A 57671-nucleotide genomic window follows, 5' to 3' on the forward strand; every position below is an offset into this window, starting at 1 on the left:
TCGACGGCCGCCCAGAGGGTGGATGGATCTCACCACCAGCCGAACACAGCCCACGCCACGAGCGGTGCCACGGCCACCGACACCAAGCCGTAGACCAGGAGGTGACGGAACAGCCGCTCCCGCTCAGCGGGTTCGGCCGACCCGAGGAGCAGGCCGCCAGTGATACCCAGCGGGTTGATGTCGGTGAGCATCATCGAGAAGGCGACCGCGAGGACCGCTCCGACCGGGGAGATTCCGCTGGCGATCAGCGGAGGCAACAGCGGCATCATCGTGACGAACACGGCGATGGAGCTCGCCGCGAACGACGTGACACCGGCCACGTAGCAGAGTCCGAGCAGACTGAGCAGAGGCGCGCCCTGCACGGTGAGCAGCTCGCTGAGCCGTTCGAACGCACCGAGCTCCTCCATCAAACCCACGTAGGTCAGCAGGCCGCCGATCAGCAACACCACGTTCCACGGCAGCCCGGTGACCGTCGTGTGCGCGTCGAGACGCAGCACCAGGTGCAGCAGCACCGCCGCGGTCAGCCCGAGATAGCCGATGTCCAGGTCGAAGCCCACGGCCAGCACGACCACCACGGCCATCGCACCGAGCGTGAGGAGCCGGGTCGCCGGTCTCGCAACCCGGGGCACCGTACGGGTCGCCGTGCCGGCGGCTCCCGTGTGCCCCAGCCCCGGCTGAGCGCCCTGGTCCGAGTCGGCAGGGGACGTCGGTGCATGCCGACCGGGGCCGACGCGTTCGCGTGCCACAGTCCCGCGCGGGATCGCGCCGCTCCACACTCCGACGACAAGCGCAGCTACGCAGATTGCCGCCCCCATCCCGATGCCTCCCAGGAACAGCGACACCGGCGCGGACGCGGGCAACTCGAGCTCGTCGGACATCTCCAGCGTCGCGAGTCCGTACATCGCGAACGGCGACATGACGCCGCTGAGGATGCCGGTCACGCCGACCACCGATGCGATCAGAGGCGAGTAGCGGTATCGGGCGGCCAACCCCAGCGCGATCGGGGCAACGATCGCGACCGACGCCGCGGGCAGCGTCCCGATCGCGGTCAGCACCGCACCGATGACGAACGGCACGACGGGCACCAGCACCAACCGGCCACCGACCAGACGCAGAAGGCTTTCCAGCAGCCAGTCCAACGTGCCGTTCGCGTGGGCGGTGCCGAACAGTGCCATCACCCCGACGACCAGCACCACGAAGTTCGCCGGAAAGAAATCGGTCACCTCGTCCGCGGGCACACCGGCGCCCAGACCGAGAAGGAAGGCCGCCGGCAGCGCGGTAAGTCCCAGATGCACCCGGGGCACGACTCCGGCGAGAACGAACAGCCCCACGAGTACGGCGATGGACACATCGGCCAGCGTCATCTCAGATCACCCCACGACGGCGCAGATCCTCGATCGCCTGTCGGTCGAAGCCGAGCACCGAGCCCAGTACGGCGTCGGTGTGTTCGCCGAGCTGCGGTGCCGGGAGTCGAATCGTTCCGTCGAACCCGGAGAACCGGCCGGCCGGGGCTTGTGTCTCCCCGTGGCCGCCACCCACATCGATCAGCGAGCCCCGCGCCCGGATGTGCGGGTCGGTGCAGATGTCTGCGGCCGAGTTCACCGGGCCTGCAGCGACCCCGGCGGCCACCAGTTCTTTGACCAGCGGCTCCAGATCCCGGGACGCTACGAACTCCGAGACCCGCTGCTCGATCTCCTCGCGGTGCTCCAACCTCGCCGTCATCGAGTCGTACCGGGCCAGGTCGGGAGCGTCCATCAGCGCGACCAACCTGCGCCACATCTGCTCGGTCGAGGCAGGTAAAGCCAACCACCGTCCGTCTCGGGTGCGGTAGAGATTGTTCGGGCTGATATGCGGATTGCGGTTGCCTTGGCGCGCGGCGCTGTGGCCTGTCGCGCCGTAGTCGGCGATGAAGTCCTCCATGAGCCGCAGCAGCGGCTCGTAAAGTCCGATATCGACGAGCTGCGGCTCACCGGTCCGGTCCCGCTGGCGTAGCGCGAGCATCGCGGTGAAGGCGGCATACATCCCCGCGGTGCCGTCCGCGACGGGGTACCCGGAGAACATCGGAGGCCCGTCCTCGTCGCCGGTGCGGTGGGTCAGGCCGGCGAAGGCTTCCGCGACCCTGGCGAACCCGGGTCGATCGGCATAGGGGCCGGTCCGACCGAACGCGCTCAGGTGAACCATCACCAGGTCCCGGCGGAAGGCACACAGGTCGTCGAAGTCGATCCGGAACCGGCGCAACGCGCTCGGACGGAAGTTGGTGACGACCATGTCGCAGGTGGCGGCAAGCCGCCCGAGCAGTCCGGCGGCCTCCGGGTGATGCAGGTCCACGGTCACACTCGACTTGTTCCTGCCGACCACGGACCAGGTGGCCGACGTGCCGGTGCCGTCCAATGGTGGGTATCCCCGTGCCGGGTCGCCCGTTCCCGGCTGCTCGATCTTGACGACCTCGGCGCCGAACTCGGCGAGCAGCGAGGAGGCCAGTGGGCCGGCCAACACCGTCGACACGTCGAGAATCCGCACACCGGTCAGCGGTCCGTCGTTCACCGGCTTCTCCTTCCACGTTGAAGGGCATCGATCGAATCCGATGCGGATCTCAGCGATCGTTCCCCGCTGCGAGCTGGGTGGGAAGCCACGGCAACGACTAGGAGGTGAAAGGTTTCTCCACTATGGTCGGAGCGTGCGGGTGGAACGAGTGCGGTACTTCCTTGCCGCGGTGGAGGCCGGTTCGATCCGGTCCGCGGCGAGTCGCTGCGGAATCAGTCAGCCCAGCCTCGGACAGCAGATCACGCTGCTCGAAGAAGAGATCGACATCGTGCTGCTGACCCGCAGCCGCCGCGGCGTGGTCCCCACTCCGGCGGGCCAGGCCCTTCTGGAGCCGATGGAGCAACTGGTTGCGGCGCAGGATGCGTTGCACGGAGCCGCGATGGAGGCACGCGGCTCCTATAGCGGCACCGTACGGATCGGCGGTGGTTCGGCGACTGTCGCGAACGTGATCGCCCCGGTCGTCGGGATGCTGCGGGAGCAATATCCCGAGCTGCGCTTCTCGGTCCGCGAGGAGGCCTCGGCCGACATCGAGTCCGGCATTGTGGCCGGCGACCTCGACATCGCCGTGATCACCGAACCGGAGCACGCGCCCCCACCGGGGCTGCGCCGTACCCCGCTGTTCGATGTGCCGATCGGGGGACAGCTGCGCGCCGACCATCCACTGTCCGGCCGCGAGTACCTGCGTTGGCGAGACCTTCGAGCGTGGCCGATCGTCACGATGCGGCCCGGTACCGTCCTGTGGGACAGGATGCGCAGCCAGCTACCCGAAGCCGATGTGGTGATCGAAGCGATGTCGGCCCGCACCGTGCGGGTGATGGTCGCGCGGGGAGCGGGCATCGGCGTCCTCGCGGGGTTCGACGGCGTCCGAGAGACCGGTAATCTGCGCTGGATCCCGATCAGCGATGCCGAGGATGTCCGGATCTGCCTCGTCGAGCGCTCCGACATTCGGCCCTCGGCATCGTCACTGGTCGTGCGCAGGCTGCTGCAGGAGCGCGCCGCACAGCTGGGACCGCGCGGGTAGCGGCGACAGTTCGCCACGGACCCGTGCCCGGTGCGCTCTCACCGCCGGCCGCGACGGGTCGACCCGACCCGGCCGGCCATCACGGGAACGAACGCCGCGGCCGAACCCAGTCTTTCGATGCGACCGCACTAGCCCGACCTGCCAGCCACGTGACCGCCCATTCGAGCGGGCCGCGGCCCACGAATCGCCGCCACGCCATGGCGAAGGCGATGGCGACGGCGACCTGAACCAGGTATCCGGTGAGAGCGCCGAACCGGTCGAGCGGCGAGTTCAGGAAGGCGATGTGCGCCGAGTACACAGTCAGTGTCAGCGCACCGATGGCCGCGAGGGGACTGACCAGGCGACGGGCGAGGGCACCCACCTTCGGCGCGTTCGTGAGCAACAGCATCCCGCCCAGCAACGCCGTCGCCGTTCCGATGGTGTGCAGCAGATCCAGCGGCGTGCTCGAGTGCCGGGCGTCGACGGCCAGCCACCACCAGCTCGTCGTGGGTGTCGCTCCCGGCGCACCGAACTCCAGCACGCTCTCGACGACGCCGGATCCGCCCACCGCAACGAGTCTGTCGAGGCCGCCTAACGGACCGAGCAGCAGAGCCGACAGCGCTGATGCCGCCGCAGCGAGTGCCGCCCCTCCGGCGAGCAGCCACGCGTCGACCCGCACCGACGACAGCCGGAGCCTGCCGATGACGAGCCCGGCGCAGAGATACGCGATCCAGGGCACAGCGGGATAAATGCCGGTGACGGCGAGTTCGGACAGCAGGCCGAGCGGCTCGTCGGCCAGGTACCCGAACGACGGGTTGTCGTATCGCGGGTCGGGCAGGGCGTCCCGGAACAGGTGGCTGAGCACGGGAACGACCACGACCACCACGCCACCGGTGACGAGCAGCGACCGCGTGCTCAGAAACACGAGCGGGATCGCGAACAGGAACAACACGGCGTAGAACGGCAGGATCACCGCGGCGATGCCACTGTCGGTGTAGCCGAGCGCCAACCCCAGCAGGCCCACCGCCAGAGCGCGCGCGACCAGCGAGGCCGTGACAGGCCGCCACCGCTCGCGGGAGACCTGCTCCCGGCGGGTGGTGAAAGCGATGCCGACACCGGCCAGCACCGCGAAGGTCGCGGCCGACCGGCCGGACACGATCGAATACCACCAGGCCGGGTCCCCGTCGCTGCCAGCGACGTACAGCGCGTGCACCGCCATCATGCCCAGCACGGCGATACCCCGGGTCGCGTCGACACCGACCAAGCGGGTCGCCGACGTGGCCGGCGCCGCGCGGGGCGAGCGGGTTCGAATACCCATGAGTCTCACTCGAGTGTCAGCGCCGTGCAGCGAATCCCACCGCCACCCTTGGCCAGTTCCGTGGTCGGCAACTCGACGACCCTGAGCCCACGGTTCCGGAGCGTGGCGGCGAGCCGCGGCGCGTCCCGCGTCATGGTGACGGTGTCGCCGTCGCTGACGAGGTTGAGTGCGAAGCGCTCGGCCTCGGCGCGGGACACCTCGACGAGCTCGAGTCCCAGCCGCTCGATGCGCTGCCGACTCGGCCGGTCCAGCGCCTCGGGGCACCACGCGAGCGTGTGCGGGTTGCCGATGACGGCCACGGCCAGGTCGAGGTCGTACCAGCGGCGGTCGACCGTGCGCAGCGGCACAACATCGTACCCGAGCCGCTCACCGAGGAAATCGTGCATCCGCGGGTCCGTCCGCCAGCCGGACCCTGCGAGCAGGATGTCGCCGCACGGCAACGCATCGCCCTGGCCGCTGAACGCGTACGGCGCTTCGATCACCTCGTAGCCGCGACGTTCGAGCCACCTGCGGTAGTGCTCCGTCTCGTTCGCCCGTGCCGCGGGCGGGTGCCCGAGCACGGCACGGCCACGGCGCACGAGTGCCGCGTTGGCGGTGAACACCATGTCGGGGCAACCCGGTTCCGAGGGCATCCGCTCCACCGTGCGGCCCGCTCTGCGGTGGGCCTCGATGATCGCGTCGTGCTCGGCGACCGCCGCGCCGGTGTCCGGCTGGTCCTCCGTGTCCATGTACGGGTTGATCTCGTAGTCGATGCGGAAGTGCTCGGCGTCCGAGACCATCAGATGCGTATTCACCCGTTTCCTCCGGTTACGCGTCGGTTCAGCAGTTGTTCGATCAGGTCGTCGGCGAGGTCCATCGCCGTGCTTCCCGGCCAGGCGACACCTGCGTCGGCGTACCACTCGGGCGGAGCCTCCGGGTGTGGGCCGACCACCCCGACACGGCCCGCACCGAAGTCCGTGACCAGGGCGGCGATCTGCCGGTTGGGATAGCGGGCGAGGATCGTGACTCCTCGGTGCCCGCCGTCGTCACCGGACGGATACGTGAGCTGGAAAACGGGGCCATCCTGGAAGAACACGCCGCGCGTGCGGTGGCCCCACTGGACGTCGACGATCGTGTCCCCGGAGGTCGTCACGGTCGCTCCGGGGGTGGCGATGTACTGGTCGGTGTCTCCGGGCAGTAACGCGAAACCCGGCGTGGCGCCGGCGAGATAACCCCCGAGACAGAACCCGAGGTAGTTCCCGCCTGCTCGGACGTAGGAGCGGATCCGCTCGCGGTGTTTCTTCATCACGCGGTAGCCGTGACGCAGGGTTCCTCCGCCCGGCTGGGCGTACAGCGTGGCGGCGGCCAGCACGTCGTCACGCAGCGACAGTCCCTCGCGAGGTCCGACGAAGCGGACGTCGAACCCGTGGCGGTTCCGGGCCAGCACCTCGGCGACCGCCTCCGAGCATCCCGCAGGCCGGCTCGCAGGCCCGCGATACACCAACGCGAGGGGCTGCGCGGTCATCATGCGTCCTTGACAGGCAGCGGGTCACTCTGAGCCGGGATTCCGATCCATCGGTTGAGGCGTGTGAGCTGCTCGCCCTTCATCACCAGTGACAGCGGACCGAGTGCCGCTCCGTCCTCGACGGTGGCGTCGTAGAGCACGACGGAGCGTTCGCCGACACTCGCGCCCGCGCCGATCCGCACGTGCGACATCTTCATCACGCGGTCCTCGAACAGGTGCGTCTGCAACGATGCGCCGCGGCCGACGGTCGCCCCGCGGCCGACGTGCACCAGGTCGAACTCGGTGAGATAAGTCGTGCCCAGCCAGGCGCCCCATCCGATCCGCGCACCCAGCAGCCGCAGCGCGGGCGGCAGCCAGGGGGTGCCTGTCAGCACCCCGAGCAGTGCCGGCACGGCAGCCGCCTCGTACAGCCCGGTGACGAGTTCGGTGCGGCGCACGAAACGGCTCCACAGCGGTTCCCGCCGCGGCCGGTACCGGCCGACGACGGCCCATTTGGCCAGCACCACCGTCAGGTACACGGCCAGCGACCCCGCGACGAACACGAACGGCGTGAGTGCCGCCGTGGCCAGCGTGCCGGTCGTGCTCGCGACTTCGGAGAGGGTCAGCAACACGAGATACAGCGAGACCGCGAGGATCGATGCGGGTGCGGTGACCCGAACGAACTCGATCGCCAGCCGTTCGGCGATCCGCCGTTTGGGCGGCCGGAACGTCTCACGTTCGGGATAGTCGCCGCTGTCCTGCCGTCGTGGCAGGTTGATCGCCGGTGCACCCAGCCACGACGAACCCTCGGGCACGCCGGAACGGGGCGGGACGGTGAGCACACCGATCAGCGATCCCGAGCCGGTATGGGTGCCCGCCGGCACGAACGCTGCGTTGCCGATGAACGACCGCCGCCCCACCTCGGTCGGGGCGAAGTTCAGATATCCCCGGTGGAAGGTGGCCGCGCCGACCGACGCCATGTCGGCCACGAAACTCCCGTCCCGCAGGACCAGCAGTTCGGGATCGACGTGCGCGACGGTGGACACCTCGGCCCCGCGGCCGACCCTCGCTCCCAGAGCACGCAACCACGGCACCGTGTACAGCGTCGAGTACAGCGAGTTGGTCAGAGTCAGGCTCATCTCCAACAGCGAGTCGGCCATCCATTTGCGGATACCCAGCGACGAACGCGCCGGATGTATCCCCAGAGGGATCCGTGGCAACACGATGGGACGCAGCAACGCCACGAGCACGCACACGGTCACGACGAACACCGGTCCCGTGAAAGCGGCCGCGATCAGGCCGGCGATGACCCCGCCGAGCAACAGCACGGTCCAGACCAGCACGATCGCGGGCGTCACCATCGCGATCATCGTCAGTTCGAGCATCGCCAGGCCGGCCGCGCTGCGGGCCAACGCCCAACGGCTCCAGCCGGCCACCGCGGGCAGCTCCTCGATCGTGGACACCACCGGGTCCGGCTCGATGAGGGGCCTCGCGGGCGAACCGCCCCACCACCGGCCCTCCGGCACGTGCTGGTTCCGCGTCAGCACCGTGTGCTCGGCGACGCCGCCGTAATCGCGCACCCGCACGCCCGGTTCGAGTACCGCCGAGGCTCCGACGAACGACTCCTCGCCCACGCTGACCGGGGCGACGACGACCCATTCGTGTTCGACGATCCAGGGCCGCAGCGCCGCGCCGTACCCGACCGTGGCGTCGTCGGCGATCGACAACATCGACGGCAGGGACACCATTCCGGTGCCCAGATGGGTGCGGCGGCCGATCTGCGCACCGAGCAGTCGCAGGTACGGCCCCATCAGCGGGGACCCGCTGAGGACCGGCAGCGGCGCGATCGTCAGCACCACGTCCAGCGCCCACAACCGCAGATACGTCCAGCCCCACAGCCGGTAACGACCCGGCCTGATCCGGGCCGACAGCAGCCGCACCAGCAGTGGTGGCAACAGCCAGCGCATCGTGACGTACGAGGCGAGGGCGGCCAGTGCGAGTGGGCCGAGCGCCGCCGACACGGCGACCGCGCCGTCGAAGGAGGCGTAGACCAACGCCAACGGCAATGCCCCCAGCGCGATCAGCACCAGCAGGAACGCCGCCTGCGCGAGCCCGACCGGGATCCGGAGCAGGGTCGCAGCGCGACGCCGCCCGCGGCGCACCGGCCCCGGGCCTGCCGCCACAGCGGCCACCGTCGTCCCCGGCGCGCGCGGCGTCCCGAGGTGGTGCGCGAGGGCACGGATCGACGGGTACGTGTACAGGTCACGCACCGCGGGGCCGTCGCCGACGCCTTGCTCCCTCAGCAACGATACGGTTCGTGCCGCCAGCAGCGAATGTCCGCCCAGGTCGGCGAAGAAGTCGGCGTCCGTCGACAGCTGCTCGACCGGGACGCCCAACGCCTCTGACCACACCGCAGCGACCTGCCGTTCGAGTTCGGTGGTGGGCGCGACGGTCGCGTGTCCCCCGGCCCGGAGCCTCGTACCGCCGGGTGGCGGGAGACTGGGACGGTCGATCTTGCCGCTCGGCATCGTCGGCAGCGCGGCGAGCACGTCCAGCGACGCCGGGACCATGTAGTCCGGCAGCCGGTTCTGCAGTGCGTGCCGCAACCGGGCCGCCAGCTCCGGTGACGCACCGTTCTCGCCGCTGCCCCGCCGCAGTGTCACGTAGGCCGCGAGCTCCGCCGTACCGTTGACCGACAACGCCACGGCGGCGGCCGCCACCTCCGGATCCTCCAGCAACAGGCTTTCGACCTCGCCGAGATCTACCCGGTGTCCGCGCACCTTCACCTCGGCGTCCGCCCGGCCGAGGTACTCGACCTCGCCGTCCGGGGTGAACCGTCCCAGGTCTCCGGTGCGGTACAGCCGGCCTCCCGCGGGTGCCAGCTCGTGCGGTACGAACCGTTCCGCCGTCAGCTCCGGCATGCCCACGTATCCGGTGGCCACGCCCGGCCCGCCGATACAGATCTCGCCGACCACACCGTGCGGCACCTCGCGCAGGTCCTCGTCGAGCAGGGCGACGCCGTAGGTCGGCAACGGCCTGCCGACGGTCACGGGCCGGCCCGGCACCAGTTCGCTCCACAGCGCCGTGACCGTGGTCTCGGTCGGCCCGTAGGTGTTCAGCATGCGCCGGTGCGGAGTGCTCCAGCGTTCGACCAGTTCGGCGGGGCAGTCCTCACCGCCGACCAGGACGGTCCGCACGGTGGGCAGCTCCCGCTCGATCGTGGCAAGCAGGGTGGGCACGCAGTACAGCACCGTGACGCCCGACTCGTCGAGGAAGTCCGCCAGTTCCTCGCCGAACCGGCCTGAGTCCGTGGGGCCGACCACGAGCGTCGCGCCGACGGTCCACGTCGGCCAGATCTCCTCGATCGAGAAGTCGAACGACAGGGTCATTCCCTGGTACACCCGATCCTCGGGACGTACGTCGTAGACGCTGGGGACCACCGCGATGAAGTTGCAGATGCTCGACTGTGCGATCTCGACGCCCTTCGGCCGCCCCGTGGAGCCGGACGTGTACATCACGTAGGCCGCGGCGCTGCCGCTTTCGTCGTGGTCGGTCTCGACCCGGGATTCGGGCTGTGCGTCGAGCTCGTCCCCCGCGCGGTCGATCGCCAGCACCGGACGCCCCGGGAAGGTGCACGTAGCCGCCAGCGCCGACGAGGTGATCAGCAGCGCGAGGTCGGCATCGTCGGCGATGTAGTCGACCCGTTCCGGCGGTGCCGCAGGATCGATCGGCACGAAGGCGGCACCGGCCTTCAGCACCCCGAGCACGCCGGTATAGGCGTCGACCGAACGATCGAGCCACACGCCAACCCGGCTTCCCGTCCCGATACCGCGTTCCCGCAGTTCGTGGGCCAGCTGATTCGCACGGGCGTCGAGCTGCCGGTACGTCGCCTCGACCGGCCCGTCCACAACGGCCACCCGATCCGGCATGCGGTCGACGGTGGCCTCGAAGAACTGGTGCAGCCGTGGCCACACCGCGTCGGCCGGCCCACGTTGAGCCGGAACGGATACCTGATACGAAGACTCTCGCCGGTCGACAGGAACACCGGCAGTTACATCCGACACGATTGTTGAACCCCTCCGCTTGCGCGACAAGAAAGCATCCGATGCCCGTTACGCCGAAATCGTAATCGTAGATGTGATCGAATCGACGAAACGGAATAAGTCAGCGGACAACTGTCATGAAGTGACGGCAGTAGAATGATCGTCAACCCAGTTGAAATCCCTTCTACCGGACTGTTTCGCGCTCCCGCCCTCTCGCGTTACCGGCGACAGCCAGGATCACTCACCGCGGAAAAAGTCGACAATGACCCGTAGATCGCGGACAAAAAGCACCGCAAGACGTCAACCTAATAGTCCGCATGTTCGGTTAAAACCGTCCGTTCATGCACCGCACATACGGTGATGACGCGATTACGTTTCCCGAAGGCGAAATCCTCGACAGGCCTCGCGAATGCCGGCCACACCACCGTCGAGAATTTTCGCCGGACAGTGCGGACGACTCGCAGAGATTCTTGACCCTCCTGCGGTCACTCGAAGCGGGCGGGCCCCGACTCGCTCCGGTCTCGCCTATCGGGAGGCGGCTCGCCTACCCCGACAGGGTTCGGCACATCCGGCTCGGACGGCTGCGAATCCCCCATGAAGGGGACGGGGGATCGGAACCGCCGGCGTAGACACCTCCGCCCCGGCTCCACATCGCGGCGCCGGGGCGGAGGAAGCGGAACCGGCTCAGTGAGCGAAGTGGCGTGTTCCCGTGAGATACAGCGTGACGCCCGCCGCCTCGGCAGCGGCGATCACCTCGGCGTCCCGCACCGAACCACCCGGCTGCACCACCGCGCGCACGCCCGCGTCGAGCAGCACCTGGAGGCCGTCGGGGAACGGGAAGAACGCGTCCGACGCTGCGACCGAACCCTGCGCTCGCTCACCCGCGCGCTGCACCGCCAGCCGCGACGAGTCGACCCGGTTGACCTGCCCCATGCCGACACCGACGGTGGCGCGGTCGTGGGCCAGCAGGATCGCGTTCGACTTCACCGCGCGGATCGCCCGCCAGGCGAACCGCAGGTCGGCGAGGGTTCGCTCGTCCGCGGGAGTGCCGGCCGCGAGCGTCCAGTCCGCCGGGTCGTCGCCCTCGGCGTCGATCCGGTCCGCGCTCTGCATCAACATGCCGCCCGAGATGGGCCGCAGTTCCACCGGGCCCGCCTCCGGGACGGGCAGCGTCAGCAGTCGCACGTTCTTCTTGCGGGTCAGCACCTCGAGGGCGTCGTCGTCGAACGCCGGGGCGAGCACGACCTCCGTGAACACGTCCGCGATCTGTTCGGCCATCGCCAGCGACACCGGGCGGTTCGCCGCGATCACGCCGCCGAACGCCGACACCGGGTCGCACGCGTGCGCATTGCGGTGCGCCTCGGCGATGTCGTCGCCCAGCGCGATACCGCACGGGTTGGCGTGCTTGATGATCGCGACGGCCGGTTCGTCGAAGTCGGCCGCCGCGCGGCGGGCGGCATCGGTGTCGACGTAGTTGTTGTACGACATGGCCTTGCCGTGCAGCTGCTCGGCGTGGGCGATGCCCGGCTCGCCCACGCGGCGGTACATCGCGGCCGACTGGTGCGGGTTCTCGCCGTACCGGAGCACGTCGCCGCGCTCCCACGTGGCACCCACGAAGTCCGCGTATCCGGACTCGTCGGCCTGCGCGTACGAACTCGCGAACCACGACGCCACCGCGGTGTCGTACGACGCGGTGTGCGCGTACGCCCGCGCGGCCAGCCGTTTGCGCTCCTCGATCGTGAACCCGCCCGCGCGCACACGTTCGAGCACCCACTCGTAGTTGGACGGGTCGACGACGACGCCCACGCTGCCGTGGTTCTTCGCCGCGGCGCGCACCATCGCCGGGCCGCCGATGTCGATGTTCTCGACGCAGTCCTCCGGGCTCGCACCGGAGGCGACCGTCTGCTCGAACGGGTACAGGTTCACCACGAGCAGGTCGAACGGCGCGATGTCGAGCGATCCCAGCTGCGACTCGTGCTCGGCGTTGCCGCGGTCGGCCAGCAGGCCCGCGTGGACCCGCGGGTGCAGCGTCTTGACCCGGCCGTCGAACGACTCGGGGAACCCGGTGACCTCCTCGACCTTCGTCACCGGCACGCCCGCATCGGCGAGCACCCTCGCCGTGCCGCCCGTCGACACGATCTCCACCCCGGCGGCGTGCAGGCCGGTGCCGAGCTCGAGCAGGCCCGCCTTGTCCGATACACCGATCAGCGCACGCCGAATCCGGCGCTGCCCGGCCCCACCAGGAGTCTGCTCGCTCACGACAACCTCACCTTTCGTCCGTCCACCGTGCACCCCGCACGGGCCAGCTTCGCGATCACCTCCACGAGCAGGCGACGCTCTGTCACCTTGATCCGCTCGTGCAGGCTCGACTCGTCGTCGTCGGGCTCCACGACCACCGGGTCCTGCGCGATGATCGGCCCCGTATCGACACCGGTGTCGACCAAATGCACCGTCGACCCGGTGACCTTGACCCCCAGTGCGAGCGCATCGGCGACCGCGTGCATGCCCGGGAACGCGGGCAGTAGCGCCGGATGCGTGTTGATGACCCGGTTCGGGAACGCCGCCAGGAACGCGGGCCCGAGCAGCTTCATGAAACCGGCCGAGACGACCAGGTCGGGCTCGTGCACCGACACGGCCTCGGTCAATGCCGCGTCCCACGCGCCACGATCGGGATGGTCAGCGGTGCGGACCGTGAACCGCGGAATCCCGGCTCGTTCGGCCCGCTCGAGCGCTTCGACGTCCTTGCGGTCGGTGCCCACGGCCACCACGGTGGCGGGGAACGACGGTTCCGCGGTCGCATCGAGCACTGCCTGCAACAGGCTGCCGGATCCCGAGGCGAGAACGACCAGTTTCGCCGGTGCCGGCAACTCCAACCTGGTAACCAGAACGCTTCTCCTCGCCGGTAGTGCACGACCGCGCACATCGCATGACCTGGTGGCACCACCCTAACGCCGGGGTTTCAGCCGGCTCGGCGAGGGCGAGCGCGAGGGGCGCCCGTCACACCGTGCGCTCACCCGCGGCGCTCGGACCTCCGGAGTCGTCACGCCGGTCTCGACCGGTGTCGTCGCGGTCGTCGGTGTCGTCGGCGTCGTCGCGGTCGTCGCGGTCGTCGGCGTCGTCGCGGTCGTCGGTGCCGGTCTCGTCGGCGTGGTCGGGGACATCGAGTTCGTCGTCGACGTCGTCGACGACGATGTCGCCGCCGCTGTCCCCGTCGCCGTCCGTGCCAGCTGGCGTCTCGGCGTCTGCATCCTCGGCGCCGGCGGGGTCGTCCGAGTCCCCTGTGTCATCCGCCTCGTCGGCGGTGTCCGCAGTGTCGAGATGCTCGGAATCCGTGTCCTCGGGATGGCCGGTCTCGTCGGTGTCGGTGTCGAGGTCGTCGTCCGCGTCCGCGTCCGCGTCATCGGCATCGGCATCGGCATCGGATGCCTCGTCATCGGACGTCTCCGCGTCGACCTCGTCCTCGGACACGTCGTCCTCGGTCCCGGTGTCATCCTCGGTCCCGGTGTCGCCCTCGTCGGCGTCGACGTTCCCGCCGTCCTCGGTCTCCGAGTCGGCGGGCCGGACCGGCTCCGGCCGCGGTCCGGCGAACCATGCGACGACGGCGCCGGGAACGGCGATCCACAGGAACGCCGCGATCGACACGAACCCGAGCGGAATCCCCACCGGGTCGAACGGTCCCGTGGCGAGTCGCCCGCCCGCGAGGAAACCGGCGACGACCGTGCCGAAACCGACCAGCGCGCCCGCGACGCCGACGGTCCGCAGGCGTGCCACCGGATCGTCGTGGCACCTCCGCAGCCACCAGCCGACGCCCGCGCCTACCGCCGCAGGCAGCAGCATCAGCACCGGCCACCACGCCGCCTGCTCGTCCGGCAGCACCCCGAGCAACGGGAACGGCGGCACCCCGCCGCCGGTGAACGAGAACGGTCCGATCTCGACACCGCCGAGCTGCAGGCCGGGCCCGGTCGCGAAGCCCATCGCCATGACCACCGCGTTCGGCACGTAGCCCACCGACAGCAGCCACAGCCCCGTCGTGCTGCCCGCGCCGGGCGCCACCTCTGCGGACAGCTGCGCCACCGTCGAGGCCGACAGCGCCGTCGCCAGCAACAGCGTCAGCGCGCCCGCGGCGATCAGCCCGGCCAGTCCCAACGCGCCCGCCCGCAGGCCGGCCACGGCGAGCGGATCGAGATAGCGGCGCGCCACGGTCGTCAGACCGCACGGTTTCGCGACGCCTGCCGTCGCAGCCAGGCCCGACACCAGCGCCGCGACGAACACGGCCGTCAGCACGTCGACGGTGATGAACGCATCGCCCGTCAGCAACGCGACGAGACAGCCGACCACCGCGTGCGTACCGGCGACGACGCCGATCAGCAGCGGCGCGCGGTCCGGCGTCGCACAGCCGAGCCGCTGGGCCGCGCCGGACGCCGCCCGCGCGATCAGCACGCACACCAGCACCGTCGGCAGCAACGGCAGTACACCCAGTGGCAGGCCGTCGATCTCGAGCGGCACCTGGTACGCCGCCAGCCACACGGGCCCCGTCGTCGCCAGCACCGCTTCGGTCGAGAAGTGCGACGACGTGGCGATCGCGAGGATCAACGTCAACAGTGCCGCCGTCGCCAGCAGACCGGTCACGATCGGGGCCAGCGCGGCCATCGCCAGCGCCCGTACCCATACGGAACGGGATACCGGCTCGCCGTCCGCATGCGCGGAACGGAAGGTGGAGGCGAGCAGGCTCATGCCCTCGACCATCGCAAACGACCCCGCCCCGACGAGGCGCGCCACGCCGCCGAGAGGATCTGACGAGAATCACGTTCGCCCAACCGGGTCGCGCTTGCCACATCGCCCGACCCCGCCCGGCTACAGCACCCGACGACGAACGCCCACGACCGGTGACCGGCCGTGGGCGTTCGTGATGCGACAGTCGCCGCGAGGGATCAGCTCCCCTGCTGCGGGCCCTGCTGACCGGGCTGGCCGCCCTGGGGCTGCTGGTTCTCCTGCGGCTGGAAGAACTGGCCCTGCTGCGAGGCGTACGTCGTCGGCTGCTGGTGCGGGTTGTTCACCGGCTGCGGAGGCTGGCCGGGCTGGCCCTGCTGACCGGGCTGGCCCTGCGGCCCCGGCTGACCGGGCTGCGGGAAGCCGCCGGACTGCGGGCCCGGCTGACCGAACCCGCCGTGGCCGGGCTGGCCGAACTGACCGGGCTGGCCCGCGGGCTGCGACGACGGCTGCGGCGGCTTGATGATGTTCTCGTCGAACAGGTACGCCGCGACGGCCGCCAGCGTCTGGACGATGCCGAAGATCAGGATCATGACCGCACCGGCGCCGTACGAGCCTTCGCTGGCGAACGTGATGAACAGGAACGGCAGCAGCACACCGACCGCGAACAGCGCGGGCCACGGACCGGGCTTGTGCTCACCCGGCAGGATCGTCAGCAGCGCGGCGAGACCACTGAGGAAGAACATCATCGGCAGCCACGCCACCGACGGGTTCTCGTAGAAGCCGATACCCGGGCCGGGGTCGTACCCCTCCGGAGCTCCTTCGGGAACCTCGGGCACCCCGAAGTTCGCGAAGCCGAGGAACAGGTTCAGCAGGCCGAGACCGGCCGTCGCGAGGAAGAGAATCTGCGGCAGGCTGATCTTCATGCCCCCGCCGCCTGCGGGCGGCGCGGGCGGCCCCGGGAACTGTTGTTGCGGCTGCTGCGGGCCCTGACCGGGGAATCCACCCGTGCCGGGGCCGCCGCTCGGGAAGCTCATCCGTTGTTCTCCTGTCGTGATTCTGCTCGCGAGCACGGCGGAGCGGTCTCACCCGCCGTGTGTGACCCGGGGATACGCGGCCGCGCCGTGCCGACGGCCACAGCACGGACGTTAGCGCACCGGCCTGAGCCGTTTGTGGTTAGACGGCTGATTCGCCCGTCCGGTTTCACGCCGGGGCCGACCGATCCACGGCGGACCGACAACGGCATCAGCGCCCGCGCACCGGCCGGACGGCGCACCGCACACCGGTCCCCCGACACACGACGAGGGACCGAGCACCGAAGTGCCCGGTCCCTCGTGAATGTTTCCGGAGAACTCCGGCCCCGCTCGCCGCACGGCCGGCTCGGCCTCCCGGCCTCACCGGCGCCCGACCGACAGCGGAGCCGTGGAACTCGGAGCCGTTCGGCTCACAGTGCCTTGTACAGCTCCCGCGCCAGGTCGGCGGTCTCGGTCGGTGTCTTGCCGACCTTCACGCCTGCGGCCTCGAGCGCTTCCTTCTTGGCCTGCGCCGTGCCCGCGGAACCCGACACGATGGCGCCGGCGTGGCCCATCGTCTTGCCCTCGGGCGCGGTGAAGCCGGCGACGTAGCCGACGACGGGCTTCGTGACGTTGGCCTTGATGTACTCGGCCGCACGCTCCTCGGCGTCGCCACCGATCTCGCCGATCATCACGATGACGTCGGTCTCCGGGTCGGCCTGGAACGCCTCGAGCGCGTCGATGTGCGTGGTGCCGATGATCGGGTCGCCGCCGATGCCGACGCAGGTGGAGAAGCCGATGTCACGCAGCTCGTACATCATCTGGTACGTCAGCGTGCCGGACTTCGACACCAGGCCGATCTTGCCGGGGCCGGTGATGTTCGCCGGGATGATGCCCGCGTTGGACTGCGACGGCGAGATGATGCCCGGGCAGTTCGGCCCGATGATCCGGGTCTTGTTGCCCTTCGACTTGGCGTGCGCCCAGAAGTAGGCCGCGTCGTGCACCGGGATGCCCTCGGTGATGACGACGGCCAGCGGGATCTCGGCGTCGATGGCCTCGATGACCGCGTCCTTGGCGAACTTCGGCGGCACGAAGATGACGCTGACGTCGGCGCCCTTCTCCTTCATGGCCTCGCCGACCGAGCCGAACACCGTCAGCTCCTTCTCGGCGATCGTGACGGTCTGGCCTGCCTTACGAGCGTTGACACCGCCGACGATGTTGGTGCCCGCGGCGATCATCTTGGTCGCGTGCTTGGTGCCCTCGGACCCGGTGATGCCCTGGACGATGACCTTGCTGCTGGAATCGAGGAAGATCGACATGTCTCTTACGCTCCTGCCGCCAGCTCGGCGGCCTTGTCCGCCGCGTTGTCCATGGTGTCCACCTGCGTGACCAGCGGGTGGTTGGCGTCGTTGAGGATGCGGCGGCCTTCCTCGACGTTGTTGCCGTCCAGGCGCACGACGAGGGGCTTGGTCGCGTCGTCACCCAGGATCTTCAGCGCCTCGACGATGCCGTTCGCGACCGCGTCACAGGCGGTGATGCCGCCGAAGACGTTGACGAACACGCTCTTGACGTCGGGGTCGCCGAGGATGACGTCCAGGCCGGCGGCCATGACCTCGGCCGAGGCACCGCCACCGATGTCCAGGAAGTTCGCCGGCTTCACGCCGCCGTGGTTCTCGCCCGCGTAGGCGACGACGTCGAGCGTCGACATGACGAGACCGGCACCGTTACCGATGATGCCGACCTGGCCGTCGAGCTTGACGTAGTTGAGGTCCTTCGCCTTGGCCTTGGCCTCGAGGGGGTCCTCGGCCTCCTTGTCGACGAGCTCCTCGTGCGCGGGGTGCCGGAAGTCGGCGTTCCCGTCGAGGGTGACCTTGCCGTCGAGGGCGACGATCTTGTCCTGCGGGTCGCGGACCAGCGGGTTGATCTCGACCAGCGTGGCGTCCTCGGCCACGAAGGTCTCCCACAGCTTCACGACGACGTCCGCGGCCTCGTCCTTGACGGCCTCGGGGAACTTGCCCTGAGTGAGGATGTCGAGGGCCTTCGCCTTGTCGACGCCTTCGAGCGGGTCGATCGCCACTCGCGCGAGCGCATCGGGGCGCTCGACGGCGAGCTGTTCGATCTCGACGCCGCCCTCGGCCGAGGCCATCGCGAGGAAGGTGCGGTTGGCGCGGTCGAGCAGGAACGAGAAGTAGTACTCCTCGGAGATGTCCGACGCCTCGGTCACCAACACCCGCCGTGTGATGTGACCCTTGATGTCCAGACCGAGGATGGCCTCGGCCTTCTCCTTCGCCTCCGCGGAGTTCTCGGCCAGCTTGACGCCGCCCGCCTTACCGCGGCCGCCGGTCTTCACCTGCGACTTGACGACGACCTGCCCACCGATCTTCTCGGCCGCGGCCTGCGCTTCTTCCGGGGTGCTCGCCACGGCGCCGGGCAGTACCGGCACGCCGTGGGCGGCGAAGAGATCCTTCGCCTGATATTCGTAGAGGTCCACTACTTCAGTCTCCTGACGACACACGCCACTCTGGTTTGCACGACCAACGGTTTGCGAGACGCTGGTTTTACAAACCGTGCTGCCGGACGTGCACGACCCTATCGAGCCACCCTCGACACGCCGCGCCCACCTCTGGTGAACTCGGTCACCAGACCGCCCCTGAGCTGGGAAATGTGGCACAGATCGCCTTCGACTGAAACCATTCAGCACTCATTCCCGAACAGTTACCGGGTAGTAGGTCGACATTCTGCGCGGGAATCGTCGCGTCAGTGACTTTTCCGTCGCCCCGCCGCGGATACGGCGCCGCCCGCAGCGGGCCGTGTCAGCGCCGCCGCCATCGCGGCCACCAGCACCGCGACGACCGCCGCGAACGCGCACCAGAATCCCGGACCTGCGCTCACCCCCGCGATCTCCCCGCGGCTCAGCGGGAACGACGCGGCGTGCAACGCGAGCACGACGCCCGCACCGCACAGCAGACCGACCGCCGGCGCCTGCCTGCTGCGGGCCGCCAGCACCAGCGCACCGAGCACGACCGCCGTCCCGGCGAGCAGCCCCCACGAGGGTGTGCCGAGACGCGCCCACAACCCCGCGGCCACGTAGTCGGGTGCGGTGAACACGGGCAGCCCGAACGCCACAACGGTCAGCACGCCCGCGACCGCCAGAGCCCCGAGGAGGACCACCGGCGTGCGCCGGCCGCCGACCTCGGCCGCGTCGTCGGCCTCCTCGTCGGCCCGGCCCGCGTCGTCGAGGTCGTCCCGCTCGACGGCGCCCGCGACCACCGACGCACACGCCGTCAGCGCGGCGACGAACATCGCGACCCACGTCCAGACGACGCCGGGGCCGGAGGAGGCGACACCGCCCGCCGAGCCGGTGGCGGTGACGGCGGTGTCCAGCACCGCGGTTCCCGCGACGAGCACGGCGGCCCAGGCCACCGACAACACAGGCCGCACGAGCGCCGCTATCCGAGGCACGAGCATCGCCACCCCGAGCACCCCGACGACGAGGCCCGCCGCCAGCAACGACCACCGGGCCGGGCTCTCCGGCGCCGCGATCGGCCCCTGCGTCTGGAGCTGGGGCGTCACGGCGCCGATCACGGCACACGCACCCGCGACGAGGGCTCCGACCCCCGCGGCCGCCCGCAGTCGCACACTGCCCGGCAGTCGCACGTCGGCCTCGTCCTCACCGGCCGCGTCGGCCGCGGGAATCCGGGCGAGCGCCGCGACGACCAGCACCACCAGCCCGGCCAGCGCCAGGACCGGGCCGACGGACAGGCCCAGAGTCTCGAGGCCGAGCGCGGCGATCACGGCGGGGACGGCGAGCCCGGCACCAGCCGCCGCGGCACCGAGCAGCGAACCCCGCATGAGCTCCGCGTCGCCCGAGGAGACGGCGATCGCCGCCGTCACCGGCAGAGCCGCGGCCACCAGGAGGTATCCGGCCATTGCGACGAGGGGACCCTCGAAGGCGTTCTGCGCCAGCAGATACACCTCGGACGAGGTGAACGGCTGCATGACCAGGCCGATCGCGGCCGCCACCGCCGCGGACACGGCCACCGCGAGACGCCGGGCCGGGTCGGCCCCGTCCGCTGCCCCGGCCTCACCTCCCGCGCGGGCGCGCAGGGCCAGCACACCCGCCACCACGGTCACCACGTGACCGGCGACGAGCAGCCACAACCCCGGCGCCACAGCATGGGCGTAGAGGTCGGAGGGCAGATACAGCTCCGGCCGCGAAGCCCGTGACGGCTCGACGGCGAACTGCAGGTCCAGCACGGCGCGCCCCGGTGCGAGCGCGGCGGCGCCGATCAGCACCCCGGCGGCGGCGACCGTGCCGCCCCGCACCGCGAACGCCCCCGCCAGAACGAGCGGCAGCACCGCAACGACGACCAGGACGACCGGACCGGCGGCCAGGCCGCGTTCACCACCCTCGACGACGGGCAACAACGCACCCGCGGCCAACAGCAGGAAGGCCGGCACCGCGGCCGCGAACGCCGCGGCCAACGCCGGTGTCGCCCGGCTCACGCCGAGTTCTCGCAGCGCCCCGCCGTCACGCACTCCCGGGCTCACGGCCGTACCACCCGGTCGCACGGCATCCGTCGGCGTGACACGGGACGTCGCGGCACCCGTCGGCACCGGACGGCCCGCCGCGACTCCGACCCGACAGCAGGAACCGCCGCGTGGCCGAGGCACCGACATCGCGGGCACCGGCACCGCACGGGGAGGGACAGGGAGACCGTCATCGGCGCCGACGCTAGCAACGTTGAGCGCCCGGGGCCGATCCGACCGACGTCACGGAAGGGATCACCACTCCATCACACCACCGTCACACCGCCCGTACGACCGCCGCCGTGAACGCCCTCCGCACCGGTTGTCCGGACCACCGGTTGCCCGGGTGTAACCCAACTCACACGAGTAGACCAATCGCCGCCGTACCTTGCGTGATCGCGTTCGGAGAACCCGTGCCGATCGCCCCCCGTCCGGTCGATAGACACGTCGGGGCCTTGCCCCTTCAGGCAGCCCTTCGTTACTGTCCCGCAGTCCCCATTACGGTCAGATCACGGACACGTGTGGTGGTTCACCTCCCCCCAGAGGTCGGTACCGCCACCGAGGGCGATCACCCCCGAGGTCGTCCACCGGGTTCCCCCGCCCGGCGTTCGCGAGCTGACTCCCCCGAGTAACGGAAGGCCCCTGCCTTGGCTCGACACCGCTCTCATAGCGGCCAAGCCACCTCGCCTGCGCTGGACGATGCGCTGGACGGGATGGACGACGATCCTTTCGCCCGTCCGCGTGGCGCCCACCGACTGCCCGCCCCGTCGTCGGCCCTGCGTGGTCGTGTGATGGTCGCGGCCGTCGCCGCCGGCGCGTTCGCCGCTGCCGCGGCGGGCCAGACCCTTCAAAACACCTCCTCCAACGAAGCCCAGTCCGGTTCCGTGGACACCAGCACGGATGTGACGCCGCTGGCGAACTCCCATGACGCGAGTGCGGCCATGGGAATGGGCGGCGACGCTCCGGTCGCCGCCCCGCAGTTGCTGCAGGTGCGGGACACGACCGACGAGTCCTCGGCCACAGCGGAGGCCAAGAAGCTCAACAGGAGCGCCCAGGTCACCGACGAGCGCCTCGCCGCGGAGGCGGAGGCCCGTCGGCAGGCCGCGATCGAGGCCGCCCGCCCGAAGGTGGTCAAGCCGGCCGAAGGCGTGTTCACCTCCGGTTTCGGTGCCCGGTGGGGAACGACCCACTACGGCATCGACATCGCCAACTCGATCGGCACCCCGATCGTCTCCGCGGTCGACGGCACGGTCATCGAAGCGGGCCCCGCCAGTGGCTTCGGCCAGTGGGTCAAGGTGCAGCGCGACGACGGAACCGTCACCGTCTACGGCCACGTCTCCAGCTACTCGGTCCACGAGGGCCAGCAAGTCAAGGCCGGCGACCAGATCGCGTTGATGGGCAACGAGGGCCAGTCGACCGGCCCGCACCTGCACTTCGAGGTGTGGACCTCCGACGAGGGCGAGAAGCTCGACCCGCTGCCCTGGCTCGCCGAGCACGGCATCAACCTCGGCTGAAACCTCGGCTGAAACCTCGGCTGATCGCCGTCCCTCACGTCCGGCCGGTTCACCACGCTCCGCAACACGGGGGCGTACGAGTGCCCCGGGCCTGACTGCGCGTCCCGCCGCCTTCGAACGGTCCGTCGTCGATTCCGCCGACCCTGTCGAGTCACGCCGCATTGCGCCACTCGGACGGCGATTCGTTCGGCAGACTGCGCAGGAAGTAGCCGACGGCGACCTGCCAGACCGTGCACAGCCTGCGGTCACGGCGGGGCCCGCACACCGTGCACCCGCCGTCACCGGTGCGCTCGTGCATGCGCAGGAGAAGTCGCCACGCGGCGACCAGCCGCTCGACCTCCGGAACCCGTCTGCCACACCGCGCCGAAACCTGCGCAGGTAGCCCACCCAGCACCTCCAGGACGCCCGCACGGACCGCCAGGAACCACCGCTCGGGACCGGCGCCGCCGCGTCGGAACCTCGCCCGGCGGCGATTCCGGTGCCCCACCCGGCCACCGCCCTCGCACAATCGACGCCGCCCGGAGCCGCCGCGCTCGTCCACGCACGCACGCGACCGAACGCCTCTCGGCGACGTCGCCCGGCCACATGCCGTCTCACCGTTCCTCGCGCGGCCCACACCTGTCATCCCCCATCGTTCGACACCCATCACAGTGCTCGACCACAACTGCTCAACCACAACGCAGCGCTCGACCACAACTGCTCGACCACAACGCAGCCTTCGACTGCATCGCAGGGCTCGACCACATCGTCGAGTGCGAACCAATACGCCGAACTCGCCTACATCACCAAGCCAGTATTCTACGAACTCATGTTCGATGTCGAGACTATCGCGCGCATCCGACAGAATCAGCGGACGCGATCGAACGTCACCCGAACAGACGATCGAATGAACGGCGATATCGAAGTGCGGCAACCAAACCGACCGGAGCGCCGGCCGAGCATGCGCCGTGGGACAGGATCCGAGCGAGGACTACAGCTTCACCATCGGCACGCTGCCGATCAGCATCAGCCGTACCGTGCCGGCCGTGCCGAAGTCGATCGTCGCCGTCGCACGCGGACCGGTGCCGTCCGTCGACACGACCGTGCCGAGTCCGTACTTGTCGTGGTTCACACGGTCACCGGCGTCGAGCTTGAGCGCGACCGTGTCCTTCCAGTCGTTCCTCGCGCCCGTGAACCCGGTCGTCCGCATGCCGCCGGAGGCGAGCCGGGACTGCGCCGAATCCGAGCCGGTCCCCGGTCGCCCGCCCCATGTCGTGGCGGCCCGCGGCGAACCACCGCCGCCTCCCGAGGAAGGGGCCTCGCGCCGCCAGTCGAGCAACTCGGCGGGGATCTCGTCGAGGAACCGGGAGGCGGGGTTGGCTGCGGGTTGACCCCACTGCGTCCGGACCAACGCCCGTGAGACGTACAGCCGCTCGCGCGCCCGCGTGATCGCGACGTACGCGAGCCTGCGCTCCTCGGCCAGCTCCTTCGGCTCGCCGAGCGCGCGCAGGTGCGGGAAGACGCCGTCCTCCCAGCCGGTGCCGAACACGACCGGGTATTCGAGGCCCTTCGCGGTGTGCACGGTCATCAGGGTGACCACGCCCGCGTCGTCGGCATCCTCCTCGGCGTCACCGCCGTCCGACTCGGGGATCGAGTCCGCGTCGGCCACCAGCGACACCCGTTCCAGGAACGCGGGCAGCGATCCCGGCTCCGGGACACCCGCGTCCGGCTCCTCCTCGGCGTCGGTCTCCGGGGCGAGCGCGGCCGCCTCTGCAGCCGACTCGGTGAATTCACGCGCGACCGTGACGAGCTCGTCGAGGTTCTCCAGCCGTGAGGCGTCCTGCGGATCGTCGGAAGCGTCCAATTCGGCGCGATACCCCGTGCGGTCGAGCACCGCCTCGAGGATGTCGGCGACCTCGACACCGGAGTCGGCCAGCTCGTACAGGCCGTCCAGTAGTTCCACGAATGCCGTGATCGCCTTCCGCGAACGCGGGTTGAGCATCGGAACCTTGTCGGCGACCGCGTCCCGCAGCGCCGAGACGAACGAGATCCGCTCCCGCTCGGCGTGCGTGGCCACGCAGGCCTCGGCCCGGTCGCCGATGCCGCGCTTGGGCACGTTCAGGATGCGCCGCAGGCTGACGGTGTCGTCCGGATTCGCCAGCACCCGCAGGTACGCCAGCGCATCGCGGACCTCCTTGCGCTCGTAGAACCGGACCCCACCGACCACGCGATACGGCAGGCCGAGCCGGATGAAGATCTCCTCGAACACCCGGGACTGGTTGTTGGTGCGGTAGAACACCGCGACGTCCGAGTACTTCGCCACACCCTGGTCGACCAGATCGTCGATCTCACCGGCGACGAACGCGGCCTCGTCGTGCTCGTTGTCGGCGACGTAGCCGACGACCTTCTCGCCGTCGCCCTCGGACGTCCACAGGCGCTTGTCCCTGCGGTCCGGGTTCCGCGCGATCACGGAGTTCGCCGCCGACAGGATCGTCTGCGTCGACCGGTAGTTCTGCTCGAGGAGGATCGTGCGGGCGTTCGGGAAGTCCCGTTCGAATTCCTCGATGTTGCGGATCGTCGCGCCGCGGAAGGCGTAGATCGACTGGTCGGCGTCACCGACGACGCACAGCTCCGCGGGCTCGACGCCGGACTCGGTCGGCTCGGTGCCGACGAGCTCGCGCACCAGCGTGTACTGCGCGTGGTTGGTGTCCTGGTACTCGTCGACCAGCACGTGGCGGAACCGCCGCCGGTAGTACTCCGCGACGTCGGGGAACACCTGGAACAGCTCGACGGTCCGCATGATCAGGTCGTCGAAGTCCATCGCGTTGGCCTGCGAGAGCCTGCGCTGGTATTCGACGTAGACCTCGGCGGCCCTGCGCTCGAAGTCGTTGGTCGCGTGCGACCCCGCGGACTCGGAGTCGATCAACTCGTTCTTCAGGTTCGAGATATGGGCGGCCAGCGCGCGAGGCTGGTACCGCTTCGAATCGAGGTCCAGGTCGCGGGCCACGAGCGTCAACAGCCTGCGCGCGTCGTCGGCGTCGTAGATGGAGAAGTTCGACGACATCTCGAGGGTCTTCGCCTCGCGCCGCAGCACACGCACGCACATCGAGTGGAACGTCGACATCCACATCGCACCCGACCGGCGCCCGACCAGCTCGCCGACGCGCTCACGCATCTCGGCGGCCGCCTTGTTGGTGAACGTGATGGCCATGATCTGCCCGGGGTGCGCTCCACGAGCGCCCAGCAGGTAAGCGATCCTGCGCGTGAGCACCCTGGTCTTACCGGAGCCGGCGCCGGCGACCACCAGCAGCGGCGTACCCGCGTGCTCCACGGCGGCGCGCTGCGCCGGGTTCAGGTCGCCTGTCAGTTCGGCGTGCTCGCCCTGGTCCGGGGGAAGATCGAAGAGGGTGCTCATTGTGACTTCACGCTACCTCGCGCCCCTGACACGGCCGGAATGTGCCATACTCGCGCCGTGGTCGACGCGACGTGCCGATTTTTCTACGGGATCCGGACTCCGGCTCCCGTGATCGCGTGCTGACCAGCCATCACCTCAAGCCCCGGAGTCCTCGGACCCGGGGCTTTCGTCGGCTCGGGGGTCCGGGTCCGGAGCCACGCCGACACGACCGGAGGGTCACATGAACGCCCAGACTCACGACGATTCCCAGGCCACCGACGTCCGGTCGGCGGAGGTGCCGGCCGCCGACACGCAGGCCGCCGACACCCAGGCCGACGAGGCACCGGCCGCCGAGACGGCGATCGACGACCTGCGTCAGGAGATCGACTGGCTCGACGCCGAGATCCTGCGCCTGATCAAACGTCGCGCCGAGGTCTCGCGGACGATCGGCGCCGCGCGGATGGCCGCGGGCGGTCCGCGCATCGTCTACAACCGTGAGATGGACGTGCTCGCCCGGTACCGCGAGCTCGGCCCCGAGGGCAGGCAACTCGCGCTCGCACTGCTGAACCTCGGCCGCGGACGCCTCGGACACTGACACCTCGGCACTGACACCTCGGCTCTGACGCCTGGGACGCTGGCTCCCCGGACACTCGCGCCTCGGGCCGGGCCGCTCGCGCACCGCACCTGCGGGACCGGCCTACGCGGAGTAGCGGGTTCCGCTTCCGCCCACCGGCATGTCACCGCATTCGGGCACACTGGACACATGGAAACGATCATCCACCTGATCGCGCTCGTCGCCGCCCTCGCCAGCGTCGTCGTCGCCCTTGGCCACACCGGGTACCTCGCGCTGCTCAACAGCGCGGCGACGAAACGTGCGGGCGGCGGCCCGGTCGCCGAGTACGTGCGCAGCCGCTGGCCCGTCGCCGGAGGGACGACCGGCGCATCGCTGCTGGCGCTCCTGCTGACGGCGGGCCCGGCGTTCCTCGATGTCGTGGCGATCCTCCTCGCGGCGGGCAGTGGGGCCGTGGCGACGAAGGCGTTGCAGTCCACCCGGACGAAGTACCGCTCCGGCAACTGACGCAGACGCTCACGCAACGAAACCAGGGTGCGCCCGGTGGAGTGATATCCGTGCACTAACGGTCTCAGCGGCAGCCAGCAGCGCCGAAAGCTCCTACCCTGGTCCGAGTGAGGGTTTCGAGGGGCACTCTGTGCGCTGCAACGTGCAGCGCACGTGCATACGACCGTGCAGCTGCGCGTGCGTGGCACGCTGCCGTCCCCGACACCCACGCTCCCCGCACCACCGCCTGCGCCGCCGTCGTCACCACTGCGGCCCTCACCGGCCTGCTGCATGCGGCGGGCTCGCCGGCTGCTCCGTTCGGACGTAACCGGGCATCCCCGACGTCAGAAGACGCGCGAGGAGGGGTCCGCACCACATGACCTCCGGCTCGCGCGACGCATTCGACTTCTTCGACCCGACCCGGGCCACCACCGGCCAACCCGCCACGAATGACCCGTCCCGACGGGGGCCGGCTCGGGACGACCGCCGTTCCCGTGGCCGGCACGCACTCGACGACAGGGCCGTCCACGACGACGGGACCACTCACGGCCGGACCACTCACGACGGCGGGTGGGCCCCCGACGCCAGAGCCGCGGGGTCGGTGTCGGGCACCCTTCCGTCGGTTCCGCCCCAGACTCCATCAGCCGCCCAGACTCCGTCAGCTGCCCAGATGCCGTCAGCTGCCCAGGCGCCGTCGCCCGCAGGCACCCCGTCCCCGGCTGAGACGACGGCACCCGTCCCGCCGCAGGCGAGCGCGCCACCGCAGGCCGGACCGCCACCACGGGAGAGGCCGCGGGGGCAGCAGCGTCCCGCCCGCAGACAGCGCGTCGCACTGTCGGACACCACGGGACCGGCCACCGCCGACACGGCACCGCACCGGCACACGCCTGTTCCCGCCGCCGCGTCCACCCCCGTGGCGGCCACGACCGGCGGAGACGACACCGACGAGGTGAGTGTCCGTCCCGTCGACGGGCTCGGCACCTTCGACCTCGGATCCGTGCCCGCGTCGGTGACGCCGCCGTCGACCTGGCGCAGGGCGGCATGGTTCGCGAGCCTGTCGTCGGGCGCCGTCGTCGTGGCGATGCTGGTGGCGGGCACGCTGCTGGTCGGGCCCGACGAGCAGTCCGCGGCGGTCGACGGCTGGCCCGACCGCAACGGTGCCGTCGCACCGCTGCTACCCGAGGAGCGCGACGACCGCGGCGGCCAGCAGCCGGTTCCCCCCACGTCGTCGACGACCTCGTCGACGACGAGCACCTCCGGGAGTCCGTCCGAGACGGAGACGCCGCGCGAGACCGCCGCTCCGGACCCGGTGCGCGACGGTTCCCCCGGCAGGCCCGCACAGCCCACCGGTTCGGACCCGTCCGCGACCACCGGACCCGGCAGCGGCGCGCCGTCCGACTCCGCGCCGTCCGACTCCGCGCCGTCCGACTCCGCGCCGCCGTCGACGTCGCTGTCGAAGCCCCCACCCACGCCCGCATCCACGTCGACGGCCCAGCAGCTGTACTTCCGCAGGGCGCACGACACGGAGGCGATGGCGCAGCGGTCGCAGGCGTTCTTCGACCGCGTCACCGAGGATCCGCAAGCCGCGCACGAACTGACCAGCGGCGAGTTGCGCAAGCAGGGGCCCGAAGGCCTCGAGCGGCGGTACGCCGACATCGCCTACTTCGAGGTCGAACACATCGCGATCGATCAGTACGAGGGCGTCACGGACAACACGGTCCGGGTGACGTACGAGGACGGCACCACGGTCGAACAGACCCGCCGACTGACGTTCGACGACTCCGAGAAGATTTCCTCCGACGGCGCGTGACCACAGGAAATTACCTGGTCAATGCCACGTTTTCTGCACGTTCCCTCGCACATTCGCTTGCACGTGCATGCGTTGAGCGGTTGCAAGTTGCTCTAACCGGGTGATCGCGATGACCGCTCGTCGTCCGTCCGCAACCCTCCACCGACACGGCCTGGTGATCGACGACGACAGCCGGTTACCTGGTCTGCAGGGGTCCGCACGACAGGAATCACGAGACGGAGCAGACAGGGCCGAACAGTGGACGAGCGCCGGCACGCCAGTGAGGACTGCGTCGCAGTCGAGGACGTCATCGACCGGGAGATTCTGGACGACGACTTCGTCGACGACGCCTACCTGCGCGAGACCCTCGCCGAGCCCGGCCGGTACCTGCCCCCGCCCAGCGTGCAGGCCGACCGTGAACCCGAACAGGCGGCGGTGGATCCCGAACCGGAGCATCCCGTCGCACGCCGCGCGAAGCTGATCGCGCTCGTCGTGGCGACACTCATGGTCATCGCATCGATCGTGGCGGCCGCGGTCGTCACCAGTGAGGATGACAACGCCGCCGACAACCCGGCGGCGGCGACCGCCGTATCGCTACCCAGAGCAGCGACGACGGAACCGGTATCATTCGTCTCGGTGGCACAACCTTTCTGACCGCCGCGCGTCTCTCTGTGCGGAGCGACCTACCGTGCGCGCAGTGCCGCCTTCGTGTGCACAGCGTGAGCGGCCTAACCTGTGCTGAGTGGTCGATGCAGCGAACGGTTGCGTCCAGGCCACACCCAGCCAGCTCGGTCGAATCGGTGTGCCTACGCTCCACCACCGGAGACACCAGCCCCCGAAGGAGGTCGCGTGAGCGACGAGGGTCGCCTGATCGCGGGCCGCTACCGTGTCTTGAGCCGGATCGGTTCCGGTGCCATGGGCGCCGTGTGGATGGCGCGGGACGAACTGCTGCACCGCACGGTGGCCATCAAACAGCTCCTGCTCCAGTCCGGGCTCGACGAGCACGAGATCGACGACGCGCGCGCCCGCACGATGCGCGAGGCACGGATCGCCGCGCGCCTCCACCACCCGAACGCCATCAGCGTGTTCGACGTCGTCACCGACGACAGCGGCCAGCCGTGTCTGGTCATGGAGTACCTCGAGTCGACGAGCCTCGCGCAGGAACTACAGGGCGGCCGAACACTCTCGCCGGTCGACGTCGCGCAGATCGGTACCCAGGTCTCCGCGGCACTGAAGGCCGCGCACGCCGTCGGCATCGTCCACCGCGACATCAAGCCGGGCAACATCCTGCTCGCGCCGAACGGCATGGTGAAGCTGACCGACTTCGGCATCTCCCGCGCGAAGGACGACGTCACGGTCACCAAGACGGGCATGATCGCGGGCACCCCCGCATACCTGGCGCCAGAGGTGGCCATCGGCGGCGACCCGGGGCCCGAATCCGACGTCTTCTCGCTCGGGTCGACGCTGTACGCGGCGACGGAGGGGCAGCCGCCGTTCGGCCTGTCCGAGAACACGCTCAGCCTGCTGCACGCAGTTGCCGCGGGGCAGATCAACCCCCCGCGCCAGTCGGGGCCGCTGACCAGCGTGCTCGCCGTCATGCTGCATCCCGAGACGCAGCACCGGCCCACCGCCGAGGAGTGCGAGGAACTGCTCGACGCCGTCGCCCGTGGTGAGACCCCGCTCGGCGGACCCGCCGACGAGGCGGGCGCTGACGACCGGACGTCGATGCTCGGCACCGCGGGTGCCGCCGCTGCCGGTGGAGCGGTCGGCGCAGCACTGGGTGCCGGTGCCGCGGGCGCCGCCGAGGAACCGCCCGCAGGGCACTCCGGCACGCTCGGCTCCGATGCAGGCGGCTACTACGACGACGGTTACGACGACTACGCCGCGGCGGGCGGTTACGCCGACCACGGTTATCCCGACCGCGACTACGACGACCCGGCCTACACCGCCACTGCCTACAACGCCACCGCCTACAACGACTTCGACTACGACGATTACGACGGCCAGGACGACCGCACCCTGGTCGCGGGCGCGGCGGGCGCGGGCTACGGCGCCTACCCGGACGACCAGGACCCCTACGACCGCGACGGCACGCGGGTGGCGGCGGCCGCCGGTGGCGGTGCCGCGGGCGAGGACGACGAGAAGCCCAAATGGAAGGTGCCCGCCCTGGTCGGCGGGCTCGTCGTGATCGGCCTGGCCGCGTTCGCGGTGTGGCTGTTCAGCGGCCCGAGCGGCGACCAGGACCCGGAACCCGCGGGCAACCCGGCTCCGGCCACCACGTCGACGTCGCAGTCCACGAGCTCCCCGGCTCCGACGACGAGCTCCCCGGAGCCGACGACAGAGGAACCGACGTACGTCGAGCCCGAACCGACCTACGTCGAACCGGAACCGACCTACGAGGAGCCGACGTCGACCTACGTCGAGCCCGAGCCGACGACCGAGCCGTCGCCGGAACCGCCGCCGTCGACGGAGGAACCGTCGACACAGCCACCGAGTCCCGAGCCCACCGGCACCACCAGTAATAGCACCGGTGACGCCGGTGTCCCTGCACCCTGACCCGTCCGGGGCGCTGTGTGAACTACGCGGAAGGCACCGTCGTCGGCAAGCGGTACCGGCTCGACCAGCCGATCGGACGCGGTCGGGCCGGCATCGTGTGGCTGGCGTTCGACACGATGCTGCACCGGACGGTGGCGGCGAAACGGCTGTACGTCGACCCGACCCTGGCCGGCGAGGCTGCTGAACCCGCCCGCCGGACGGCCTTGCTGGAGGCCCGGCAGGCGACGCGGGTCGTGCACGCCGGGGCGATCGCCGTGTACGACGCCGTGCAGTACGAGGACGACGTGTGGGCGGTCATGGAGTACGTGCCGTGCCGCAACATGGCCGACTTCCTCGCCGAGCACGGGGAGCTGAGCCCGCAGCAGGCGGCGTACCTCGGTCACCGGCTGGGTGCGGCGCTGGCTACGGCCCACGCGATCGGCGTGACGCACGGGGCCGTCGAGCCCGGAAACGTGCTGCTGTGCGACGACGGCGGCGTCAAACTCACCGACATCGGTCTGTCACAACCACCCGCCGACCCGGCGTACCGCGCTCCCGAACTCGCCCGTGGCGTCGAACCCTCGCCTGCGTCGGACGGTTTCTCACTCGGTGCGATGTTGTTCGCCGCGGTCGAGGGCGTGCCGCCGTTCGGCGAGGACGGCACGGGTACGCCGGTGGTGCCACGTCGCTGCGGCGCGCTGACCGGGACGCTGTTGAAGCTGTTGCGCGACGACCCGGACCTGCGGCCCACGATGCAGGACACCGTGCAGTCGCTGCGGGCGGTCACGAAGGGCCGTGAGGAAGGGCTCGTGCCGCCGACGGCTCCCGCGCTGCCGACCGTAGTGCTGCCCCGGGTGATCACCGTTCCCCCGCCGCCACCACCGGCAGCGCCCGCGCCCGCGGGCTCGATGCGCCCGTGGCTGCTCGCAGGCGGGGGCGTCGTGCTCGTGGTGCTCGTCGTCGTGCTGGTGCTCGTCCTCTGACGCGCTCGGCGCGGCTACGGCACCTGCTCAAGAGCTCGTCGGCCGGATCACCCGCCAGGCCCTGCTCGACGCCATGCGCGACCGCGCGACCCGCTGAGGCCTGCGGTCATCCCGTCGGCGAACGGGCCGGTTCGCCCACCGGCTCGGGCCTGCGCAGCGCCGCGCGGATGTGCGGAACGATCGAGAAGCCGGCCCCGCTCAGGCACAACCCGCCGCCGAGGATCGCCAGCAGCGGCGGCACCTCCGCGAGCGCGATCCAGGACAGCAGTACCACGAGCGCGGGCACGACCAGGGACGATGAGCTGAGCACTCCCGCGGGCACGTGCTTGAGCGCGTAGCCCCAGAGGTTGAACGCCAGTGCGGTCGGGAACAGGCCCAGGTACACCACGGCCAGCACCGACGCCGAGGACGCGGCCCCCAGATCGTCGGCGAGGTCGCCGAAGAACGGCGTGCACGCCACCATCGCGCCGACGATGCCGACGAGCGTGACGGCGTACGAGTCGCCGCCGGTGAGCCGCCACTTCTGCAGCAGCACGCTCCCGGCGTACAGCAGTGCGGCGATCAGCGACAGCACCACGCCGGCGACCGTCAGCCTGCCGGTCGTGGTGGCGAGCGTGATCACGACGATGCCCGCCATCGACACGCCGATGCCGACGAACAACCGCGCGGGCAGGCCTTCCCCCAGCAGCACGCCCGAGGCGAGCGCGACCAGCAGCGGCGCGACGTTGACCAGCATGGCCGCAGTGCCCGCGTCGATGTGCTGCTCGGCGAGGTTCAGCACGACCGTGTACACGCCGAACCAGGACACGCCCCACAGCAGGATCCAGCCCCACGCAGCGGCCGTGCCGGGCCACCGTGGCCGGTACAGCATCGCCCCGATCCCCAACGCGACGGAGGCGACGATCAGACGCAGCAAGGCCATCGCACCGGCCGAGAAATGCACCCCGACACCCCGGATGACCACGAACGACGACGCCCACAACACCATGACCGCCAGCGCGGCGACCCACGGCAACACGGCGGATTTCCGGGACTCGACCTGCATACGTCAAGCTTCGCCCACCGCAACTAATGAGGACAAGCGAACAGTTCTGAACCCTGTTTAAGAACGTCTGCACTGTCGTGCCGTTCACGGCACCCGTGGGACTCAGACGAGGCGGCGGTCGGTGGCCCAGCGGGAGAGCTCGTAGCGGTTCGACAGCTGGGTCTTGCGCAGCACACTCGACACGTGCGTCTCGACCGTCTTCACCGAGATGAACAGCTCGGAGGCGATCTCCTTGTACGCGTAACCCCGCGCGAGAAGCCGCAGCACGTCCCGTTCACGCGGCGTGAGCTGGTCCAGTTCGGGATCGCTGATCGGTTCGGCGCCCGGCCGCTCGGCGAACGCGTCCAGCACGAATCCCGCCAGCCGCGGCGAGAACACCGCGTCGCCGTCGGCCACCCGCACGATGGCCTGCACCAGCTCCGTCGACGAGATGGTCTTCGTGACGTAGCCGCGCGCACCGGCACGGATGACCGCGATGACGTCCTCGGCCGCGTCGGACACCGACAGCGCGAGGAACACCACGTCCGGCAACTCGCCGCGCAACCGACGCAGCACCTCGGCACCGCCGCCGTCGGGCATGTGCACGTCGAGCAGCACGACCTGCGGCCGCATCCGCGTGATGCCGGCGACCGCCTCGCCGACCGAGCCCGCCTCGCCGACAATGCGGATCTCGTCGCTGATCGACTGCAGCTCCGCCTTCGCACCGGCACGGAACAGGGCGTGGTCGTCGACGAGGAACACCGTCACCGGCCTGTCCGACGGCTGCGCCTCGTGGCCGCCGGACGACTCCGCGTCCGCGATGGTGCCGGCCGGGCTGTCGGTGCCGTCGGTCGTGCCCGGGCCGTCGGTGGTGCGCGGGTCGTCGGTCGTCATGAGGCTGCCCCCTGTGCTGCTCGGTCGTGTGTGGCGCGGCCGGACGCCGAGTCGCTCTCACCGTCATCGCCCTTGCCGCCGGTGTCCTTGCCGCCGGTGTCTCTGCCGCCGCTGTCCTTGGCGCCGCTGTCCTTGTTGCCGGTGCTGTCCGAACGCGGCATTTCGAGCTGTATCTCGGTGCCCTCGCCGGGTGCAGTCCGCACCCGACAGCTGCCGCCGCCGCGTTCCATCCTGCCCCGTATCGAGTCGGACAGCCCGTGGCGGTCCTCGGGCACGCCGTCGGGGTCGAACCCGGCCCCACGGTCCCGGACGAACGCCGTCACCGCTGTGGGTTCGACCTCGGCGTACACGCTGACCTCGTCGACTCCCGCGTGCTTGGCGGCGTTCACGATGGCCTCGCGCGCCGCCTGGACGAGCGCGACGAGGCCGTCGTCGAGTTCGACGTCACCGACCACGACCTGCTGCACCGAGATGGCGAACGTGTCCTCGACCTGGCCGCACGCCTCCGCCACGGCCTGGGCCAGGGTGGCAGGCGCCGACTCCGCCTCACCGGGACCGTCGGAGCCGGGAGCCGATGCGTCACGGTTCGGCGTGCCGTAGCCGTTCGGACCGTAGAGCCACGCGCGGAGCTGCCGTTCCTGGCCGCGGGCCAGCCGGGTCACCTCGCGCGGATGGTCGGAGCGCTTCTGGATGAGCGCAAGCGTTTGCAGCACGGAGTCGTGCAGGTGGGCGGCGATCTCGGCCCGTTCCTCGGTGCGGATGCGCGCGCGGCGTTCGTCACCGAGGTCGCGGACCAGGCGCAGCCAGAACGGCACCGTCAGCAGGGCCACGCCGATGAGCGTGGCGAGCACGGCGACGACGGCGAACTGCAACTGGGCCAGGCCGCTGCCGCGCAGCACGATCAGGCCGATGCCGGTCACGACTCCGGCGACGCCCGCCAGCACTCGGATGGTCGCCGACACGCCCCCGCCGCCGAACACGACTCCGGCGACACCGGACTTCGCACCCTTGCGCCAGCGACGCCGTTGCGTCTCGTCGGCCTCCCGCCACACGACGGCCACGCCGACGAGCACCACCGCCACGGGCAGTCCCGCCCAGCCGGTGAGCACACCGCTCAGCACACCGCCGATGACCGTGAGCCCGACACCGAGCGCGATGAGCCCGTAGGCCTGCTGCCGCTGACGCCCGGACAGTTCGGCACGGGACGTGTCCCGTTGTTCCTGCGGCACGAACGCCCACAGCAGGCCGTAGGCCAGCACTCCGAGTCCACCCAGGCCCGCGAGCACGGCGAACGCGGCCCGCACCCACAGGACCTTGACGCCGAGGTGATCAGCGAGCCCACAGGCCACACCGGCGAGCGCACGGCCGCCACGCCTGCGGTACATCTTCGGCGGCGCCGGCTGCCCGTCGCCGGGTTCGCCGTCGCCGAAACGGCCGGCGCCGGTGGTCACCGGAGCGGCCGGAAGTCCGCCGTGGGCCTGCGTACCGTCGGCGGGCGCGCGGATGCCGGCGTCCGGTGCGGCGACTCCGTCCCGGGGCCGCGTGTCCGCCGAACGCCCTTCTGCGCCCTGTTCCTGCACGTCATCCATGGTCACCGTCCATCGTCACAGACATGGCGACCGGAATCATCAGGGAAACCCCTGAAGCACGGCCCGGAGACGCGCCTCGTCCGCGCCGGGGCCCGCCGGTGGTCCTCGGGGACGGTTTCAGGGTGCTCCCCGATGTGCCGGGGCCACCGCGGGGCGCATGCTCGACGTCATGAACAGCACGAGCGGCGCGACCCGGCATCTCGACGGGTTCGAGGCGACGGTCAAGGACTTCTGGGCGAGCAGGCCCCGCCGTCCCGCGCAGGGACGCAAGGTCGCGGGCGTGGCCGCGGGGGTCGGCATGCGGTACGGCATCGACCCGATCGTCATCCGGGTGGCGCTCGTCGCCCTGACATTCTTCGGCGGCGTCGGACCGGCGGTGTACCTGCTGGGCTGGCTGTTCCTCCCGGCAGCCGACGACGAAGTGTCCGCGTTCGAGGGGCTCCTCGGCCACGGCGCCAGCGGGACGTCGAAAGGCCTGACACTGCTGCTGTGCGCGGCGTGCTTCCCCGCGTTCGGACTGGCGTTCGGCGGCACGTGGCTGGACGGCGGCGGCATCGTCGGCCTGGCGCTCGTCGTCACCGCGCTGTACCTGATGCACCGCGGGCGAGGGCACCTCAACCGGCCCGTTTCCCGGGCGGCGAGCGCGACGGCGCCGCAGTCCGGCACCCGGGTCGACACCGCCACCACCGACTGGGACGCCCTGGGCGCGAACCCGCTCGGCTGGCACCTGGCAGACCCCTCCACGCCGGTTCCCGCGCCGCCGCCCGAGGAGCCGGAGCGACCGTCGCAGGAACGATCGCGGCGCCGCTGCGCCTCCAAGGTCACGCTCGTGACACTGGCGCTGGCGGTGATCACCGCGGGTGTGACGGCGACCGTCCTCGACCCGGTGTGGGGCGCCTCCCAGGTGGCCGGCGCGACGCTGGCCGTGCTGGCGGGCGGCCTGCTGGTCGGCGCGTTCACGGGAGGGGCGCGGGGGCTGATCTGGTTCGCCCTGCCGACGGCCGCGGTGGCCGTCCTGACGAGCCCGTGGCCCGTGGGCGGCTACTCGGGCGGGCTGGGCGAGATCCGCGAGACGCCCCGCAACGAGCGCCAACTCGACCACACCTACGCACTCACTGCGGGCTCGATCAACGTGGATCTGACCGAACTCGCCGACGTCGGCAGGGTGGTCGCCGTCGAGGCGTCGGTCGGCACCGGCGACATCACGTTCACCGTGCCCCGCGACGCCGACGTGACCTACGACTGCAAGGCCCGTACCGGCACGGCCACGTGCCTGGACAAGTCACAGAGCGGCATGACCGACGTGAACCTGGTCGGGAGCGACAACGGAGCCGACGGCGGACAACGGTTCCACCTGACGCTCGACGCCGGTGTCGGCAACGTGGAGGTGCGGCGCGATGGCTGAGCAGAATCCGTTCGAGCACACGGCCGATCCGGCCGCGGGCACCCACGACCGACGCAGGTTCGATCCGCTGTCACTCCTCGCCGGGCTGGCCGCACTCGGCGGTGCCGGCTACGTGTTCTTCGACGGTCCGGTGTGGATCGGGCACGTCGATCCCCGGTGGGCCGTCGCGGGCGTCGCCGTGCTTGTGGGCGTGATCATGCTGGCCGCGTCGCTGCGCAAGGACCGCTGACGAGCCGTGCCGGTGCGGCTCGTTCCGCACCGGCACGGCATGGAGCCTCACCCGGGTGCACCGAACCAGCGCGTGAGCCGTTCCGGCAGCGCGGCGGGATCACCGCCCGCCCAGACCACGTGCCCGTCGGGCCGCAGCAGCATCGGCGGCACGGCATCGGCGAAGTCGCCGTCGACCGGGGAACCTGCCGACTCGGTCCGGGTCCGCTCGACGACGTGGTCGACCCGGTCGGCCCACCCGTCGACCGACAGCGTCCCCAGCGGGTCGACCAGCAATCCCCGCCCCGTGCGCATGTGGTCGTAGAGCCTGCCGCCCGCCCACGGCACGTCCCGCATCCGCAGCCCCAGCAGGGCTGCGCGTTCGCCGCAGGCGGGCTCGCCGACGTCGTAGCGAACGGCCGTGGCGACGATCTTCTCGGTCAGCCGCCTGCTCACCTCGTCGATCCCGGCCAGCTCGGCGACGAGCCCGCGTACCGCCTGCGACCGGGCGTCGGTCGCCATCAGCACCGTCTGGGCGCGGGTGTTGTCGAGGACGTCCTCGGCCACGGGGCGGCGCTCCGACTCGTAGCTGTCCAGCAGCCCCTCCGGGGCGCGTCCCGCCACCTCGGCGGCCAGCTTCCAGCCGAGGTTGAACGCGTCCTGGATGCCGAGATTGAGCCCCTGCCCGCCCAGCGGCGGGTGGACGTGCGCCGCGTCGCCCGCCAGCAGGACACGGCCGACGCGGTAACGGTCCGCGAGCCGCGTGGCGTCACCGAACCGCGACAACCACCGCGGCGAATGCACGCCGAAGTCGCTGCCCGCGACGGCGACGAGCCGCGTCCTGAGCTCGTCGAGGGTCGGCGGCGTGCGGTCGTCGGAGACACCGGCCGCGGGCACGGTGACGCGGTGCACGCCGTCACCGCCACCGATCGGTGCGATCCCGAAGCGCAGCTGCGTCCTGCGCACCTCGGCCATCGCGGCCCTCAGTTCCTCGGGCGGCGCCGTCACCTCGACCTCGCCCAGCAGATTCTCCGTCTGCGTCGGCTCGCCCGGGAAACCGATGTCGAGCAGTTTCCGCACCGTGCTGCGGCCCCCGTCGCAGCCGACGACGTAGCGGGCGCGCTCGGCCCCACCGCCCGCCACCTCGACCGTCACCCCGTCGTCGTCCTGCACGAGACCGGTCACCTCGCACCCGCGGCGGACGTCGGCGCCCGCCTCGACGGCATGCTGTTCGAGCAGCCGGTCGACGACGGGTTGCGGTATCGCGAGGATGTAGGCGTGCGCCGTGTCCACGTCGGGCGTCGACGTGGGGATCGCCGCGAACTGGCTGCCCAGCGGATGTTTCGTGCCACGGTCGAGGAACCGCTCCAGCAGTCCTCGCTGGTCGAGCACCTCGATGCTGCGTACGTGCAGTCCCAGCGACCGCACTACCGGGGTCGGTTCCGGCTCCTTTTCCAGCACCAGCACCGACGTCCCGTGCAGCCGCAGCTCCGCCGCCAGCATCGTCGCCGTCGGGCCGCCGCCGACGATGATCACATCGAACACGAATGTCTCCCTGAAGCAATTCCCGAGAACGGATTACTCGGCCGGAATGTCGACCGGAATCGCAAGTCTGCGCCCCGCACCGGGGATTGCCGCAAGCCCGGGGATGCGCGGTACAGTGAAAGTGGCGGGAGGAATCCCGCCTTTCCCGTTTCCGCCGAAGCCGCTCATCGCTCGGCCTTCCAGTGCGCTCGGCCTTCCAGTGCACTCGGCCCCACTTTCGGCCCTGCCCGTCGGCTGAAGCTGTCCGATCGTTCATGCGGCACGACGGTGGCACGAGACGAAAAACGCCGTGGCCCACCGGAGCGTCTCCGGTGGGCCACGGCGTGAGGTCGGCGCGTGGGCCGGTTCCTAGGACACGATCCCCGCGACGACGAGTCCGAGGCCGATGACGACACCGGCGACCGTTCCGAGCGCCAGCAGCTTGTGCTGCGTCTCGCGGGACTTGCGCAGTTCGGCCTCGGAACGGGTCGACATGATGAAATGCCCGCTCTCGGACGGCTTCCCGATGACCAACGGGCCGATCTTGTCGTGCACCTCGCCGAGGATGTACAGCCGCTGACCGGGCCGGACGATCCATTCCTTGTACTTGTAGCCGATCGTCCGGTTGCCGCCGCCGAAGCTGGGCAGCTTGATGCCGAACAGTTCGACGCTGCCGCGGCCGCCCTCGTGCGGTTCGAACCGGTCGATGACCTGTTCGGGCTTGTCGGGCCGCTCACCACCGGGGTCGACGCCAATCGTGCGGCCGGCCTCGTCGATCACGGCGAAGCCCGCGTTGGACGAGTGGTCGGCCATCTTCTCGGTGCGCCTGCGCGTGCGCCGGTCGCCGTCGCGGTACTCGACGTGCTCGTACTCGCGCTCGACGGTGTAGCGGTACCAGACGCATTCCTGCTTGGACAGTTCCGCCGTCAGCACGCCCTCCGGCCGCGGGTGCGCCGCGCCGACGACCTCGGTGGTCTTACGGAACGAACCCTTCGCGCCGAGCTCGTCGGATGCCGTGCGCTCGGCCTCCAGCTCCGGGATCGACAGCGTCTCCGTGCCGATCATCGCGTGCAGCTCCTTCTTTGTGTGCTGCATGAAGAAGAAAGCGGCCACACCCGCCACGATCAGAATCGCGCCTGCGATCCACACGTCCGCCACCCCCGGTTCGTCTCGCGCGTCATTCCCATTCGATCGTGCCCGGCGGCTTGCTCGTCACGTCCAGCACGACCCGGTTGACCTCTGCGACCTCGTTCGTGATGCGTGTCGAGATGCGCTCGAGTACGTCGTAGGGTAGCCGAGTCCAGTCGGCGGTCATGGCGTCTTCGCTGGAAACCGGGCGCAGCACGACGGGGTGGCCGTAGGTGCGGCCGTCGCCCTGCACTCCGACGCTGCGCACGTCCGCCAGCAGCACCACGGGGCACTGCCAGATGTCGTGGTCCAGACCGGCGGCCGACAGCTCTTCGCGTGCGATGGCGTCGGCGGCGCGCAAGGTGTCGAGCCGGCCGCCGGTGACCTCACCGATGATGCGGATCCCGAGGCCAGGCCCGGGGAACGGCTGGCGCTGCACGATCGTCTCCGGCAGGCCGAGCTCGAGGCCGACGCGGCGCACCTCGTCCTTGAACAGCAGCCGCAGCGGTTCCACGAGGCTGAACTGCAGGTCCTCGGGGAGGCCGCCGACGTTGTGGTGGCTCTTGATGTTCGACGTGCCGGCCCCACCGCCGGATTCGACGACGTCCGGGTACAGCGTGCCCTGGACGAGGAACTCGGCGTCGCCCTTGTCCTTCAGGTCTCGGGCGGCGCTTTCGAAGACGCGGATGAACTCGCGTCCGATGATCTTGCGCTTCTCCTCCGGGTCGCTGACACCGGCGAGCGCGTCGAGGAACTGGTCACGGGCATCGACGGTCACCAGGTTGACACCCGTCGCGGCGACGAAGTCGCGTTCCACCTGGGCGCGTTCGCCCGCGCGCAGGAGGCCGTGGTCGACGAACACGCACGTGAGCCGGTCGCCGATGGCCCGCTGCACCAGCGCGCCCGCGACGGCCGAGTCGACACCGCCCGACAGGGCACAGAGGGCGTGCCCGTCGCCGATCTCGGCACGGATCCGCGCGACCTGATCGTCCACAATCGACGAAGTGGTCCACTGTGGACGGATCTGCGCGATCTCCTGCAGGAAGCGGCGCAACACCTCCTGGCCGTGCGGCGAATGCGCCACCTCGGGGTGGTACTGCACGCCTGCGAAACCGCGGCCCACGTTCTCGAACCCGGCGACCGGCGCACCCTCACTGCTCGCCGTGACGTCGAAGCCCTCCGGCGCCTTCGTCACGCAGTCGCCGTGGCTCATCCACACCGGGTGCCGCGCGGGCATTTCCTCGTGCAGCTGCCCGCCCGAGACGTCGAGCTCTGTGCGGCCGAACTCGCGCGTGCCCGTGTGCTCGACGGTGCCGCCCAGCGCGCGGGCCATCACCTGGAAGCCGTAGCAGATGCCGAACACCGGCACGCCCGCGTCGAACAACGCCGGGTCGACACTCGGCGCCTCTTCCGCGTACACGCTCGACGGGCCACCGGACAGGATGATCGCCGACGGGTTGCGGTCGAGCATCTCGGCCACCGACGCCGTGTGCGGCACGACCTCCGAGTACACCTGCGCCTCCCGCACCCGGCGCGCGATGAGCTGGGCGTACTGCGCCCCGTAGTCCACGACGAGGACCGGACCCTCGGTGGCGGCTGCCGGACCGGCGGACGTGTTCTCGGGCACGAGCGGGACCTCCTCGCTGCGACATTCGGCTGGCCTCCATCGTCGCAGGTGAGCCGACGGCGCTCGCCGCCAGGTGGGCCGCGTTCGGCCCCACGTCACGGCGGGTGTGACGGCGGGTGAGCGGGCCCACATAAGGTGCGCCCATGACCACAGCAGGCCCGCCGGATTTCGAGTTCGACACCGAGGACGACGCTTACACCCCGCGGCCGCGCGACACCTGGATCGCCGGGCGCGCGGAGTCGAGTCCCGACACCGCCGCCGTGACCCACCCCGTCGACGACACCGAGGTGGCCACGGTTGCGGTACCCACACCCGAGCAGGCTGCCACCGCGGTGGAGACCGCCGTGGGCCTCGGCCGGATCGACGACGAGCAGCTGCGCACTGGTGCGCTGCAGATCGCCGCGGGCGAACTCGAGGCGCGCCACGAGGAACTCTCGGAACTGCTCACCGCGGAAAGCGGCATCCCGCTGCGCTGGGCACAGCGCGAGGTCGACGACGCCGTCGCCGTGCTGCGGTACGCGGCACGGCATCCGCTCCCCCGCGAGGGCCGGGTGAGCAGCGACGGCGGCGTCACGACCCTGATCCACGACGTTCCGCGGGGACCGGTGCTGGGCGTGGCGTCGCCGGAGGCACCCCTGCGCAGCGCCGCCCACGCGGTGGCCGCCGCGCTCGCGGTGGGCGCACCGGTGATCGTGGCCGCCGGGACCGCGACGCCGTTGTCCGCGCTGGCACTCGGTGAGGCGCTGGGCGAGGTCGGCCTGCCCGAGGGTGCGTTCTCCGTGCTGCCGGGCGACGAGCCGGAGGCCGGAGACCTGGTGCGGATCGACACGACGGCTCGGTCACGGGGCGCCGCCGTGGTCGTCACCGACATTCCCGACGTCGCCGACGTCGCCGACGTTGCCGAGCGCATCGCCGTCGCCGCCACCCGCCAGGGCGGGATGCGGCCGGAGGCGGTGCGACGGGCCGTGGTGTGCGCGGCGGTCGCCGACGAACTGCTGCCCGCGCTGACGTCGGCGGTCGAGGCCCAGCCGACCGGAAGCGCATACGACACGTCCGTCTCGGTGGGCGCCCTGCCCGCCGACATCACCGAGCGGGCGGCCGCCTGGCTGAGCGAGGCCACCGCGGCGGGCGCCACCGTCCTGGCGGGCGGCACCTCGGGAGAGCCGACGCTGGTCACCGGCACCGAGGACGAACCCACCTGCGGACCCGTGCTGGCCGTGACGGTCGCCGACGAACCGGAGGAGGCGCTCGCCGCGGTCGCGGTACCCGGCGCGGCCACACCGGCGGTCGGGCTGTTCACCGGCGACACCGCACTGGCGATGCGTGCACGCTCCCACTTGGAGGCCGCTCGCGTCGTCGTCGGCGACGTACCGGACTACGACCCGGCCACGGTCCGCATCACCATGCACGCGATCACCACACCCCAGCTGACGACCCTGACCTGACCCCACCGGCCCGTGTTGCTCATTCCGGGGGCCGTGTTGCGCAACACGGGCTCCGGGAGGCGCAACACGGCGGCACGAGTGCACCACCCGCGTGGCCGGGTGCAGGACACGCTGAGGGTTACACCGGGGTGATGGGGAGGCGGAGGGCGCCCGGCGCCTCGGCGGGGACGACCGGGCGCCGCGGGGCGACCGGGTCGATCCGGACGTAGCCCGCCTCTTGCGACGGACGCGGATCCGCGTCGCCCGCGTTCGGCCAGAACGAGAACGCCCGCTCCGCCTGCGCCGTGATCGTCAGCGACGGGTTCACGCCCAGGTTCGCCGTGATCGCCGTGCCGTCCACGATGTGGAGGTTCGGGTAGCCGAACACGCGGTGGTACGGGTCGATGACACCGTCGTCGGCGTTCGTGCCGATCGGTGCGCCGCCGATGAAGTGGGCGGTCAGCGGGATGTCGAAGATCTCGCCCCACGTACCGCCCGGCACGCCGTCGATGTGTTCGGCCGTGCGCTGCGTGGCCTCGTGACCCGCCGGGATGAACGTCGGGTTCGGCTCGCCGTGGCCCTGCTTCGACGTGTACCTGCGCCGCCCGAACAGACCCCGCTTGGTGAACGTCGTGATCGAGTTGTCGAGGCTCTGCATGACGAGCAGGATCACGGTCCGCTCGCTCCACTTGTAGCCGTTGAGCATCTTCAAGCTCTTCATCGGGTGCTTGAGCATGTACTTGGCCAGCTGCTTCCACCGCGGCTCGGCGAGGCTGCCGTCGGTGGCGATCGTCTGGAGCAGGCTCATCGCGTTGCTGCCCTTGCCGTAGCGCACCGGCTCGACGTGCGTGTTCGCGTCAGGGTGGATCGACGACGTGATCGCGACGCCCCGGCTGTAGTCGCGTTCCGGGTCGACGTCGGTGCGCGCCGCTCCGAGGATGGCCTCGGAGTTGGTGCGCGTCAGCTCGCCCAAGCGGTTCGACAGACGCGGCAGCGTGCCGTTGTCGCGCATCGCGTGCAGCAACTTCTGCGTGCCCCACGTACCCCCGGCCATGACGACGTGGCCCGCCGTGACGGTCGTGGTGAACTTCGTCGACGTCGTGCCCGTCTTCCGCAGGTCGACCTCGAACGTCCCTCCCCCGCCGGCGACGTCCGCATGGGCGGGGGCGCCCCCCTTTCCACGGGGCCGCACCGCCGTGACCGTCGTCATCGGCACGACGTGCGCTCCGCCCTGTTCGGCGAGGTACAGGTAGTTCTTGGCGAGCGTGTTCTTCGCGCCCACGCGGCAGCCGGTCATGCAGGATCCGCACTCGGTGCAGCCCGTGCGCTCCGGTCCGGCACCGCCGAAGTACGGATCGGCGACCTCCTTGCCCGGCTCGCCGAAGTACACGCCCACGGGTGTCGCGTGGTAGCTGTCGGAGACGCCCATGTCCGCGGCCACCTTCTGCATGACCTCGTCGGACGGGGTCACCGTCGGGTTCACGTTCACGCCGAGCATGCGGCTCGCCTGGTCGTAGAACGGCGCGAGCTCCGACTCCCAGTCGGTGATGTGCGACCACTGCGGGTCCCGGTAGAAGGGGGCGAGCGGCCGGTAGAGAGTGTTCGCGTACACCAGCGAGCCGCCGCCGACCCCCGACCCGGCGAGGATCATGCAGTCACGCAACAGGTGGACCCGCTGGATGCCGTAGCACCCGAGCTGCGGAGCCCACAGGTAGTTGCGCAGATCCCACGACGTCTTGGCGAAATCCTCGTCGGTGAAGCGCTTGCCCGCTTCGATGACGCCGACGCGGTAGCCCTTCTCGGTCAGCCGTAGCGCCGCGACGCTGCCGCCGAATCCGGAGCCGACGACCAGCACGTCGTAGTCGAGGTCCGTCCTGCCATCCCCAGCGATGGTGTTACGCGAAGTCACAGCAAAACTGTAACCAGCGGGGCATCTTCTGACCAGAGGTAAGTTACCAACGGGTCAATTCACGTAGGTGCCCTTGGGGGTGCCCAACGGGCGGCAGAGCGCGACGCTCAGTGCCGGACGGTCAGGCCGACGCGCTGGAACTCCTTCAGGTCGGAGTAGCCCGTCTTGGCCAACGCCCGGCGGAGCGCGCCGAACAGATTGACCGTGCCACTCGGGTCGTGCGACGGCCCGTGCAGCAGCGTGCGAAGGTCCACGGAACCCTGCTCGCGCTGGTCCGCTGCGGCCACGCGCGAACGCGGCAGCGACGGGTGCGCCGCCGCCGACGTCCAGTACAGGCCGTGTCCCGGCGCCTCGGACGCCGCTGCCAGCGGGGCACCGAGCATGACGGCGTCGGCACCACACGCGACGGCCTTGGCGATGTCACCGGAGTGGCGCACCCCGCCGTCGGCGAGCACGTGGACGTAGCGCCCGCCGGTCTCGTCGAGATAGTCGCGGCGTGCGGCCGCGGCGTCGATCAGCGCCGTCGCCATCGGCACGCCGATGCCGAGCACCTGGTCCGTGCTGGTGATGCCCGGGGTGTAGCCGTGACCGACGATCACACCCGCCGCGCCGGTGCGCATCAGGTGCATCGCGGTGCGGTAGTCGCTCACGCCGCCCGCGACCACCGGCACGTCGAGGTCGGCGATGAAGTCCTTGAGGTTCAGCGGGTCGGTGTCGCTCTCGCCGTTGTCCTCCCCCACGTGCTCGGCCGACACGATCGTGCCCTGCACGACGAGGATCTCCACGCCCGCAGACAGCAGGTGAGGGGTGAGCTCGGCCGCATGCTGCGGGCTGACACGCGCCGCCACGGTGACGCCCGAGTCGCGCACGGTGCGCACCGCCTCGGTGATGAGGTCGGGCCGGACGGGCGCGGAGTGCAGTTCCTGGAGGCGCTGCACGACCTCGGACGGTGCTGCGCCCTCCTTGGCCGCCTCGGCGACCCTGGCGAGTGCGCTCTCGGCGTCGGCGTGCCGCGCCCACAGGCCCTCGGCGTTCAGCGCGGCGAGCCCGCCGAGCTTGCCGATCTCGATGGCGGTGTGGGGCGACACGACCGCGTCCGTCGGGTGCGTCACGAGCGGCAGGTCGAACCGGTAGGCGTCGATCTGCCACCCGGTCGACACGACCTTCGACGAGCGCGTCCGCCGCGACGGCACGATGTCGATGTCGTCGAAGTCGTACGACCGCCGGGCGGTCCGTCCCATGCCGATCTCGACCAGATCCCGCACGTGTAGTCCTCTCTCGCTCAGGCGATTCCACCGCTCGTGGCGGCGTTCCTCGGGCCGCGCACCCGTCGTCGGTGGGGCCGCGGTGCCGGTGTCCCGGACGCGGTCAGCGCGTCGTGTAGTTCGGCGATTCGACGGTCATCGTCACATCGTGCGGGTGGCTCTCCTTGAGCCCGGCCGCGGTGATCCGCACCAGCTGCGCACGCTGCATCTCGGCGATCGTCTGCGCACCCGCGTAGCCCATGCCGGACCGCAGCCCGCCCACGAGCTGGTGCACGACGGTCGCCAGCGGACCGCGGAACGGGATGCGACCCTCGATGCCCTCGGGCACCAGCTTGTCCTCGGACAGCACGTCGTCCTGAGCGTAGCGGTCCTTCGAATACGACCGCGCTCCGCCGCGCGAGCTCATCGCGCCGAGCGAACCCATGCCGCGGTAGGTCTTGAACTGCTTCCCGCCGACGAGCACGACCTCGCCCGGCGCCTCGGCGGTGCCCGCGAGCAGACTGCCCAGCATCACGGCCGACGCCCCGGCCGCGACGGCCTTCGAGATGTCGCCCGAATACTGGATGCCGCCGTCACCGATGACCGGCACGCCCGCGGGCCTGCACGCCTTGTCCGCCTCGTGGATGGCCGAGATCTGCGGCATGCCCACACCGGCGACGACGCGGGTGGTGCAGATCGAACCCGGCCCGACGCCGACCTTCACGCCGTCCACGCCCGCGTCCACGAGCGCTTGCGCACCCGCGCGCGTGGCGACGTTGCCGCCGACCACGTCGACGGCGGCGCCGAGCTCCTTCTTCAACGTCGCCACCGTGTCGACCACGCCCCTCGAGTGGCCGTGCGCGGTGTCCACGACGAGCACGTCGACGCCCGCGTCCGCCAGCGCCATCGCGCGCTGATGACCGTCGTCGCCGACACCGACCGCGGCGCCGACGATCAGGCGCCCGTCGTCGTCCTTGCTGGCGTCCGGGTACTGCTCGGTCTTGACGAAGTCCTTCACGGTGATCAGCCCGCGCAACTTGCCCGCGCCGTCGACGATCGGCAGCTTCTCGATCTTGTGCTTGCGCAGCAGACCCAGCGCGGCCTCGGCGGTGACGCCGACCTGCGCGGTCACCAGCGGCGCCGGCGTCATGACCTCGCGCACCTGCTTGGAATGGTCGACCTCGAACCGCATGTCGCGGTTGGTGATGATGCCCACGAGCTGGCCCGACGCGTCGGCCACCGGAACGCCGGAGATGCGGAACCGGGCGCACAGCGCGTCGACCTCGGCGAGCGTGTCGTCGGGCGAGCACGTCACCGGGTCGGTCACCATGCCCGCCTCGGAACGCTTGACGATCTCCACCGCCTGCGCCTGCTCGTCGATCGGCAGGTTGCGCTGCAGCACGCCCATGCCGCCCTGACGGGCCATGGCGATGGCCATGCGCGCCTCGGTGACGGTGTCCATCGCCGCCGAAAGCAGCGGGATGCGCAGGGACACGTTGCGTGAGACGCGGGACGACGTGTCGACGGTGCTCGGGACGATGTCCGACTCGGCGGGCAACAGGAGCACGTCGTCGAAGGTCAGCCCGAGGAGCGCGAACTTGTCCGCCATCACGGCGGCGTCATCGGCACCACCGGGCACGGCGGCGCTGGAGTCGGAGTCGGTGAACTCGCTCGGCATAGGGCGGCGGACCTTCCTCGGTGCATGGGGGATGCGGATGGCGGCGCGGGGCGAAACGCCTCGTAATCGATGGTAGCTGGACGGATGGGGGTACCTTCCCGGTACCGTGCAGCCCGTGCCGCACGACGTGTTGCCCCCAGACCCATTCGCCGACGACCCCGACGACCCGGCAAAGGAGATCGCAGAGATCGACGAGCCGGCCGGCGACCCCATTTCCGAGGAGGAGCGCACCGAGCTCCTGTCGGACCTCGCCGACCTGGCCGTCTACCAGGCGCTTCTCGAGCCCCGCGGGGTGCGTGGAATCGTGGTGGACTGCGGTGAGTGCGATCTGCCTCACTACCACGACTGGCACCTGCTCCGCGCCAGCCTCGAACAGCTGCTCGCCGACGGCCGCATGCGCCCCCACGAGCCCGCGTTCGACCCGGACCCCGCCGACTACGTGACGTGGGATTACTGCCGCGGCTTCGCCGACGGCATCACCACGACGGAGAACGCCTACTGAGCCACCGGCGCGCACCACAACGCCGCTGACGTCTACGCAGCCGGCGTCTCCGTAGCCGGCGTCTCCGTAGCCGATGTCTGCGCCGCCGACCTCTCCGCTGCTGAGGTCCGCTGCTGAGGTCCTGCGCCGGGTCCCGGTGGGGCCCGGCGCAGGACCTCCTGCACGGATCCGCCCCACGGCTCCGTGCTCGAGATCCGGCGGCGGACCGGACGGGGGCTCACATCGGCCGACGATCAGGGGCCGCTCCCGCGCTCCGCGCCCCTGCGGACGAGCTCGTTCGCGCATGGCGAACAGTGGTGCGATCCCGATCCCGATCCCGATCCCGATGCCGGCACCGGCCCGGAACAGCGGAACGCCCCCGAGGGTTCACCACGAACCTTCGGGGGCGTTCTCGTGTCGACGGGCCGGCTGGGTCGGAGCCGGCTGCTGTCAGTTGGTGCTGCCGGACAGGGCGGGCGACTCCAGGGATCCGCTGTCGGAGCCGTCGGACGAACGGCCGCTGTCGTCGCTCGTCTCGCTGGAGGGCGTCGGCGTCTCCGAGCTCGGCGAGCCCGTGGTGGTGTCGTCAGGCTCGCTGGTCGTCGGCTCCTCCGGCTCGGTCGGCGCGGTGCCGGTCGGGTCGTCCGGGCCGGGCTGCGGCTGCGATCCGGTGGGCGACGACGAGTCGGGCGACGAGGAGTCCGGCGAGGTCGACTTCGGCGACGAGCCGTCCTTCGACGACTCCGGCGGCTGCTGAGCGCCTTCGTCCGGATTCCCCTCGAGCCGTTGCATCAGCTGCATGTGCCGCGCCTTGAGCTGCGCGGCCTCCTCGGTGGCCGTCACGTCCCTCAGGTCCTTCTCCGCCTGCGACAGCGCGGAGCGGGCCTCGGAGTAGCGGTCCGAGGCGATCGCGAGGCGGGCCTCGTCCATCGACGAGCGCACCGACGCCGCCGCCTCGACGGACCGGGCGTGGTCGGTGTAGAGCACCTTGCTCAGGCCCCACAGGGTGTCGCCGGGCTGGGCGTCGCGCGCGGCGAGCGCCGTGCCCGTGAACCCGATGGCCAGCACCGCGGCGGCCGCCGCGACCGGCACCATGAACCGCCGCTTACGCCCACGGCCCGCGTACCGTTTGGCCAGTGACGCCGTCCGGATCTCCGTGGCGGCCGTGTCGGCGTCGATCAGCTCGGGGATGCGTTCGCTGTCGATGTCCCGCCGCCACGCGAGCAGCAGGGCTCCCAGCTCGGCGTCTCCGAGCTCGTCGGCGACCTTCGCGTCCGGGCCGCCGAGCGCGTCGAGCAGGGCGTCGTCCGCCTGCACGGCGGACAGGTCCGCCGCGGCCGTGGCGAGTTCCGCACCGTCGGTGCCGCCGATCGGGTCGTCGGCCTCCGCGGCTTCGCCGAGCTCCGCGTCGCCGGAGCCGACCGTCTCCGCGGGGGTGATATGGACGACATCGGCCATGCGGCCGTTGCCGTCGGCCTCGGCCGGGGTGTCGGCCTCGGCCGGGGTCTCGGTGTCGGCCGTGGCGTCGGCTCCGCCGTCGGCGGCGTCGTCCGCACCGGCATCACCGGCCTCGGTGTCGTCACCCGCACCGGCAGCGGCAGCAGTCTCGTCCGCGGTCGTCTCGTCCGCAGTCGTCTCGTCCGCGGTCGTCTCGGCGGTGTCGTCGTCGATGTTGGTCTCGGCGTACTCGACCGCTCCGGCGTCGTCGACGTCGCGTTCCGGCTCGTCGGGCGAACCGGCGGGACCGGTGTGTTCCGTCACTCAGACCACCTCCTCAGCGGCCAGCACCTTGCGCAGCCGCGCGAGAGCACGGTGCTGAGCGACCCGGACCGCGCCGGGGGTCGAGCCCACGGCCTCCGCGGTCTCCTCCGCGGACAGTCCTACGACCACGCGCAACACCACGATCTCGCGTTGTTTCTCCGGCAGGATCTGAAGCAGCTTCGTCATGCGCTCGTTCAGCTCGCCCTGGATGGCGAACTGCTCGGGCCCGACGTCACGCTCCATCTCGTCCGGCACATCGGCGACCGGCTCCGCCTTGTTCCTGGCGGCCGCGCGGTGTGCGTCGGCCACCTTGTGAGCGGCGATGCCGTAGACGAACGCCAGGAACGGTCGTCCCTGGTCGCGGTAGGAGGGCAGAGCGGTAAGCACCGCGAGACACACCTCCTGAGCCACGTCGTCTGCCGAAGCGTACGAACGCTCCTGCCTGCCAACACGGGCGCGGCAGTACCGCACCACTAGGGGGCGGATCGAAGCGAGCAGCCGCTCGACCGCTTGCTGATCTCCCTCAACAGCGGCGGCGACCGACTCGTCCAGTCCATCCCCCACAGTGGCCATCGCAGACAACGATCCCGGTGTTACGTCTCGGTGTGCATGAAAAGCGGCGCGCGGGTTTGAGCGTCCCTCACGCCGGTGATGTGACCACAGTACCCGGCCACTCTCTGAGTTCCGCGTGAGTTCCCGGTCGTCGCTCGCGCAGGTGACATGCCCCACGGACGGGTCACAACCGAACGACCTTCCGGCCACACGAACACACTGCGTCCGGCGTGACGGGCGGCCGTGTGGGCGATGCGCTGCGGCTCACGGCATCGCCGTCGGACACGGTACCTCGCATCGCGCATGAGACGGGGCGTGGCATGTCGTCATGCCACGCCCCGTCGGCGTTCGTCCCCGGGTGAGCCTCCGGCGAGGAGGCGGTCAGGCCACGAGGCCGCGCCGGAAGCCGTGCGCCACGGCCTGCGCGCGGTCGCGCACGCCGAGCTTGCGGAACAGACGACGCGCGTGCGTCTTCACCGTGTCCTCCGAGAGGTAGAGCTCGCGGCCGATCTGGCCGTTGCTCTTGCCCTGGGCCATACCGCGCAGCACCTGGAGCTCGCGCTCGGTGAGCTGCACGCCGGGGTCGGCGGGCTGCCGCTGGGCGGGCACGGACGTGCTGGCGAGCGTGTGCGCGAGGGCGGCGACGAGTTCGGGCCGCGAGGCGTCCCAGCGCAGATAGCCGCGGGCGCCGCCTGCGATGGCCGCCGCGATGCTGCCCGCGTCGTCCGGGGCGCCGAAGACGATCACGTTCGCCTGCGGGTTTGCCGACACGAGACGCCGCGTGGCCTCCACACCCGTGGGCACGGCGCGCTGCGTGCCCACGAGCACCACGTCGACCGGCTGCCGGGAGTAACGCGCCAACAGCTCGTCACCGTGCGCTACACAGTCGATGCGGCTGACGCCGGGCACAGCGGACATCACGCGGGTGAGGCCTTCGCGGACACTGCGTCGGTCGTCACAGATCAAGACCGTAGTCACGGGGGTTCCTTCCTGCAGCCGGGTGACGTACTACCCCCACTATCGGACGCTTTAGGCCGGACCTTGACACGATCTGGTGGCTTTTTTGAAATTTCTCTGACCCGGATGCCTGAACGCCAGGTCGTGGGCTCACACGGGCACCCACGGCGAACCCACCGCGAGTCTGTTCAACTCCGGGTCGATCCTCGGTAACAGCGCGTGTACCTCACGCGTGGCGCGGCGGCGGTGCTCGCCGGCGCGCGCCGGGTCGGCGTCGGCGGCGAGGAGCCGAGCGGGCCACGACAACGAGGCCAACCCGTGGGTGTCGATGGTCGCGAGCGCCGAGGTCACCAACTCCGCGGACCGCGTCGACGTCGCCGCGCCCGCCCCGGACGCCAGCAGCGCCGCGGCGAGGATCAGCTCCGTCTTGGCCCGGTGCCGCACCGGTGTCGCTCCGGGTGCGACATCGACGCGACGCAGCGCCTCCTCCGCCGACGCGACCGCCGCGGCCGGGTCACCACCGGCGAGTGCGGCCTCGGCGCCGACCCAGCCCGCACGCACGCGGGTGCGCAGGCTGCCGCCGCCCGCCCCGAAGGCCGCGTCGAGCCCGGTCGTCACGTCCGCCACGAGGCGTCGCGCCGTAGCGGGCCTGCCCAGCGCGAGATGGTCGGCGCCCAGGCCGAGCAGGGCGTCGGCCCACGCGCCCGCGACGTCGATGCCGTCGCCGTCGGCGATGCCACCGTCCGCGGCGCTCGCGAGGGAGAGCCCCGTCACCGCGGAGAGCGCGGCCCCGTCGGCAGGCAGGGCCGCAGCGTGCCCGCCGAACTGGCGGCGATGGGAGGCGACCGTACTGGCGGCGAGCGAGGCGATCACGACGTCGCGGCTGTGACGCAGCCGCCGCAGCAACGTCGTCGCTGCGGCGTACCGGCCGTACGCACCGAGCACCACGGCGGCCAGCCAGTGCTCACGATCCGTGCGAGCCCGCGCCGCGACACCGGCGAACCGGTGGTCCGGTGTGATGCCGGCTTCACTCGGGTCGCCGAACGCGAGACTGCGGAGGTGGTTCTCGAGAGTCACGGCCTCATCCTGCCTTCGCAGCCCTCGCGCCCGGAGCGGGCCGTTCGCGACATCCGAATCCGAGGGGACGACAACGTCGGCGAGAAAACAACACTGTGTCTGCCATCACACCAGCGGGGGATGCCTAAAGAATGAATCCGCTGGCCCATCACTTGAACAACTTTTGCCGCACTTCTAACGTGCAACCCGTTGCACCGAATGGAGTAGTCGTAGCAGATCCGGCTACGTGGGGCCGGATTCGACGAGGGGACACCGATGGCGGATATCCGCAGGCTTCCCGGCCCGAATGCCGATATCTGGGATTGGCAGCTCGAGGGGTCGTGCCGGGGCATGGACAGCGGTTCGTTCTTCCACCCCGAGGGGGAGCGGGGGCCGGCGAGAGCGCGCAGAGAGGCCAGAGCGAAGGCGGTGTGCCGGTCGTGCCCGGTACTCGAGCTGTGCCGGGAGCACGCCCTGGCAGTGCACGAGCCCTACGGTGTGTGGGGCGGTCTGTCGGAAAGTGAACGGGAGCACATCATCCGCAACGAACACCGACCGTTGACGATCGTCATGTGAGTCTTTTTCCGAGGGGGATGAAGAAAGGGGCGTCCGACCGGGCGCCCCTTTCTTTTGTCCGAAACATCTTTCCCGCGAACTACTTCCACGAGAAATGTTGGCCGGGGCACGTCACCGCGTCCGAATTAGCCGGATCGACCAGGCGCGCCCAGCGATTTCCACGACCCGACGCACGTCCTCCGCCGAGCGACCGTCCCGCGCCGAACTCGACGATCGGCCCGGAAACGAAGAACGGGGCGGCACTCCGGTCCGGAGTGCCGCCCCGTCGCTACGACGAGACGCCGATGGCGCCGACGTCAGTGCGCGTGGCCGTGACCGTGGCCCGCGTCCTCGTCGTCGTCCTCCTCGGGCTTCTCCACCACGGAGCCCTCCGTGGTGAGCACGAGGCGGGTGATGGACGCGGCGTTGGCAACCGCGGACCGCGTCACCTTCACCGGGTCGACGACACCGGCCGCGAGCAGGTCGGTCAGCTCGCCGGTCGCGGCGTTGAGGCCCTGGCCCCAGTCCTGCTCCCTGACCTTCGACACCAGCACGGCGGCCTCGTGGCCGGCGTTGTGGGCGATCCAGTACAGCGGAGCGGTGAGCGCCTCACGGACGATCTTGACACCCGTGGCCTCGTCGCCGGTGAGTCCGAGGTTGCCCTCGAGCTCCTTCGACGCGTGAGCCAGCGCCGAACCACCGCCGGGCACGATGCCCTCCTCGACGGCCGCCTTGGTGGAGGCCACAGCGTCCTCGATGCGGTGCTTACGCTCGTTCAGCTCGGTCTCGGTGGCCGCACCGACCTTGATGACCGCGACGCCGCCGCCCAGCTTCGCGAGCCGCTCCTGCAGCTTCTCGCGGTCCCAGTCGGAGTCGGTCGTCTCGATCTCGCTGCGGATCTGGGAGATCCGGTCGGCGATGGCCTCCTTGGAGCCCGCACCGTCGACGATGGTCGTCGCGTCCTTGGTGATCTCGATGCGACGGGCCTGGCCCAGCACGTCGATGCCCGACTCGGACAGCTTCATGCCGATCTCGCTCGAGATGACCGTGCCGCCGGTGACGACGGCCAGGTCGTCCAGGAACGCCTTCCGGCGGTCGCCGAAGAACGGAGCCTTGACCGCCACGGCGCTGATCGTCTTGCGCAGCGAGTTGACGACGAGCGTGGACAGCGCCTCGCCCTCGACGTCCTCGGCGATGATCAGCAGCGGCTTCTTGGTCTCGGCGACCTTCTCCAGCAGCGGGAGCAAGTCGTTCAGCGACGAGATCTTCTCCCGGTGCAGCAACACGTAGGCGTTCTCGAGGGTCGCCCGCTGCTCCTCCGGGTTGGTCGCGAAGTGCGCCGACAGGAAGCCCTTGTCGAACTGCACGCCCTCGGTGATGTCGAGCTCGGTGGCCATCGTGGAGGACTCCTCCACGGTGATCACGCCGTCCTCGCCGACCTTCTCGACGGCCTCGCCGAGCAGGGCGCCGATGTTGGCGTCCCGTGACGTGACCGTGCCGACCTGGGCGATGTTGTCACGGCCCTTGACCGGGGTGGCCTTGTTCTTCAGGAACTCCACCACGTGGTCGGCGGCCTTCTCCATGCCGGCGCCGAGGGCGGCCGGGTTGGCACCGGCGGCCACGTTGCGCAGGCCCACCTTGACCAGCGACTGCGCGAGCACGGTCGCCGTGGTGGTGCCGTCGCCCGCCACGTCGTTGGTCTTGGTGGCGACACTCTTGGCCAGCTGGGCACCGAGGTTCTCGAACGGTTCGTCGATCTCGATGTCGCGAGCGACCGTCACGCCGTCGAGCGTGACCGTCGGGCCGCCGAACTGCTTGTCCAGGACGACGTGCCGGCCGCGCGGGCCGAGTGTCACCTTGACGGCGTTGGCGAGCTTGTCGACCCCGCGCTCGAGCGCGCGACGAGAATCCTCGTCGAAATTGATCTGCTTAGGCATTGAGGAACCTCTCTCCAGGCACGCGAAACGCCCCGACCCCCGGCGTCAGCGGGGCCCGGGGCGTCAACGCATAGCGGGTCGTCAGTTGACGACGGCCAGCACGTCGCGGGCGGACAGGATCAAGTACTCCTCGCCGTTGTACGTGACCTCGGTGCCGCCGTACTTGGAGTAGATGACGACGTCGCCCTCGTTCACGTCCACCGGGACGCGGTTGCCCTTGTCGTCGACACGGCCCGGGCCGACGGCCAGAACCTTGCCCTCCTGGGGCTTTTCCTTGGCGGTGTCCGGGATGACGAGACCGGAAGCCGTCGTCTCCTCGGCCTCGCTCCTCTGGACAACGATCTTGTCCTCGAGCGGTTTGATGTTCACGCTCACCGGGTTGACCTCCACGGGTCTAAGAAAGCGTTGGCAGGTACCTATTGGGTACGGCGCCTACCACCCCGCCGTCGCGGGTGCCGGGGCGTGTGTGGTGCCGTTCGATTAGCACTCTAGCGACGGGAGTGCTAGCCGCGCAACCAGGGTCCACAACCGGCCTGATCGGCGCCTTTCCGCGCGTGCGCACTCCCCGTGACCGGCGGTCGTCACTCGTCGCGCGGTGCCGCGAGCACGGCCCACCGACCTACCGTGAACGACCCTGCGGACGACACGGACAAGGGACGGTGATCCGGATGGGTGGCTGCAACTGCTGCAGTGCGTGTACCGGCCGCGGATGCGGGTGCTGCGGAAGCTGCTCCTGACGACCGCGCGCGAAACGGCCCCCGACCCCACGTCGGGGGCCGTTTCGCCGTCCGGGCACGGCACTCGGTCGCCCCAAGAGCACCTCCGGGGGTGTGGAACGCCCCGGGCACTGGAGTGTCACCCGGACGGCGACGGCCTCCCGGAGGAAAGTTCGTTCCACGGTAGGCGAATTGTCGGTACGTTCCTCACGTCACATCGCCCGGTGAGGAGTGAACGCGTGGACACCTTCCCTCGACGTACGGCTCTCCGTGCCGCCGCCGGAACCGCAGGCCTCGCCACGGCCACCGTGGGACTGTCCGCCACGGGCGGCGTCGCCTCCGCCGCGACACGGAGCGCCCGGCAGCGTGCGTTCACCGCGGCCGCGGCGGAGTTCGGTGTCCCGGAACGGGTGCTGCTGGCCGTGTCGTATCTCGAGTCCCGCTGGGACGACCATGGCGGCAGGCCGAGCAGCGGTGCGGGGTACGGGCCGATGCACCTCACCGACCTGCGCACCGCGGCGGCAGGCGGCAGTCACCACGACAGCCACGGCAGCACCGCCGCCGACGCGGGCGTCGCCGTCGAGGATCCGCGCGGCGACACCGCACGCCGTGCGTTGCGGCCCACCTCCCCCGCCGAGAGCACCCCGACCGCACGGCTGCAGACGATCGATCTCGCATCCGAGCTCACCGGTGTCGACACGGAGACGCTGCGTACCGACCCAGTGGAGAACATCCGCGGCGGTGCGGCGGTGCTCGCCCACTACCACCGCATGTCCGGGGCACGCGGGCGCGAACCCGGCGACTTCTACGGCGCGGTCGCCCGCTATGCCGGCTCCGACGACGAGGCCACCGCAGGTTTCTTCGCCGACGAGGTGTACGCCGTCCTGGGCGAGGGCGCCGAGCGCGTGACCGTCGACGGAGAAACGGTGCGGCTCGCCGCGACGACCGCACGTCCGGACCGCTCCCAGCTGCGCTCGCTCGGCCTGCGCACCGCGCGCGCCGCACCGCCGGAGGGCCCCGACGACCTGCCCGTCGAGTGGATCCCCGCGCCGTACGAACAACTCTCCGACGACCCGGGCAGCTACGGCAACCACGACCAGGCGAACCGTCCCGACAGTCAGCGCATCACCCACATCGTCATCCACGACACCGAGTGCACCTACGACGTCGCGCTCGGCCTGGTGCAGGACCCGGAGTACGTGTCGTGGCACTACACGATCCGCTCCTCCGACGGGCACGTCGCGCAGCACGTGCGCACCGAGGACGTCGGGTGGCACGCGGGCAACTGGTACGTCAACGCCACGTCCGTCGGCATCGAGCACGAGGGCTTCGCCGCCGAACCGGCCTGGTACACCGAGGCGATGTACCGAGCGTCGGCCAAGCTGGTGCGACACCTGGCCCGCAGATTCCGCATTCCGCTGGACCGGCATCACATCATCGGACACGACAACGTCCCCGGCACCACCCCGGACGACGTCGCCGGCATGCACTGGGATCCGGGGCCGTACTGGGACTGGGCGCACTACTTCGAGCTGCTCGGCGCCGACCTGCCGACGTGGCGCGCGGACACCGGCCTGGTGGTGGTCCTGCCGGACTTCGACGCGAACCACGTGCCCTACCGCGGCTGCGATGCCGACGATCCGTCCGCCGCGTGCCCGGTCACCGGCTCGGCGATGATCGTGCTGCGCACCGAACCCCGCGACGACGCGCCACTGCTCAGCGATCCGGCACTGAACCCGGACGGCTCGCCGCAGTCGATGCAGCTGTCCGACTGGGGCAGCCGCGTCGTGACCGGCCAGGTGTACGCGGTCGCCGGATCGGACGACGACTGGACGGCGATCTGGTTCAACGGCCGGAAGGCGTGGCTGAAGAGCCCGGCGTCAGCCCCGGTCGTGCGCCCGACGCTCGGCGTGGTCGCCGCGCCGAAGGCCGGTTCGGGGCGAATCCCCGTGTACGGCCGGGCGTACCCGGAAGCGGGCGCGTACCCCGACGGCGTCCCGCCGCAGGAGCTCGCGCCGCTGCAGTACTCGATCCCGGAAGGGCAGCGCTACGCCGTCGGTCTGGTCGTGGATTCGGAGTACTACCACGCCAAAACCTACGACCCGTCGCAG

The 57671-nt window shown here is 70.7% G+C and carries 44 protein-coding genes (1 of these 44 only partly in view); 14 read left to right on the forward strand and 30 right to left on the reverse strand.

All coding sequences use genetic code 11. The features are described from left to right. Positions 1–29 precede the first annotated feature (29 nt). Both FHS23_RS00245 and FHS23_RS00250 read right to left on the reverse strand, forming a co-directional pair. Positions 30–1364 (reverse strand): SLC13 family permease, encoded by a 1335-nt coding sequence (locus FHS23_RS00245; protein ID WP_183645985.1) that lies wholly within the window; start codon positions 1362–1364, stop codon positions 30–32. Position 1365: 1 nt separating this feature from the next. Continuing rightward, on the reverse strand, positions 1366–2544 hold the full coding sequence (locus FHS23_RS00250) for a CoA transferase (protein ID WP_183645987.1): 1179 nt from the start codon (positions 2542–2544) through the stop codon (positions 1366–1368). A 133-nt stretch (positions 2545–2677) separates the two neighbouring features. Here FHS23_RS00250 and FHS23_RS00255 point away from each other — a divergent pair, with 133 nt between their 5' ends. Beyond that, positions 2678–3565 carry a LysR substrate-binding domain-containing protein gene (locus FHS23_RS00255; RefSeq protein WP_183645989.1) on the forward strand — a complete coding sequence of 296 codons (888 nt, stop codon included), beginning with the start codon at positions 2678–2680 and terminating at the stop codon, positions 3563–3565. 79 nt (positions 3566–3644) lie between these two features. On the opposite strand, the gene FHS23_RS00260 is transcribed toward FHS23_RS00255, so the two are convergent. The 11 genes from FHS23_RS00260 to FHS23_RS00310 all read right to left on the reverse strand — a co-directional run bounded on the left by FHS23_RS00260 (position 3645) and on the right by FHS23_RS00310 (position 20662). Continuing rightward, entirely contained in the window at positions 3645–4862 is a 1218-nt protein-coding gene (locus FHS23_RS00260; protein WP_183645991.1) for a heparan-alpha-glucosaminide N-acetyltransferase domain-containing protein, read from the reverse strand. Positions 4863–4867: 5 nt separating this feature from the next. Beyond that, positions 4868–5656 (reverse strand): arginine deiminase-related protein, encoded by a 789-nt coding sequence (locus FHS23_RS00265; RefSeq protein ID WP_183645993.1) that lies wholly within the window; start codon positions 5654–5656, stop codon positions 4868–4870. After that, on the reverse strand, positions 5653–6366 hold the full coding sequence (locus FHS23_RS00270) for a BPL-N domain-containing protein (protein WP_183645995.1): 714 nt from the start codon (positions 6364–6366) through the stop codon (positions 5653–5655). The genes FHS23_RS00265 and FHS23_RS00270 overlap by 4 nt, the downstream gene beginning before the upstream one ends. Then, a complete protein-coding gene (locus tag FHS23_RS00275) occupies positions 6366–10319 on the reverse strand; it encodes a Pls/PosA family non-ribosomal peptide synthetase (RefSeq protein WP_425501060.1) in 3954 nt (1317 codons plus the stop codon). Before FHS23_RS00275 ends, FHS23_RS00270 begins: the two co-directional genes overlap by 1 nt. 753 nt (positions 10320–11072) lie before the next feature. Continuing rightward, positions 11073–12647: a bifunctional phosphoribosylaminoimidazolecarboxamide formyltransferase/IMP cyclohydrolase gene (gene purH / locus FHS23_RS00280; protein ID WP_183645999.1), complete on the reverse strand. Its 1575-nt coding sequence runs from the start codon at positions 12645–12647 to the stop codon at positions 11073–11075. After that, positions 12644–13261, reverse strand: a complete 618-nt coding sequence (gene purN / locus FHS23_RS00285; protein ID WP_183646001.1) for a phosphoribosylglycinamide formyltransferase — start codon at positions 13259–13261, stop codon at positions 12644–12646. The genes purH and purN overlap by 4 nt, the downstream gene beginning before the upstream one ends. A gap of 124 nt (positions 13262–13385) precedes the next feature. Next, positions 13386–15167 carry a cell division protein PerM gene (locus tag FHS23_RS00290; protein ID WP_183646003.1) on the reverse strand — a complete coding sequence of 594 codons (1782 nt, stop codon included), beginning with the start codon at positions 15165–15167 and terminating at the stop codon, positions 13386–13388. Between the two features lie 152 nt (positions 15168–15319). Next, on the reverse strand, positions 15320–16135 hold the full coding sequence (locus tag FHS23_RS00295) for a DUF5336 domain-containing protein (protein ID WP_183646005.1): 816 nt from the start codon (positions 16133–16135) through the stop codon (positions 15320–15322). A gap of 407 nt (positions 16136–16542) precedes the next feature. After that, the gene (sucD, locus tag FHS23_RS00300) at positions 16543–17430 is read right to left on the reverse strand and encodes a succinate--CoA ligase subunit alpha (protein ID WP_183646007.1); all 888 of its coding nucleotides are present in this window, start codon (positions 17428–17430) and stop codon (positions 16543–16545) included. A gap of 5 nt (positions 17431–17435) precedes the next feature. Further along, positions 17436–18602: an ADP-forming succinate--CoA ligase subunit beta gene (sucC, locus tag FHS23_RS00305; protein WP_183646009.1), complete on the reverse strand. Its 1167-nt coding sequence runs from the start codon at positions 18600–18602 to the stop codon at positions 17436–17438. A 266-nt stretch (positions 18603–18868) separates the two neighbouring features. Further along, complete coding sequence (locus FHS23_RS00310) at positions 18869–20662, reverse strand: hypothetical protein (RefSeq protein WP_183646011.1); 1794 nt, start codon at positions 20660–20662, stop codon at positions 18869–18871. 770 nt (positions 20663–21432) lie between these two features. Between FHS23_RS00310 and FHS23_RS00315 the strand changes: the two genes are divergently transcribed. Further along, entirely contained in the window at positions 21433–22155 is a 723-nt protein-coding gene (locus FHS23_RS00315) for a M23 family metallopeptidase (RefSeq protein ID WP_183650464.1), read from the forward strand. Positions 22156–22306: 151 nt separating this feature from the next. Here the strand turns inward: FHS23_RS00315 and FHS23_RS00320 are convergent, their stop codons facing one another. Together FHS23_RS00320 and pcrA are read right to left on the reverse strand one after the other, a co-directional pair. Next, a complete protein-coding gene (locus FHS23_RS00320; RefSeq protein ID WP_183646013.1) occupies positions 22307–22642 on the reverse strand; it encodes a hypothetical protein in 336 nt (111 codons plus the stop codon). 483 nt (positions 22643–23125) lie between these two features. Next, entirely contained in the window at positions 23126–25549 is a 2424-nt protein-coding gene (gene pcrA, locus FHS23_RS00325) for a DNA helicase PcrA (protein WP_183646015.1), read from the reverse strand. A 220-nt stretch (positions 25550–25769) separates the two neighbouring features. On the opposite strand from pcrA, the gene FHS23_RS00330 reads away from it, so the two are divergent. The 6 genes from FHS23_RS00330 to FHS23_RS00355 all read left to right on the forward strand — a co-directional run bounded on the left by FHS23_RS00330 (position 25770) and on the right by FHS23_RS00355 (position 31892). Beyond that, positions 25770–26123 (forward strand): chorismate mutase, encoded by a 354-nt coding sequence (locus FHS23_RS00330; RefSeq protein ID WP_183646018.1) that lies wholly within the window; start codon positions 25770–25772, stop codon positions 26121–26123. Positions 26124–26291: 168 nt separating this feature from the next. After that, positions 26292–26606: a hypothetical protein gene (locus FHS23_RS00335; protein WP_183646020.1), complete on the forward strand. Its 315-nt coding sequence runs from the start codon at positions 26292–26294 to the stop codon at positions 26604–26606. A gap of 649 nt (positions 26607–27255) precedes the next feature. Further along, on the forward strand, positions 27256–28395 hold the full coding sequence (locus FHS23_RS00340; protein WP_183646022.1) for a hypothetical protein: 1140 nt from the start codon (positions 27256–27258) through the stop codon (positions 28393–28395). Between the two features lie 237 nt (positions 28396–28632). Further along, entirely contained in the window at positions 28633–29028 is a 396-nt protein-coding gene (locus FHS23_RS00345; RefSeq protein WP_183646024.1) for a hypothetical protein, read from the forward strand. Positions 29029–29223: 195 nt separating this feature from the next. After that, positions 29224–30930 (forward strand): protein kinase domain-containing protein, encoded by a 1707-nt coding sequence (locus FHS23_RS00350; RefSeq protein ID WP_183646026.1) that lies wholly within the window; start codon positions 29224–29226, stop codon positions 30928–30930. Between the two features lie 17 nt (positions 30931–30947). Further along, positions 30948–31892, forward strand: coding sequence for a protein kinase domain-containing protein (locus FHS23_RS00355; protein WP_183646028.1), 945 nt, complete (start codon positions 30948–30950; stop codon positions 31890–31892). Between the two features lie 106 nt (positions 31893–31998). On the opposite strand, the gene FHS23_RS00360 is transcribed toward FHS23_RS00355, so the two are convergent. The 3 genes from FHS23_RS00360 to FHS23_RS00370 all read right to left on the reverse strand — a co-directional run bounded on the left by FHS23_RS00360 (position 31999) and on the right by FHS23_RS00370 (position 35399). Then, positions 31999–32937 (reverse strand): DMT family transporter, encoded by a 939-nt coding sequence (locus FHS23_RS00360; RefSeq protein ID WP_183646030.1) that lies wholly within the window; start codon positions 32935–32937, stop codon positions 31999–32001. Between the two features lie 102 nt (positions 32938–33039). Then, positions 33040–33810: a response regulator gene (locus FHS23_RS00365; protein WP_246381245.1), complete on the reverse strand. Its 771-nt coding sequence runs from the start codon at positions 33808–33810 to the stop codon at positions 33040–33042. After that, positions 33807–35399 (reverse strand): ATP-binding protein, encoded by a 1593-nt coding sequence (locus FHS23_RS00370; protein WP_183646032.1) that lies wholly within the window; start codon positions 35397–35399, stop codon positions 33807–33809. Before FHS23_RS00370 ends, FHS23_RS00365 begins: the two co-directional genes overlap by 4 nt. A gap of 169 nt (positions 35400–35568) precedes the next feature. Here FHS23_RS00370 and FHS23_RS00375 point away from each other — a divergent pair, with 169 nt between their 5' ends. After that, positions 35569–36804: a PspC domain-containing protein gene (locus FHS23_RS00375; RefSeq protein ID WP_183646034.1), complete on the forward strand. Its 1236-nt coding sequence runs from the start codon at positions 35569–35571 to the stop codon at positions 36802–36804. Then, the gene (locus tag FHS23_RS00380) at positions 36797–37033 is read left to right on the forward strand and encodes a hypothetical protein (protein WP_183646036.1); all 237 of its coding nucleotides are present in this window, start codon (positions 36797–36799) and stop codon (positions 37031–37033) included. Before FHS23_RS00375 ends, FHS23_RS00380 begins: the two co-directional genes overlap by 8 nt. A 47-nt stretch (positions 37034–37080) precedes the next feature. On the opposite strand, the gene FHS23_RS00385 is transcribed toward FHS23_RS00380, so the two are convergent. From FHS23_RS00385 to guaA, 3 genes are all read right to left on the reverse strand, one after another. Further along, positions 37081–38556 carry an FAD-dependent monooxygenase gene (locus FHS23_RS00385; protein ID WP_183646038.1) on the reverse strand — a complete coding sequence of 492 codons (1476 nt, stop codon included), beginning with the start codon at positions 38554–38556 and terminating at the stop codon, positions 37081–37083. A gap of 348 nt (positions 38557–38904) precedes the next feature. After that, positions 38905–39684 (reverse strand): GIDE domain-containing protein, encoded by a 780-nt coding sequence (locus tag FHS23_RS00390; RefSeq protein ID WP_183646041.1) that lies wholly within the window; start codon positions 39682–39684, stop codon positions 38905–38907. 28 nt (positions 39685–39712) lie between these two features. Beyond that, positions 39713–41290 carry a glutamine-hydrolyzing GMP synthase gene (guaA, locus tag FHS23_RS00395; protein WP_343053539.1) on the reverse strand — a complete coding sequence of 526 codons (1578 nt, stop codon included), beginning with the start codon at positions 41288–41290 and terminating at the stop codon, positions 39713–39715. 143 nt (positions 41291–41433) lie between these two features. Here guaA and FHS23_RS00400 point away from each other — a divergent pair, with 143 nt between their 5' ends. Continuing rightward, entirely contained in the window at positions 41434–42735 is a 1302-nt protein-coding gene (locus FHS23_RS00400; RefSeq protein ID WP_183646045.1) for an aldehyde dehydrogenase family protein, read from the forward strand. A 118-nt stretch (positions 42736–42853) separates the two neighbouring features. Here FHS23_RS00400 and FHS23_RS00405 read toward each other — a convergent pair whose 3' ends face one another. The 3 genes from FHS23_RS00405 to guaB all read right to left on the reverse strand — a co-directional run bounded on the left by FHS23_RS00405 (position 42854) and on the right by guaB (position 47476). Beyond that, positions 42854–44623, reverse strand: a complete 1770-nt coding sequence (locus tag FHS23_RS00405; protein WP_183646047.1) for a GMC oxidoreductase — start codon at positions 44621–44623, stop codon at positions 42854–42856. 107 nt (positions 44624–44730) lie between these two features. Next, the gene (locus tag FHS23_RS00410; protein WP_183646049.1) at positions 44731–45888 is read right to left on the reverse strand and encodes a GuaB3 family IMP dehydrogenase-related protein; all 1158 of its coding nucleotides are present in this window, start codon (positions 45886–45888) and stop codon (positions 44731–44733) included. A 103-nt stretch (positions 45889–45991) separates the two neighbouring features. Then, positions 45992–47476 carry an IMP dehydrogenase gene (gene guaB / locus FHS23_RS00415; RefSeq protein WP_246381414.1) on the reverse strand — a complete coding sequence of 495 codons (1485 nt, stop codon included), beginning with the start codon at positions 47474–47476 and terminating at the stop codon, positions 45992–45994. Positions 47477–47651: 175 nt separating this feature from the next. Between guaB and FHS23_RS00420 the strand changes: the two genes are divergently transcribed. Further along, positions 47652–48047, forward strand: coding sequence for a DUF5319 family protein (locus FHS23_RS00420; RefSeq protein ID WP_183646053.1), 396 nt, complete (start codon positions 47652–47654; stop codon positions 48045–48047). A gap of 429 nt (positions 48048–48476) precedes the next feature. Here the strand turns inward: FHS23_RS00420 and FHS23_RS00425 are convergent, their stop codons facing one another. The 4 genes from FHS23_RS00425 to FHS23_RS00440 all read right to left on the reverse strand — a co-directional run bounded on the left by FHS23_RS00425 (position 48477) and on the right by FHS23_RS00440 (position 52373). Beyond that, on the reverse strand, positions 48477–49787 hold the full coding sequence (locus FHS23_RS00425) for an anti-sigma-D factor RsdA (RefSeq protein WP_343053540.1): 1311 nt from the start codon (positions 49785–49787) through the stop codon (positions 48477–48479). Further along, a complete protein-coding gene (locus FHS23_RS00430; protein WP_183646055.1) occupies positions 49788–50360 on the reverse strand; it encodes a sigma-70 family RNA polymerase sigma factor in 573 nt (190 codons plus the stop codon). A gap of 360 nt (positions 50361–50720) precedes the next feature. Then, the gene (locus FHS23_RS00435) at positions 50721–51317 is read right to left on the reverse strand and encodes a response regulator transcription factor (protein WP_030532824.1); all 597 of its coding nucleotides are present in this window, start codon (positions 51315–51317) and stop codon (positions 50721–50723) included. A 129-nt stretch (positions 51318–51446) separates the two neighbouring features. Further along, positions 51447–52373, reverse strand: coding sequence for a hypothetical protein (locus FHS23_RS00440; protein WP_343053541.1), 927 nt, complete (start codon positions 52371–52373; stop codon positions 51447–51449). A gap of 255 nt (positions 52374–52628) precedes the next feature. Here FHS23_RS00440 and FHS23_RS00445 point away from each other — a divergent pair, with 255 nt between their 5' ends. Further along, a complete protein-coding gene (locus FHS23_RS00445; protein ID WP_183646057.1) occupies positions 52629–52928 on the forward strand; it encodes a WhiB family transcriptional regulator in 300 nt (99 codons plus the stop codon). 296 nt (positions 52929–53224) lie between these two features. Here the strand turns inward: FHS23_RS00445 and groL are convergent, their stop codons facing one another. After that, positions 53225–54844 (reverse strand): chaperonin GroEL, encoded by a 1620-nt coding sequence (gene groL / locus FHS23_RS00450; protein WP_183646059.1) that lies wholly within the window; start codon positions 54842–54844, stop codon positions 53225–53227. A gap of 81 nt (positions 54845–54925) precedes the next feature. Then, positions 54926–55219 (reverse strand): co-chaperone GroES, encoded by a 294-nt coding sequence (gene groES / locus FHS23_RS00455; RefSeq protein WP_030532828.1) that lies wholly within the window; start codon positions 55217–55219, stop codon positions 54926–54928. 580 nt (positions 55220–55799) lie between these two features. On the opposite strand from groES, the gene FHS23_RS00460 reads away from it, so the two are divergent. Further along, on the forward strand, positions 55800–57671 hold the 5' portion of the coding sequence (locus FHS23_RS00460; RefSeq protein WP_343053542.1) for an N-acetylmuramoyl-L-alanine amidase. Its footprint extends 96 nt past the window's final position; 1872 of the gene's 1968 nt are visible here — the first part of the coding sequence; it begins with the start codon at positions 55800–55802; its stop codon lies off the right edge, out of view.

Origin of the sequence: Prauserella isguenensis, assembly GCF_014191605.1 — a bacterium.
Taxonomy (GTDB): domain Bacteria; phylum Actinomycetota; class Actinomycetes; order Mycobacteriales; family Pseudonocardiaceae; genus Prauserella; species Prauserella isguenensis.

Coding starts and splice junctions, on each gene's coding strand:
- FHS23_RS00245 (WP_183645985.1), bottom strand. CDS start 1,364: ATGACGCTGGCCGATGTGTCCATCGCCGTACTCGTGGGGCTGTTCGTT.
- FHS23_RS00260 (WP_183645991.1), bottom strand. CDS start 4,862: ATGGGTATTCGAACCCGCTCGCCCCGCGCGGCGCCGGCCACGTCGGCG.
- FHS23_RS00270 (WP_183645995.1), bottom strand. CDS start 6,366: ATGACCGCGCAGCCCCTCGCGTTGGTGTATCGCGGGCCTGCGAGCCGG.
- FHS23_RS00295 (WP_183646005.1), bottom strand. CDS start 16,135: ATGAGCTTCCCGAGCGGCGGCCCCGGCACGGGTGGATTCCCCGGTCAG.
- sucD (WP_183646007.1), bottom strand. CDS start 17,430: ATGTCGATCTTCCTCGATTCCAGCAGCAAGGTCATCGTCCAGGGCATC.
- FHS23_RS00315 (WP_183650464.1), top strand. CDS start 21,433: ATGGTCGCGGCCGTCGCCGCCGGCGCGTTCGCCGCTGCCGCGGCGGGC.
- pcrA (WP_183646015.1), bottom strand. CDS start 25,549: ATGAGCACCCTCTTCGATCTTCCCCCGGACCAGGGCGAGCACGCCGAA.
- FHS23_RS00330 (WP_183646018.1), top strand. CDS start 25,770: ATGAACGCCCAGACTCACGACGATTCCCAGGCCACCGACGTCCGGTCG.
- FHS23_RS00335 (WP_183646020.1), top strand. CDS start 26,292: ATGGAAACGATCATCCACCTGATCGCGCTCGTCGCCGCCCTCGCCAGC.
- FHS23_RS00340 (WP_183646022.1), top strand. CDS start 27,256: ATGCCGTCAGCTGCCCAGGCGCCGTCGCCCGCAGGCACCCCGTCCCCG.
- FHS23_RS00360 (WP_183646030.1), bottom strand. CDS start 32,937: ATGCAGGTCGAGTCCCGGAAATCCGCCGTGTTGCCGTGGGTCGCCGCG.
- FHS23_RS00365 (WP_246381245.1), bottom strand. CDS start 33,810: ATGACGACCGACGACCCGCGCACCACCGACGGCCCGGGCACGACCGAC.
- FHS23_RS00370 (WP_183646032.1), bottom strand. CDS start 35,399: ATGGATGACGTGCAGGAACAGGGCGCAGAAGGGCGTTCGGCGGACACG.
- FHS23_RS00375 (WP_183646034.1), top strand. CDS start 35,569: ATGAACAGCACGAGCGGCGCGACCCGGCATCTCGACGGGTTCGAGGCG.
- FHS23_RS00380 (WP_183646036.1), top strand. CDS start 36,797: ATGGCTGAGCAGAATCCGTTCGAGCACACGGCCGATCCGGCCGCGGGC.
- FHS23_RS00400 (WP_183646045.1), top strand. CDS start 41,434: ATGACCACAGCAGGCCCGCCGGATTTCGAGTTCGACACCGAGGACGAC.
- guaB (WP_246381414.1), bottom strand. CDS start 47,476: ATGGCGGACAAGTTCGCGCTCCTCGGGCTGACCTTCGACGACGTGCTC.
- FHS23_RS00430 (WP_183646055.1), bottom strand. CDS start 50,360: ATGGCCACTGTGGGGGATGGACTGGACGAGTCGGTCGCCGCCGCTGTT.
- FHS23_RS00445 (WP_183646057.1), top strand. CDS start 52,629: ATGGCGGATATCCGCAGGCTTCCCGGCCCGAATGCCGATATCTGGGAT.
- groL (WP_183646059.1), bottom strand. CDS start 54,844: ATGCCTAAGCAGATCAATTTCGACGAGGATTCTCGTCGCGCGCTCGAG.